Annotated in this window: 38 protein-coding genes and 4 pseudogenes (1 of these 42 running past the window's edge); 25 read left to right on the top strand and 17 right to left on the bottom strand. The window is 71.0% G+C overall.

Going from position 1 to position 57,671, the window contains the following annotated elements:
• Positions 1 to 1,018: the 5' portion of a PQQ-dependent sugar dehydrogenase gene (locus ACLF5H_RS02645; protein ID WP_421674460.1), read on the bottom strand. It extends 149 nt beyond the left edge of the window; the window shows 1,018 of its 1,167 coding nt (coding positions 1-1,018); its start codon is at positions 1,016 to 1,018; its stop codon lies beyond the left edge, outside the window.
• A 52-nt stretch (positions 1,019 to 1,070) separates the two neighbouring features.
• Positions 1,071 to 2,069, bottom strand: coding sequence for an aldo/keto reductase (locus tag ACLF5H_RS02640; protein WP_421674459.1), 999 nt, complete (start codon positions 2,067 to 2,069; stop codon positions 1,071 to 1,073).
• A gap of 75 nt (positions 2,070 to 2,144) precedes the next feature.
• Here ACLF5H_RS02640 and ACLF5H_RS02635 point away from each other — a divergent pair, with 75 nt between their 5' ends.
• The 8 genes and pseudogenes from ACLF5H_RS02635 to ACLF5H_RS02600 all read left to right on the top strand — a co-directional run bounded on the left by ACLF5H_RS02635 (position 2,145) and on the right by ACLF5H_RS02600 (position 19,643).
• On the top strand, positions 2,145 to 3,185 hold the full coding sequence (locus tag ACLF5H_RS02635) for a 2-hydroxyacid dehydrogenase (RefSeq protein ID WP_421674458.1): 1,041 nt from the start codon (positions 2,145 to 2,147) through the stop codon (positions 3,183 to 3,185).
• Between the two features lie 383 nt (positions 3,186 to 3,568).
• Positions 3,569 to 6,926 (top strand): annotated as a pseudogene (locus ACLF5H_RS02630) (putative bifunctional diguanylate cyclase/phosphodiesterase).
• A gap of 243 nt (positions 6,927 to 7,169) precedes the next feature.
• Positions 7,170 to 9,032 carry an acetolactate synthase large subunit gene (locus ACLF5H_RS02625; protein WP_421674457.1) on the top strand — a complete coding sequence of 621 codons (1,863 nt, stop codon included), beginning with the start codon at positions 7,170 to 7,172 and terminating at the stop codon, positions 9,030 to 9,032.
• 22 nt (positions 9,033 to 9,054) lie between these two features.
• Positions 9,055 to 9,579 carry an acetolactate synthase small subunit gene (gene ilvN, locus ACLF5H_RS02620; RefSeq protein WP_037657258.1) on the top strand — a complete coding sequence of 175 codons (525 nt, stop codon included), beginning with the start codon at positions 9,055 to 9,057 and terminating at the stop codon, positions 9,577 to 9,579.
• Positions 9,580 to 9,708: 129 nt separating this feature from the next.
• The gene (gene ilvC / locus ACLF5H_RS02615) at positions 9,709 to 10,707 is read left to right on the top strand and encodes a ketol-acid reductoisomerase (RefSeq protein ID WP_421674456.1); all 999 of its coding nucleotides are present in this window, start codon (positions 9,709 to 9,711) and stop codon (positions 10,705 to 10,707) included.
• A gap of 249 nt (positions 10,708 to 10,956) precedes the next feature.
• Positions 10,957 to 12,546 (top strand): phosphoglycerate dehydrogenase, encoded by a 1,590-nt coding sequence (gene serA / locus ACLF5H_RS02610; RefSeq protein WP_421674455.1) that lies wholly within the window; start codon positions 10,957 to 10,959, stop codon positions 12,544 to 12,546.
• Between the two features lie 381 nt (positions 12,547 to 12,927).
• Positions 12,928 to 19,119, top strand: a complete 6,192-nt coding sequence (locus tag ACLF5H_RS02605) for a DNRLRE domain-containing protein (RefSeq protein WP_421674604.1) — start codon at positions 12,928 to 12,930, stop codon at positions 19,117 to 19,119.
• Positions 19,092 to 19,643 carry a hypothetical protein gene (locus ACLF5H_RS02600; protein WP_421674454.1) on the top strand — a complete coding sequence of 184 codons (552 nt, stop codon included), beginning with the start codon at positions 19,092 to 19,094 and terminating at the stop codon, positions 19,641 to 19,643. The genes ACLF5H_RS02605 and ACLF5H_RS02600 overlap by 28 nt, the downstream gene beginning before the upstream one ends.
• A 295-nt stretch (positions 19,644 to 19,938) precedes the next feature.
• Here ACLF5H_RS02600 and ACLF5H_RS02595 read toward each other — a convergent pair.
• Positions 19,939 to 21,311: pseudogene (locus ACLF5H_RS02595) on the bottom strand (PucR family transcriptional regulator).
• Positions 21,312 to 21,476: 165 nt separating this feature from the next.
• On the opposite strand from ACLF5H_RS02595, the gene ACLF5H_RS02590 reads away from it, so the two are divergent.
• Together ACLF5H_RS02590 and pruA are read left to right on the top strand one after the other, a co-directional pair.
• On the top strand, positions 21,477 to 22,403 hold the full coding sequence (locus tag ACLF5H_RS02590; RefSeq protein ID WP_421674453.1) for a proline dehydrogenase family protein: 927 nt from the start codon (positions 21,477 to 21,479) through the stop codon (positions 22,401 to 22,403).
• A 37-nt stretch (positions 22,404 to 22,440) separates the two neighbouring features.
• Positions 22,441 to 24,072 (top strand): L-glutamate gamma-semialdehyde dehydrogenase, encoded by a 1,632-nt coding sequence (pruA, locus tag ACLF5H_RS02585; RefSeq protein ID WP_421674452.1) that lies wholly within the window; start codon positions 22,441 to 22,443, stop codon positions 24,070 to 24,072.
• 162 nt (positions 24,073 to 24,234) lie between these two features.
• Here pruA and ACLF5H_RS02580 read toward each other — a convergent pair whose 3' ends face one another.
• Entirely contained in the window at positions 24,235 to 25,230 is a 996-nt protein-coding gene (locus ACLF5H_RS02580) for a zinc-binding dehydrogenase (protein WP_421674451.1), read from the bottom strand.
• A gap of 103 nt (positions 25,231 to 25,333) precedes the next feature.
• On the opposite strand from ACLF5H_RS02580, the gene ACLF5H_RS02575 reads away from it, so the two are divergent.
• The 11 genes from ACLF5H_RS02575 (at position 25,334) to cimA (ending at position 37,502) form a co-directional block, all read left to right on the top strand.
• Positions 25,334 to 26,290 (top strand): LysR family transcriptional regulator, encoded by a 957-nt coding sequence (locus ACLF5H_RS02575; RefSeq protein ID WP_421674450.1) that lies wholly within the window; start codon positions 25,334 to 25,336, stop codon positions 26,288 to 26,290.
• Positions 26,291 to 26,447: 157 nt separating this feature from the next.
• On the top strand, positions 26,448 to 26,579 hold the full coding sequence (locus tag ACLF5H_RS02570; RefSeq protein WP_421674449.1) for a hypothetical protein: 132 nt from the start codon (positions 26,448 to 26,450) through the stop codon (positions 26,577 to 26,579).
• Positions 26,580 to 26,708: 129 nt separating this feature from the next.
• Positions 26,709 to 27,752, top strand: coding sequence for a 3-isopropylmalate dehydrogenase (locus tag ACLF5H_RS02565; protein WP_421674448.1), 1,044 nt, complete (start codon positions 26,709 to 26,711; stop codon positions 27,750 to 27,752).
• 265 nt (positions 27,753 to 28,017) lie between these two features.
• Positions 28,018 to 29,106 (top strand): branched-chain amino acid aminotransferase, encoded by a 1,089-nt coding sequence (locus tag ACLF5H_RS02560; protein ID WP_421674447.1) that lies wholly within the window; start codon positions 28,018 to 28,020, stop codon positions 29,104 to 29,106.
• Positions 29,107 to 29,327: 221 nt separating this feature from the next.
• Positions 29,328 to 30,050 (top strand): urease subunit gamma, encoded by a 723-nt coding sequence (gene ureA, locus ACLF5H_RS02555; protein ID WP_421674446.1) that lies wholly within the window; start codon positions 29,328 to 29,330, stop codon positions 30,048 to 30,050.
• Positions 30,047 to 31,771, top strand: a complete 1,725-nt coding sequence (locus ACLF5H_RS02550) for an urease subunit alpha (protein WP_421674445.1) — start codon at positions 30,047 to 30,049, stop codon at positions 31,769 to 31,771. The genes ureA and ACLF5H_RS02550 overlap by 4 nt, the downstream gene beginning before the upstream one ends.
• Positions 31,772 to 31,831: 60 nt before the next feature.
• Positions 31,832 to 32,881 (top strand): agmatine deiminase family protein, encoded by a 1,050-nt coding sequence (locus ACLF5H_RS02545; RefSeq protein ID WP_421674444.1) that lies wholly within the window; start codon positions 31,832 to 31,834, stop codon positions 32,879 to 32,881.
• Between the two features lie 175 nt (positions 32,882 to 33,056).
• Positions 33,057 to 33,551, top strand: coding sequence for a hypothetical protein (locus ACLF5H_RS02540; RefSeq protein WP_421674443.1), 495 nt, complete (start codon positions 33,057 to 33,059; stop codon positions 33,549 to 33,551).
• Positions 33,548 to 34,165, top strand: a complete 618-nt coding sequence (locus ACLF5H_RS02535) for a TetR/AcrR family transcriptional regulator (RefSeq protein ID WP_421674442.1) — start codon at positions 33,548 to 33,550, stop codon at positions 34,163 to 34,165. Before ACLF5H_RS02540 ends, ACLF5H_RS02535 begins: the two co-directional genes overlap by 4 nt.
• A 132-nt stretch (positions 34,166 to 34,297) precedes the next feature.
• Positions 34,298 to 35,608 (top strand): MFS transporter, encoded by a 1,311-nt coding sequence (locus tag ACLF5H_RS02530; RefSeq protein WP_421674441.1) that lies wholly within the window; start codon positions 34,298 to 34,300, stop codon positions 35,606 to 35,608.
• Positions 35,609 to 35,894: 286 nt separating this feature from the next.
• Positions 35,895 to 37,502, top strand: coding sequence for a citramalate synthase (gene cimA / locus ACLF5H_RS02525; RefSeq protein WP_421674440.1), 1,608 nt, complete (start codon positions 35,895 to 35,897; stop codon positions 37,500 to 37,502).
• A 598-nt stretch (positions 37,503 to 38,100) separates the two neighbouring features.
• Here the strand turns inward: cimA and ACLF5H_RS02520 are convergent.
• Both ACLF5H_RS02520 and ACLF5H_RS02515 read right to left on the bottom strand, forming a co-directional pair.
• Entirely contained in the window at positions 38,101 to 38,703 is a 603-nt protein-coding gene (locus ACLF5H_RS02520; protein ID WP_421674439.1) for a GOLPH3/VPS74 family protein, read from the bottom strand.
• Between the two features lie 63 nt (positions 38,704 to 38,766).
• Positions 38,767 to 40,632, bottom strand: coding sequence for a ricin-type beta-trefoil lectin domain protein (locus tag ACLF5H_RS02515; RefSeq protein ID WP_421674438.1), 1,866 nt, complete (start codon positions 40,630 to 40,632; stop codon positions 38,767 to 38,769).
• Between the two features lie 147 nt (positions 40,633 to 40,779).
• Here ACLF5H_RS02515 and ACLF5H_RS02510 point away from each other — a divergent pair, with 147 nt between their 5' ends.
• Positions 40,780 to 43,800 carry a glycoside hydrolase family 3 protein gene (locus ACLF5H_RS02510; RefSeq protein ID WP_421674437.1) on the top strand — a complete coding sequence of 1,007 codons (3,021 nt, stop codon included), beginning with the start codon at positions 40,780 to 40,782 and terminating at the stop codon, positions 43,798 to 43,800.
• Positions 43,801 to 43,851: 51 nt separating this feature from the next.
• Positions 43,852 to 45,230 (top strand): annotated as a pseudogene (locus tag ACLF5H_RS02505) (hypothetical protein).
• A 39-nt stretch (positions 45,231 to 45,269) separates the two neighbouring features.
• Here the strand turns inward: ACLF5H_RS02505 and ACLF5H_RS02500 are convergent.
• Both ACLF5H_RS02500 and ACLF5H_RS02495 read right to left on the bottom strand, forming a co-directional pair.
• A complete protein-coding gene (locus ACLF5H_RS02500; protein ID WP_421674436.1) occupies positions 45,270 to 45,713 on the bottom strand; it encodes a MarR family winged helix-turn-helix transcriptional regulator in 444 nt (147 codons plus the stop codon).
• Positions 45,714 to 46,092: 379 nt separating this feature from the next.
• Positions 46,093 to 46,695, bottom strand: a complete 603-nt coding sequence (locus tag ACLF5H_RS02495; protein ID WP_421674435.1) for a YceI family protein — start codon at positions 46,693 to 46,695, stop codon at positions 46,093 to 46,095.
• Positions 46,696 to 47,096: 401 nt separating this feature from the next.
• On the opposite strand from ACLF5H_RS02495, the gene ACLF5H_RS02490 reads away from it, so the two are divergent.
• Positions 47,097 to 48,692: an acyl-CoA carboxylase subunit beta gene (locus tag ACLF5H_RS02490; RefSeq protein ID WP_421674434.1), complete on the top strand. Its 1,596-nt coding sequence runs from the start codon at positions 47,097 to 47,099 to the stop codon at positions 48,690 to 48,692.
• A 35-nt stretch (positions 48,693 to 48,727) separates the two neighbouring features.
• Positions 48,728 to 48,919 carry an acyl-CoA carboxylase subunit epsilon gene (locus ACLF5H_RS02485; protein WP_145485630.1) on the top strand — a complete coding sequence of 64 codons (192 nt, stop codon included), beginning with the start codon at positions 48,728 to 48,730 and terminating at the stop codon, positions 48,917 to 48,919.
• A 65-nt stretch (positions 48,920 to 48,984) separates the two neighbouring features.
• Here ACLF5H_RS02485 and ACLF5H_RS02480 read toward each other — a convergent pair whose 3' ends face one another.
• From ACLF5H_RS02480 to ACLF5H_RS02440, 9 genes and pseudogenes are all read right to left on the bottom strand, one after another.
• Positions 48,985 to 49,293 (bottom strand): hypothetical protein, encoded by a 309-nt coding sequence (locus ACLF5H_RS02480; protein ID WP_421674433.1) that lies wholly within the window; start codon positions 49,291 to 49,293, stop codon positions 48,985 to 48,987.
• Positions 49,294 to 49,394: 101 nt separating this feature from the next.
• Positions 49,395 to 49,985 carry a GTP-binding protein gene (locus ACLF5H_RS02475; RefSeq protein WP_085566719.1) on the bottom strand — a complete coding sequence of 197 codons (591 nt, stop codon included), beginning with the start codon at positions 49,983 to 49,985 and terminating at the stop codon, positions 49,395 to 49,397.
• Positions 49,966 to 50,568 (bottom strand): DUF742 domain-containing protein, encoded by a 603-nt coding sequence (locus tag ACLF5H_RS02470; RefSeq protein WP_421674432.1) that lies wholly within the window; start codon positions 50,566 to 50,568, stop codon positions 49,966 to 49,968. Before ACLF5H_RS02470 ends, ACLF5H_RS02475 begins: the two co-directional genes overlap by 20 nt.
• Before the next feature lie 94 nt (positions 50,569 to 50,662).
• A complete protein-coding gene (locus tag ACLF5H_RS02465; RefSeq protein WP_030948713.1) occupies positions 50,663 to 51,076 on the bottom strand; it encodes a roadblock/LC7 domain-containing protein in 414 nt (137 codons plus the stop codon).
• A gap of 10 nt (positions 51,077 to 51,086) precedes the next feature.
• Positions 51,087 to 54,341 (bottom strand): nitrate- and nitrite sensing domain-containing protein, encoded by a 3,255-nt coding sequence (locus ACLF5H_RS02460; protein ID WP_421674431.1) that lies wholly within the window; start codon positions 54,339 to 54,341, stop codon positions 51,087 to 51,089.
• A 381-nt stretch (positions 54,342 to 54,722) separates the two neighbouring features.
• On the bottom strand, positions 54,723 to 55,298 hold the full coding sequence (locus tag ACLF5H_RS02455) for a GTP-binding protein (protein WP_085566720.1): 576 nt from the start codon (positions 55,296 to 55,298) through the stop codon (positions 54,723 to 54,725).
• Positions 55,279 to 55,677 carry a DUF742 domain-containing protein gene (locus ACLF5H_RS02450; protein ID WP_037654659.1) on the bottom strand — a complete coding sequence of 133 codons (399 nt, stop codon included), beginning with the start codon at positions 55,675 to 55,677 and terminating at the stop codon, positions 55,279 to 55,281. The genes ACLF5H_RS02455 and ACLF5H_RS02450 overlap by 20 nt, the downstream gene beginning before the upstream one ends.
• Positions 55,678 to 55,788: 111 nt before the next feature.
• Positions 55,789 to 56,202 carry a roadblock/LC7 domain-containing protein gene (locus ACLF5H_RS02445; RefSeq protein ID WP_037654657.1) on the bottom strand — a complete coding sequence of 138 codons (414 nt, stop codon included), beginning with the start codon at positions 56,200 to 56,202 and terminating at the stop codon, positions 55,789 to 55,791.
• A gap of 9 nt (positions 56,203 to 56,211) precedes the next feature.
• Positions 56,212 to 57,671, bottom strand: a pseudogene (locus ACLF5H_RS02440) (hypothetical protein); the annotation flags it as partial.

The raw sequence follows: 57,671 nt of genomic DNA, 5'->3' as shown, positions 1-57,671 counted from the left end.
GGGTGGCCGCGGCGCGGGTGCCGCGGAGGGGGACGCGCCACAGGCGTTCGCCCTTGAGGGCGGCCATCCAGATGACGCCGTGGACATAGGCGATGCCGCTGGGGGAGGCGTCGTCGGTGTGCCACTCGGCGACGGGGTTCTGGAAGCGGGGGTCGGTGGACCTGCCCTCGGCGTCGGGCCAGCCGTAGTTGCCGCCGGGCTTGATGGCGTTCAGCTCGTCCCAGGTGTCCTGGCCGAACTCGGAGGCGAACAGGCGCTGGCGGTCGTCCCAGGCGAGTCCCTGGACGTTGCGGTGGCCCAGGGAGTAGACGGGGGAGCCGGGGAAGGGGTCGCCGGGGGCGGGGTCGCCGTCGGGGGTCAGCCGGAGGATCTTGCCGCCCAGGGAGCCGCGGTCCTGGGCGAGGCCGCGCCGGCCGCTCTCGCCGGTCCCGGCGTACAGCATGCCGTCGGGGCCGAAGGCGATCCGGCCGCCGTTGTGGACGGGGCCCTTGGGGATGCCCTTGAACAGGGTGTCGGGGGCGCCCAGTTGCTCACCGGCCGGTTTCTTGTCGTCGTAGAGCATCCGGACGATGCGGTTGTCCGAGGCGGAGGTGAAGTAGGCGTAGATCATGTGGTCCGAGGCGTAGCGCGGGGACAGCGCGATGCCCAGCAGGCCGCCCTCGCCCGCCGGGGAGACCCCGGAGACCGTGCCCAGTCCTGTCGTGCGGCCCGTGTCCGGGTCGATGCGGGTGATCGTCCCCTCGTCGCGGGAGGAGACCAGCAGATCGCCGTCCGGCAGCACGGCGAGACCCCAGGGTGACTTCAGGCCCTCGGCCACCGTGCGCAGCACCCGTACCGAGCCCTTGACCGGTGCCGCCGACTCCGTGGCCGGGGCGGTGGGCGCGCTGCTCGGGGGCGCCGTACGGGGGAGCTGACCGGGAAAGCCCACCCCCGAGGAGCCGGCGGAGCAGCCCGCCGTCAGCAGGAGGGCGGCGGCCGCGGCCAGCACGGTCGGCACAGCTCGACGTCGCACGATCACGATCCCTTCGGGGCGGCGTTCCAGCGGCAGATCTTCCCCTCCCAAGGGTCCCTCAGTCCCACGACCCTTGCGCCCCCGGCAGCCGGGCGATCTCCGCGAGGTCCGCGGGGGACAGCCGCAGTCCGGCCGCCGCCGCGTTCTCCGCGGCCCAGCGCTCCCGCTTCGCGCCGGGCAGCGCGATCACATGGCGGCCCCGTGACAGCACCCAGGCCAGCGCGACCTGCGCCGGGGTGACGTGCGGGCCGTGCCGCCGGGCGACGCGGCGCAGACCGGCCACGATCGGCTGGTTGGCCGCCATCATCTCGGCGGTGAACCGGGGGTGCCGGGCGCGCACATCGTCCGGTTCGAAGCCCTCGCCCGGGGTGAGCGTGCCGGTCAGGAAGCCGTTGCCCAGCGGCATCGCCGCCAGGAAGCCCACGCCCCGCGCCTCGCACCACGGCAGCAGCGTCCGCAGCGCCTCCGGGGACCACACCGAAAGCTCCGCCTCGACCGCGGCCACCGGGAACACCTGCTGCACCCGCTGCAACTGGCGCAATGTGCCGTCGTACAGGCCGGTGCCCGAGCGGCGGCCGCCGCGTGCGCCCAGCGCGCACAGGCCGAGCGACCGTACCTTCCCGGCGCGCACCAGCTCGGCCATCGCGCCCCAGGTCTCCTCGATCGGCACCTCGGGGTCGGGGCGGTGCAGCTGGTAGAGGTCGATCACATCCGTCTGGAGCCGGCGCAGCGAGGCGTCGCAGGCCCGTTTCACATAGCCGGGGCGGCCGTTGGCCACGATGTGCTGCTCGCCCACCAGCAGCCCCGCCTTCGTGGAGACGAACGCGTCCGCCCGCCGCTCCCTCAGCACCCGCCCGAGCAGCAGCTCGTTGGTGAACGGGCCGTACATGTCCGCGGTGTCCAGCAGGCTCGACCCCAGGTCCAGGGCCCGGTGCACGCATCTCACCGACTCGTCGCCCCGTTGCCGCGAGGTGCTGTACGCCCAGCTCATCGGCATGCACCCGAGTCCGACGGCCCCCACCGCGAGCGCCCCCGCGCCGATCGTCCTGCGCTCCACCTGCTCCGGAACCTCCCCTAGCCTGACCCCCAACCTAACCTCTGCACCGCGCGTACCTGACATAGCCTCCTGGCCATGAGCGCAGACGTATGGCTTCCGCTTCCGCCCGAGGAGATCGAGGGGCTGCCCGAGGGTCTCCGGTACCTGTTCTGGGACGGGGGCGAGGACGGCGACCAGGAGTTTCCGGGTGATCCCGCGCGATGCGTGATGTACGTGGTGCCGTACATGAAGCGGTGGCCGGTCAAGGTGCGCCCGCTGGAGCAGTTGAGCAATGTCCGGGTCATCCAGACGCTCACGGCCGGCGTCGACGACATCACGGCGCGGCTTTCGGCCATCGTGCCGGGCGTACGGCTGTGCAACGCGCGGGGGGTGCACGAGGCGAGCACCGCCGAGCTGGCGCTCACCCTGACCCTGGCCGCGCTGCGCGGCATCCCGGACTTCGTGCGGGCCCAGCAACAGGAGCGCTGGCAGGGCGCGTTCAGGCCCGCGCTCGCCGACAAGAACGTGCTGATCGTCGGCTACGGTTCGATCGGCGCCGCCATCGAGGACCGGCTCACGCCCTTCGAGCTTGCGCGGGTGGCGCGCGTCGCGCGCTCCCGGCGCACCACGGCGCGCGGTCTCGTGCATCCGATCGCCGATGTGCTCTCTCTGCTTCCGGATGCCGATGTCGTGATTCTGTCCACCCCCCTCACGGACGCCACCCATGGTCTGGTGGACGCCGAGTTCCTCTCCCGGATGAAGGACGGGGCCCTCCTGGTGAACGTCTCCCGGGGGCCGGTCGTGGACACGAACGCGCTGCTCGCGGAGCTGGAGCGGGGCCGGATCCTGGCCGCCCTGGACGTCACCGACCCCGAGCCGCTGCCGCCCGGCCACCCCCTCTGGAAGGCCCCCGGCGCACTGATCACCCCGCATGTCGGCGGACCCACGTCGGCCTTCCTGCCGCGCGCCCGGCGGCTGCTGGTCGATCAGCTGACCCGGTTCGTGAACCACGAGCCGCTGCGGAACGTGATCCTGACGACGGGGCAGGACCCGAAGGAGCCGGTGGGAACGGCCCCCGAAGATCCGGCCGGAACAGATCCGGAGGGCCCGGACACCCCGGGAACGAACGGGCGTTAGGGCCTTTCCGGCACCCTCCGCGACCTCTCGGACGCGGCCCGTGCCCGTATCCCCGCTGGTCGTCACGGAGCGTAGAGAAGCTATGTCCCTGAGTGACGAACCTGGTGTATCGTCCCGACAGGGGCAGCGCCGCCTACATCGGCGCCGGGGATGACATTTCAGATCTTGTGAGGGGGGCGACGGGCGATGCACGGCCTATGGACGAACGATCCGACGCGTTGGAGCCGCCGACGACGGCCCTGGCGCACGGCCGCGGGCGGACGCGGCCACCACACCGCTCACCACAGCCACCACCCGCGGCGGCCGGCCGGCCCCCGCAGGCACGCACGCCCGGTCCGCCGGGTGCGGCGGGACACGGGCGCGTCACCCACCGGGAGGCCCCGGTGAGCGCGCCCACGCCGACCACCACCGTCCACGCAGAGGTGCGCGCGCCGCACCCGCACCAGGACCCGCCGGCGCGCGGACGGGTCCGCGTCGTGCGCACCCGCGCCTCCGAACAGCTCGTCCTCGCCCTCGTCTGCGCGGCGTACGCCGTCGGCGCCGCGTTCGACTGGGGCACGGACGAGATCGCGCTGGTCATGGGCGACTTCGGGCTCAGCGCCGCGGCCGGCGTCGCCGCCGTCTCCTGCTTCCTCTACGCCCGCGGCCCCCGGGTCCGCTACCGCCCCGCCTGGCTGCTGTTCGGCCTCTCCTCGGCCATGGCGGCCCTGGGCAACGCCGTCTGGGGCTGGTACGAGGTCGTGCTCGGCCGGCCCGTGCCCAGCCCGTCGTACGCCGATCTGTTCTTCCTGTGCTTCGCGCCGCCCGCGATCGTGGGCCTGCTGGTGCTCGCCAGCCGTCCGGTGACCCGGGCCGGCTGGATCTGCCTGGGCCTGGACGCCTGGCTGGTCGGCGGTTCGCTGCTCACCCTGTCGTGGAGCCTCGCGCTCGCCCAGGCGGCCCGGTTCGACGGGCCGAGCGTGGCGCACACCGCGCTGTCGCTGGCGTATCCGCTGCTGGACATCGCGCTGGTCAGCATGGTGCTCGCGCTGCACTTCCGGCGCGCGCCCGGCAATAGGACCGCCGTGAACACCGCGATCGGCGCGCTCGCCCTGACCGTGATGTGCGACGCGCTGTTCACCTCGCCGCTGCTGCACAGCAGTTACCGCTCCGGCCAGCTGCTGGACGCGGGCTGGTTCGCCGGTTCGCTGCTGCTCGCCTACGCCCCCTGGGCCACACCCCGGCCCGGGAGCGCGCCGGTGCCGGACGGGCCCACCCGCGCGGCCTCCGGGCAGCTGCCCGCGCCGCGCGCGCGCCGCCGACCACCGGTCACCGTCCGCGCCCGCGCCCGCCCCGACCGCCGAGCACAGCCGGGACCCGGGCTCCGGGCAGGACGCCGGTGCCGGGCACGACGCGTACGCGGGCGCCGGGCACGACGGGTACGAGGCTGCCGGGCACGACGGGTACGAGGGCTTCGCACACGGCTCGTACCCGGACCCGGGCCACCTCCAGGACAGCGCGTTCCCGGACGCCGGGCACGGGCCGCTCCCGGCGCCCGACGGCACCGGACCCGCTGCGCACGCCGGTGCCGACTCCGTCCGCTACCCGGCGGGACGCCCGATCACCGGCTCGCTCGGCGCGCTCACCCCGTATCTCGCCGCCGCGGTGTGCACCCTGGGCATCCTGTACAACGTCCTGAACGGCCGCAGGCCCGACCACGTCGTGCTGATCACCGCGGGCTGCGTGGTGCTCGCGCTCGTGATCCGCCAGGGCATCATGCTGCTGGACAACATCGCCCTCACCCAGGAACTGGCGCAGAAGGAGAACCACTTCCGCTCCCTGGTGCAGGGCTCCAGCGACGTCATCATGATCGCTGCGCCCAACGGCATCCTGCGCTACGTCTCCCCGGCCGCCGCCGGGGTCTACGGCCGTCCCGCCGAGGACCTGGTGGGCACCGAGCTGGCCGCCCTGATCCACCCCGAGGACCTGGGCTGTGTGGTGCACGAGGTGCGCCGCTTCCTCGCCGCCAGCCCGCTGACGGAGCCCACCACCCGCATCGAATGCCGCTTCCGCTCCGGCGGCGGGGGCGGCTGGCTGAACGTCGAGTCCACCGTCAACCGCCACCACGGCGGCCTGATCTTCAACAGCCGGGACGTCACCGAACGCGTGCGCCTGCAGGCCCAGTTGCAGCACAACGCGGAGCACGACCCGCTGACCGACCTGCCCAACCGCGCGCTGTTCACCCGACGCGTCCAGCAGGCCCTGTCCGGCCGCCGGGCCACCGACCGGGGCGCCGCCCTGCGCGGCACCGCGGTGCTCTTCATCGACCTCGACGGCTTCAAGGCCGTCAACGACACCATCGGGCACCAGGCCGGCGACGAACTCCTCGTCCAGGCGGCCCGAAGACTCCAGGACGCGGTACGCCAGGGCGACACCGCCTCCCGGCTCGGCGGCGACGAGTTCGCGGCCCTGATCGTCGGGGACGGCACCCATGACCGTGCCGCCCGGGAACGCAACATCCTGGAGCTCGCCGACCGCCTCAGGATGACCCTCTCCCAGCCCTACGCGATCGACGGCAACGATGTCCGGGTCAACGCCTCCATCGGCGTCGCCTTCGCCGAACCCGGCCTCGGCGCGGGCGAGTTGCTGCGCAACGCCGACCTCGCGATGTACCGCGCGAAATCGGCCGGAAAGGGCCGGGTCGAGCTGTACAAGCCGCAGATGCAGCAGGACGTCGTACGCAAGGCGGAGCTCGCCACCCGGCTGCGCGCCGCGCTGCACGACGGGGAGTTCGCGCTGCTGCACCAGCCCGTGGTGTCCCTGGAGGACGGCCGGATCACGGCGGTCTCGGCGCAGGCCCGCTGGCGCTCCTCGCAGGGGGTGCTGTTCACCCCGGCGGAGTTCCTGCGGGTGGCCGAGGACGGCGACAAGACGGCCGAGCTGGACCGCTGGATCCTCCAGGAGTCCGTGGCGGGGGCCGCCGAGCGGGCCGCGAGCGGGCTCGTCGTACCGGTGGCGGTGCGGATGAGCGCCCGGCGGCTGCTGGACCGCTCGCTGCCGCCCGGCTCCGTGGAGGCGCTGCTGACCAGATACGGGCTGCCGCCCGGCGCGCTGGTCATCGAGCTGTCCGACACCGATCCGGGGCTCGGCCTGGACGAGCTGGAGCGGCGGCTGACCGCGCTGAGCCGGCTCGGGGTGCGTATCGCGCTGGACGGCTTCGGCAGCGGCCACGCGGCGATCGCCGCGCTGCGGCGGCTGCCCGTGGACATCCTCAAGCTCGACCGCGGCCTGGTCGAGGGCGTGGTGGACTCCGCGCGGCTGCACAAGATCACCAGCGGGCTGCTGCGGATCGCCCATGACCTCGGGATCCAGTCCGTCGCCGAGGGCGTGGACCTGCCCGAGCAGGCGGTGGCCCTGCGCGCGATGGGCTGCACCCATGGCATCGGCGCGGCGTTCTCCGGTCCGCTGGACGAGCACCGGCTGCGCCGGGCGCTCGGCGCCGGGTCCTGCCCGGTGCCGCACACCGGGACCGGAGCGCACGCGGCGGCCGGGGCGCACGCCTCGGGCGCACCCCACGCGCAGACCGGTCTGCATGTGTCGTCAGGCCCCCATGTGCCGGCCGAACCCGTATTCGCGGGCCGAGTAAGGGAAACCCAGGGGCGGCTGGGTGCCGCGGGGGTGTACACCGGAGGAGTACCCGCTGTTTTTGGAGGCGGTAGTGCCCTTCGCTCACATTCTGAGACGCCCGTCCCACCCACTTGACACGTGGTGCGCCCCGGGGAGAGGGTCAGTGCCATGCGCACCCGAATTCTCGTACTTGGACAGCGCGTCGGCTGAGCTGGGACCCACCGGAATGCGATCCGGAATCCCCAGCGACCCTCACCGGCGCGCTCCCCTCGCTTGCCTCACGGCACGAGGGGTTTTTTGTTGCACGAGTGACCCTCCTGCGACTGACGAACTCCGCCCGAACCTCGCAAAAACCCTCAGCATCGAGAAGAGAAGCCGATGACCGAGCAGGCCACCGGGGCCCATCATCCGCAGCCCCGGCCCCGATCCGGCGGGCACTCCGCCCCCGTCGAGCACGTCACGGGCGCGCAGTCCCTCATTCGCTCCCTCGAGGAGGTCGGGGCGGACACGGTATTCGGAATTCCGGGCGGCGCGATCCTGCCGGCGTACGACCCGCTGATGGACTCCACCCGGGTGCGCCACGTCCTGGTCCGGCACGAGCAGGGCGCGGGCCACGCGGCCGAGGGGTACGCCCAGGCCACCGGCAAGGTCGGCGTCTGCATGGCGACGAGCGGACCGGGCGCGACCAACCTGGTCACCCCGATCGCCGACGCCCACATGGACTCGGTGCCGATGGTCGCGATCACCGGCCAGGTGTCCTCGAAGTCGATCGGCACGGACGCCTTCCAGGAGGCGGACATCGTCGGCATCACCATGCCGATCACCAAGCACAACTTCCTGGTGACCAAGGCCGAGGACATCCCGCGGATCATCGCGCAGGCCTTCCACATCGCCTCCACCGGACGTCCAGGGCCGGTGCTGGTCGACATCGCCAAGGACGCCCTCCAGGCGAAGACCACCTTCTCCTGGCCGCCGGTCATGGACCTGCCCGGCTACCGCCCGGTCACCAAGCCGCACGCCAAGCAGATCCGCGAGGCCGCCAAGCTGATCACCGCCGCCAAGCGGCCGGTCCTCTACGTCGGCGGCGGCGTCCTGAAGGCCAAGGCCACCGCCGAGCTGAAGGTCCTCGCCGAACTCACCCGAGCGCCCGTCACCACCACCCTGATGGCGCTCGGCGCATTCCCCGACAGCCACCCCCTGCACGTGGGAATGCCGGGCATGCACGGTGCGGTCACCGCCGTCACCGCGCTGCAGAAGGCCGACCTGATCGTCGCCCTCGGAGCCCGCTTCGACGACCGCGTCACCGGCAAGCTGGACAGCTTCGCGCCGTACGCCAAGATCGTGCACGCCGACATCGACCCGGCCGAGATCGGCAAGAACCGCGAGGCCGACGTGCCGATCGTGGGCGACGCCCGCGAGGTCATCGCCGATCTGGTGCAGGCCGTGCAGAAGGAGCACAGCGAGGGCAACCAGGGCGAGGCCGCCCGAACGGGATACGCGGCCTGGTGGCAGGACCTCAACCGGTGGCGCGAGACCTACCCGCTCGGCTACGACCGGCCCGAGGACGGCTCGCTGTCCCCGCAGGCCGTCATCGAGCGCGTCGGACAGCTCGCCCCCGAGGGCACCATCTTCGCGGCGGGCGTCGGCCAGCACCAGATGTGGTCCGCGCACTTCATCCAGTACGAGCAGCCCGCCACCTGGCTGAACTCCGGCGGCGCCGGAACCATGGGCTACTCGGTCCCGGCCGCCATGGGCGCCAAGGCCGGCCGGCCCGAGCGGACGGTCTGGGCGATCGACGGCGACGGCTGCTTCCAGATGACCAACCAGGAACTGACCACCTGCGCCCTGAACAACATCCCCATCAAGGTCGCCGTCATCAACAACGGCGCGCTCGGGATGGTCCGCCAGTGGCAGACTCTGTTCTACAACCAGCGCTACTCCAACACCGTCCTGCACAGCGGTCCCGACGACGTCAACCCCGAGGCCCGGGGCACGCGGGTGCCGGACTTCGTGAAGCTGGCCGAGGCGATGGGCTGCGTGGGGCTGCGCTGCGAGCGCCCCGAGGACCTGGACAAGGTCATCGAGGAGGCCAATTCCATCAACGACCGTCCGGTGGTCGTGGACTTCATCGTCCACCAGGACGCCATGGTGTGGCCGATGGTCGCCGCCGGCACCTCGAACGACGAGATCATGGCCGCCCGGGACGTCCGCCCCGACTTCGGCGACAGCGAAGACGACTGAGCGAGAGAGACGTAAAAAGACCATGTCCAAGCACACGCTCTCCGTCCTGGTGGAGAACAAGCCGGGCATCCTCGCCCGGATCGCCGCCCTGTTCTCCCGCCGCGGCTTCAACATCGACTCGCTCGCGGTGGGCGTCACCGAACACCCCGACATCTCCCGGATCACCATCGTGGTCGGTGTCGAGGAACTGCCGCTGGAGCAGGTGACCAAGCAGCTCAACAAGCTGGTCGAGGTCCTGAAGATCGTCGAGCTGGAACCCCATCAGGCCGTTCAGCGCGAACTCGTTCTGGTGAAGGTCCGCGCGGACAACGAGACCCGCTCCCAGATCGTGGAGATCGTCCAGCTGTTCCGCGCCAAGACCGTGGACGTCTCCCCGGAGGCCGTGACCATCGAGGCCACCGGGTCCGGCGAGAAGCTGTCCGCCATGCTCAAGATGCTGGAGCCGTTCGGCATCAAGGAGCTGGTCCAGTCCGGCACCATCGCCATCGGCCGCGGCGCCCGTTCGATCACGGACCGCTCGCTGCGCGCCCTGGACCGATCCGCGTAACACCCGCTGCGGACGCGTGCGGGCGGCCGGTCGCGCCGCTCGCCCGTATGCCGAGACCCCGAAACCACCTCGCCGCCCACCGTCATACGGTGGGACGCACCACCTGCACACATAGGGAGAGAACCCAAAGTGGCCGAGCTGTTCTACGACGCTGACGCCGACCTGTCCATCATCCAGAACCGCAAGGTCGCGGTCATCGGTTACGGCAGCCAGGGTCACGCGCACGCCCTGTCGCTGCGCGACTCCGGTGTGGACGTCCGGGTCGGTCTGCACGAGGGCTCCACGTCCAAGGTCAAGGCCGAGGAGCAGGGCCTGCGCGTGGTGACCCCGGCCGAGGCCGCGGCCGAGGCCGACGTCATCATGATCCTGGTCCCGGACCCGATCCAGGCCAAGGTCTACGAGGAGTCCATCGCCGCCCACCTGAAGGACGGCGACGCGCTGTTCTTCGGCCATGGCTTCAACATCCGCTTCGGCTTCATCAAGCCCCCGGCCGGCGTGGACGTCTGCATGGTCGCCCCCAAGGGCCCGGGCCACCTGGTCCGCCGCCAGTACGAGGAGGGCCGCGGCGTGCCCTGCATCGCCGCCGTCGAGCAGGACGCCTCCGGCAACGCCTTCGCGCTCGCCCTGTCGTACGCCAAGGGCATCGGCGGCACCCGCGCCGGTGTCATCAAGACGACCTTCACCGAGGAGACCGAGACCGACCTCTTCGGCGAGCAGGCCGTGCTGTGCGGTGGCACCGCCGCTCTGGTCAAGGCGGGCTTCGAGACCCTGACCGAGGCCGGTTACCAGCCGGAGATCGCCTACTTCGAGTGCCTGCACGAGCTGAAGCTGATCGTGGACCTCATGTACGAGGGCGGCCTGGAGAAGATGCGCTGGTCCATCTCCGAGACCGCCGAGTGGGGCGACTACGTCACCGGCCCGCGCATCATCACCGACGCCACCAAGGCGGAGATGAAGAAGGTCCTCGCCGAGATCCAGGACGGCACGTTCGCCAAGAACTGGATGGACGAGTACCACGGCGGCCTGAAGAAGTACGACGAGTACAAGAAGCAGGACTCCGAGCACCTGCTGGAGACCACCGGCAAGCAGCTGCGTGGGCTGATGAGCTGGGTGAACGAGGAGGCGTAAGCCTCGCGTCAGGGGGCCGGGGCATGCTGCTCCGGCCCCCATTCGCCACGATCTCCGACAGCACTCCACATTGGAGTTCCCCGTCCGGGTGATCCTTCCGCAGCGGCGCAAAACGAAGAGCGCGGCGCCACTAGACTGCTGCACAACATACGCGTCAGGCCCACAGCGTCGTGCGTCTTCCACGCGGCTAGCACCCCTCCGCCAGCGGCCGTCGGGACGGCCGTCCGCATTGGACTTGTGAGGACCCACGTGAGCTCGAAACCCGTCGTACTCATCGCCGAAGAGCTTTCGCCCGCGACCGTCGACGCCCTTGGCCCGGACTTCGAGATCCGGCACTGCAACGGAGCCGACCGGGCGGAGCTGCTGCCCGCCATCGCCGACGTCGACGCGATCCTGATCCGTTCCGCCACCAAGGTCGACGCCGAGGCCGTCGCCGCGGCCAAGAAGCTCAAGGTCGTCGCCCGCGCGGGCGTCGGCCTGGACAACGTGGACGTGTCCGCCGCCACCAAGGCCGGCGTGATGGTCGTCAACGCCCCGACCTCCAACATCGTGACCGCGGCCGAGCTGGCCTGCGGTCTGCTGCTGTCCACCGCCCGCAACATCCCGCAGGCGAACGCCGCGCTGAAGAACGGCGAGTGGAAGCGCAGCAAGTACACGGGCGTCGAGCTGGCCGAGAAGACCCTCGGCGTCGTCGGCCTCGGCCGCATCGGCGCCCTGGTCGCGCAGCGCATGTCCGCCTTCGGCATGAAGGTCGTCGCCTACGACCCGTATGTGCAGCCCGCGCGCGCCGCCCAGATGGGCGTCAAGGTGCTGTCCCTGGACGAGCTGCTCGAGGTCTCCGACTTCATCACCGTCCACCTGCCGAAGACCCCCGAGACCCTCGGCCTCATCGGTGACGAGGCGCTGCGCAAGGTCAAGCCGAGCGTGCGCATCGTCAACGCGGCCCGCGGCGGCATCGTGGACGAGGCGGCGCTGTACGCGGCGCTGAAGGAGGGCCGCGTCGCCGGGGCCGGCCTCGATGTGTACAGCAAGGAGCCGTGCACCGACTCCCCGCTGTTCGAGCTGGACGAGGTCGTGTGCACCCCCCACCTGGGCGCCTCCACGGACGAGGCCCAGGAGAAGGCGGGCATCGCGGTCGCCCGGTCGGTGCGCCTCGCCCTCGCCGGTGAACTGGTCCCGGACGCGGTCAACGTCCAGGGCGGTGTCATCGCCGAGGACGTCAAGCCGGGCCTGCCGCTCGCCGAGCGCCTCGGCCGCATCTTCACCGCGCTCGCCGGTGAGGTGGCCGTGCGCCTGGACGTCGAGGTCTACGGCGAGATCACCCAGCACGATGTGAAGGTGCTCGAACTCTCCGCGCTCAAGGGCGTGTTCGAGGACGTCGTCGACGAGACGGTGTCGTATGTGAACGCCCCGCTGTTCGCCCAGGAGCGCGGCGTCGAGGTCCGCCTCACCACCAGCTCCGAGGCCACCGAGCACCGCAATGTGGTGACCGTGCGCGGCACCCTCGGCACCGGCGAGGAGGTGTCGGTCTCCGGCACCCTGGCCGGCCCCAAGAACGTCCAGAAGATCGTCGCGGTCGGGGAGTACGACGTCGACCTCGCCCTCGCCGACCACATGCTGGTCCTGCGCTACGAGGACCGCCCCGGTGTCGTCGGCACCGTCGGCCGCATCCTCGGCGAGGCCGGTCTGAACATCGCCGGTATGCAGGTCGCCCGTGCCACGGTGGGCGGCGAGGCCCTGGCCGTCCTCACGGTGGACGACACGGTGACGGCGAACGTGCTGGCCGAGGTCTCCGCCGAGATCGGCGCCGCCTCGGCCCGCTCGGTCAACCTGGTCTGACCCGCTTCACGGAAGGCCGGACGCACCGAGGAGTTCCTCGGCGCGTCCGGCCTTCCGCCGTCTCCCGCCATTCCAGCCGACGCGGCGTCTCGCGCCGGGGTAGCAGAACCCGACCGCCTACCGTCCCTTCGAGGAGATCCTGTGAGGTTCCTGTGTATAACCTTTGAGACTCGACTGGGGTTTTGGGGGCCGTCTATGTCCCCTCCATGATCATTTGCCGGACCTGGTGGTCAGTAAGTTCCTGGGGTCGCCCAACAGGTGGGTGACTCTTAGGAATTCAGGGCAGTGATGGGGAAAAGGACAGGGGCCAGACGCGGTCGCGTCTGGCCCGATCCACAGCGGAGATGGGTGCAGCGGATAGCCGTGCCCTTGGCCGCCACGATGGTGGTTACGGTGCTCCAGGGAGCAGAGGGCGTGGTCTCCTCGTCGTCGGCATCTGCGGGCCAGGCCCACTCGGCGGGGGAGAAGAAGCGCTACGCCGCGTCGGCGGCGGACGTATCGTCGGCGCGCGTTGCAGCACGTTTGTCAGGCAAACGTGTTGAGGCTCTGTCAGAGCGGACCGAGACGTCGACCACGTGGGTGAATCCCCATGGGAGTCTGACCACGGAGCTGTCGGCTGGGCCTGTCCGTTTCCGGGACGGGGCCGGTCACTGGCGTGCGGTCGACCTGGACCTGGTGAGCAAGCCGGACGGGTCGGTCGAGCCGAAGGCGCACCCTCGGGGGCTGGCGTTCGCCAAGCCGGGCGGGAAGCGGCTGACCGCGCTGTCGCAGGGCAAAACGGCCGTTGCGCGAGATCTGGTGACCCTGGGCGAGGGGGATCAGCAGATCACCCTGCAGTGGAAGGGCGGCTTGCCCAAGCCGAAGCTGGACGGCAACCGCGCGACGTACCGCGGCGCCGTTCCGGGCGGCGATGTGGTTGTCGAGGCCACTCGTACGGGCTTTGAGCAGTACGTCCGCATCAACGAGCGCCCTGGCGCAGGCGGTTACTCCTACACGTTGCCGGTCAAGGCCAGGGGCCTGAACGTCCGGAAGCTGACGGACGGAAGCGTCCTTTTCACCGACAAGAAGAGTAAGAAGCGGGCCGTGATGCCGGCTCCGGTGATGTGGGACGCATCGGTCGACAAGCGGTCCGGTGAGCACACGCACCGGGCGAAGGTCGGCCTGGAAGTGGTGCACCGCAAGGGCGGTGTCGTAGACCTGGTGGTCACGCCGGACGCCAAGTTCCTCGCTTCTCCCAAGACGCAGTACCCGGTCACTGTCGACCCGTCGACCTCGTCGTTGTCGAACGTTTTCGATACGTACGTGCAGCAGGGTGAGACGGTCGACTGGTCCACTGACACCGAGTTGGACTTCGGTAACCCGGGGACGAAGAACGCCGACGGGACAGCGCGTACCGCGCGGTCGTTCATCTCGTGGAACACCACGCCGATCCAGGACGCGCTGGTTCAGAGCGCCAAGCTGTCGCTGTGGGACTTCCACTCGGGCAATACCGACTGCAAGGCCTACCCGTGGGAGGTGTGGTCGACCGGTGCGGCCTCGACTTCCTCTCGCTGGACCGCGCAGCCGGCGTGGACGGCGCAGAAGGCCACCTCGACCGAGACCACCGGCTCCCCCGGCTGCTCGTCGCAGCCGGACGGCTGGATCAACGCCGACGTGTCGACGCTGGTGCAGGAGTGGGCCTCGGCGACGGCGACTCGCGGCAACATGGGTCTGCGGGCCTCGGACGAGTCGGTGTCGGCGCAGTGGAAGCGGGCCAACTCGGCCAACGCGGCGTCCAATCCGCCGAAGCTGGTGGTGAACTACAACTACCGGCCGCGCACGGGCACCAAGCAGGAGGCCGGTCCGCCGTACTTCTCCTACAGCGGCTCGTACGTGGTCAACACCACGACGCCGACGCTGCGCGACACCTTCGTCGATGCCGACGGTGACCAGGTCGACGGCACCTTCGAGGTCCGCGACGCGGCCACCGACACCCAGGTCGGCAACTATCTGGTGTCCAAGTACGTGCCCTCGGGGCAGGTCGCCTCAGTGACGGTCCCCTCCGGTCTGCTCACCGACGGCAAGTCCTACAAGTTCCGCACCAACCCTTACGACGGGACGCACTACAACACCGGTTGGTCGGCGTGGAAGACGTTCACCGTCGACACCAAGGCTCCGTCCGCCCCCGCGAAGATCACGTCCACGGACTATCCGTCGGACAAGTGGGTCAAGGGATCCGGCCAGGCCGGTACGTTCACGGTCACCCCTCCGGCCTCGGACCACAACTGGCTGGAGTGGTCGCTGGACGGCGTGACGTGGACGAAGGTTTCCACCGGCGGCTCCAGCGCGGGCAAGAACATCAGCGTCACTCCGCCCAGGAACGGCACCCAGACCCTTCAGGTGCGGGCCGTGGACAAGGCGGACAACAAGTCCGAGCCCGTCGAGTACACCTTCCATGCCGGTCCGGGTGGTTTCATCGAGCCGAGTGAGGGCGAGCGCACCGCACGTCGGCTGCCGCTGGTGGCCGAGGCGGCGGCGAGCACGTATGACAAGGTCTCCTTCTCATGGCGTCGTTCGGAGGCGGACGACTGGGTGAAGATCCCCGCCGGTGATGTCACCAGCGGCGGCCAGACGGTGAGCGCGTGGCCGGTGCCGCTGACGAACGGCAAGAACACCAAGCTCACGTGGAACGCCACGGACACGGTCGACCCGGATGGGTCGGTGCAGATCAAGGCCGACTTCACCGGTTCGAGTGGGGCCTCGGGCAGCACCGAGCCGCTGACCGTGGTGGTCGACCGCAACGCGGACGGCGCCGCCACCGACGAGGTGGGGCCGGGCAGTGTGAACCTGCTGACCGGTGACTACGGCCTGTCGGCCACCGACGCTTCTTCCTTCGGGCTGACCGCCACTCGTACCGCTTCTTCCCGTGAGCCCGACAAGGGCACCAAGCAGGAGGGGCAGGCGCCGATCTTCGGTAAGGAGTGGGTGTCCGGCACGGTCGCGGAGGCGACCGAGTCCGACTACAGCAGCCTGCGCAGGACCTCCGACACCGCGGTGGCCGTGGTCGATTCCGAAGGCGAGGAGACCTACTTCACCGCCAACGCGGCCAAGAACGGCTGGATCCCGGAACCCGGTTCGGAGGACCTGACGCTCAAGGGCAACGTCACCGGCAGCTTCACCCTCACCGACACCGACGGCACGGTCACCGAGTTCACCAAACCGGCCGCCGACGCCACCACCTGGCAGGTCTCCTCCACCCTGCTGGACGGCCTGAGCAACAGCACCACCACCGTGGTCTCCGAAACAGTGACCGTGGACGGCAAGAAGCTGGCCCGCCCCAAGCGGGTCATCGCCCCGACCTCGGCGGCATCCGCTTCGGCATGCACCTCGGATCCGACGACCAAGGGCTGCCGGGCACTGGAGTTCGTGTACGCGTCGTCGACCACGGCGACCGCGGACACCTTCGGTGACTACGCGAACCAGGTCAAGGAGATCCGCCTGTGGTCCACCGCACCCGGTGCGGCCGCAGCCACGTCGAAGACGGTGGAGACCTACGCCTACGACACGGCCGGCCGGCTGCGTCAGGCATGGAACCCCCAGATCAGTCCGGCGCTGAAGACGGAGTACGGATACGACTCCAACGGCCGGGTCACCAAGTTCACCCCGCCCGGTGAGCTGCCCTGGACCTTCAGTTACGGCAAGGCGGGCAACGCCGACACCGCCGGTGACGGCATGCTGCTGAAGGCATCGCGTGCCGCGCTGCGGCAGGGCACCCCGGATGTGCAGCAGGGCACCGCGACCACCAGCGTCGTCTACGACGTGGCGCTGACCGCCGCCGCCGCCCCGTACAAGATGGGCGCCCCGGACGTGAAGGCATGGGGGCAGACGGACACCCCCACCGACGCCACGGCCGTACTGCCCGCCGATGCCGTTCCCGCCTCGAACTCCGGTGGCTCGCTCACCGCGAGCGACTACGAGCGGGCCGACATCCACTACCTGGGCGTCTCGGGCCGCGAGGTCAACACCGCCACCCCCGGCGGCCACATCTCCACCACCGAGTACGACCGCTTCGGCAACACCGTGCGGGAACTGACCGCCGCCAACCGGGACGTCGCCCTGGGCGCCGGTGCCGACGACAAAGCCACGCAGGCTGACCTCGGCATCGCCCAGCTCCCCAGCGCCGACCGTGCCGGCCTGCTGGACACCCGCTCGGTCTACAACGACACCGGCACCCGCAAGCTGGAGGAGTACGGCCCGCTGCGCCGGATCGACCTGACCGCCGACCTCAAGGAAGGCACCACCACCGCGGTCCCGGCCGGCACCCCGGTCACCGCCCGCAGCTGGACGGTCGACGACTACGACGAGGGACGCCCCACCGACGGCACCGCCAAGGTCAAGGACCAGATCACCAAGACCACCACCGGCGCCCAGGTACGTGAACACCCCGGTGTGCAGGGCGAGGCCCGTGTCACCCAGACCGTCTACGACTGGGCCAAGGGCCTGCCCACCAAGACCATCAAGGACCCGGGCGGCGCGGCGATCACCGAGACCACCGACTACGACGCCCAGGGCCGCGTCACCAAGCAGTACCTGCCCGGCGCCGGCGGCACCGATGCCGGCACCCGGGTGACGACCTACTGGTCCGCGACCGGCACCGGCACCTGCGCAGGGCGGCCCGAGTGGGCAGATCTGGTCTGCTCCATCAGCGCCGCCGGCGCGATCACCGGCGGCGGCTCCAATCCCACCCAACTGCCCACTACCACCACCGAATACGACTGGTGGGGCAACGCGGCCACGGTGACGGACACCGTGGGCGGCGCCACTCGCACCACCACCACGGCCTACGACAGCGCAGGACGCCCCGGCAAGGTCACCGTCACCGGCGGCGTGGGCCAGGCCGTGCCCGACGCCACCACCCAGTACGACCCGGCGACCGGCAAGGCGGCCAAGACCGTCTCCACCACCGGCGGCACCATCACCCGGGCCTACGACAAGCTCGGCCGCCAGATCACCTACACCGACGCCGACAACGGCACCACCACCACCGAGTACGACCTGCTCGGCCGGCCCGCCAAGGTCAGCGACAGCGTCCCCTCGACCGTCACCTACACCTACGACACCACCGCCGAACCCCGCGGTCTGGCCACCAGCACCACCGACTCGGTGGCCGGCACCTTCAGGGCCACCTACGACGCGGATGGATCAGTCGCCACCGAGAAGCTGCCCGGCGGCTACACCCTCGCCCAGACCGAGGACACCACCGGTGCCGCGGCCCAGCGCACCTACACCCGCGACAGCGACGGCACCCTCGTCTACTCCGACACCGTCACCGAGTCCGTCCACGGCCAGGTCACCAGCCACGCCGGCTTCTCCAGCCAGGACTACGGCTACGACTCCACCGGACGGCTCACCACGGTCCAGGACACCGCCCAGACAACCTGCACCCGCCGCACCTACACCTTCGACAACCGCACCAACCGTAAATCCCTGACCACCGCCGCAGGCACCCCCGGCTCCGACTGCCCCACCGCCGCGGGCACCACCACCAGCTACACCTACGACAGCGCCGACCGCATCACCGACACCGGCTACACCTATGACGTGTTCGGCCGCACCACCGCCGTCCCCGGACAGGGCACCTTCGGCTACTACGCCAACGACCTCGCCTACCAGCTCACCGCGAACGGCCAGCGCCAGACCTGGCAGCTCGACGCCGCCCAGCGCTTCCGCTCCTGGACGGTGGAATCCGGCAGCGCCAGCGCCTGGACCCAGACCGCGTCCAAGCTCAACCACTACGACGGCGACAGCGACAACCCTCGCTGGACCATCGAGGACACCACCACCGGCGCCCTCACCCGCAACGTCGAATCAGCATCCGGCGACCTCACCGCCACCACCAGCAAGACCGGCGACACCGTCCTGCAACTGACCACCATCCACGGCGACGTGGCCCTCCAGCTCCCGCTGGACACCGCCAAGGCCCCCACCACCCTGGACAGCGACGAATACGGCAACCCCCGCACCGGCCAGACCGCCACACGCTACGGCTGGCTCGGCGCCAAGGAACGCTCCAGCGAAACCCTCACCGGCCTCACCGTCATGGGCGTACGCCTGTACAACCCCACCACCGGACGCTTCCTGTCCACTGACCCCGTCTACGGCGGCAACACAAACGCGTACTCCTATCCGGCCGACCCCATCAACCAGTTCGATCTCGACGGCAAACGGTGGACGTGGAAGATCTGGCGGTACAAGAAGGTTCGCAGCTGGGGGTCCCGTGGGCTGGGCTACGGCCTCGCGGGTGTCAGCCGCTACATGGGCTACAAGTGCCGGTACCGGTATGGCATGAGAGTTTGCCAGGGCGGCCTGGGGCTGCACGCCCGAGGGGGCACAACTCTGGGTACCACCTACTTCACGGACCGCAATCCCAACTACACGACAAGGGCCCGGATCAGCCACGAGAAGAGGCACAGGCAACAGTGGCTTCGCTACGGCCTGGGTTTCGGCATTCGCTATCTGCGTGCTGGGGCAAATCCATGCCGCAATCGGTGGGAGCGGCAGGCGGGATGGAGAGCTGGAGGATACAGTTGCTGATTTCATTCAGCAGGAACGTCCGGAAGAGAGCTGCCGGTGTTGCCCTGACACTCGTCCTGAGTGGGCTCGGCACCTCCTGCGGCCGGGTTCCTGAACACCCCGGTGACGAGAGCCTGGTGCTGGGATTCCAGGTCACGGATCGCGAGGTCGAAGTCAAGGTGCCCATCTGTCCCGGCGAAAAGCTGGCCCGCGCCGAGGTGTGGGATCCGGGCGACGATTCGAAGAAGGAGAAGCTGCTTTGGTGGGGCGAGGGTCCACTGGGTGGACCCGCTGACAACGGGGTGCTGCGGCTCTGGTCGTCCGTTGGCTACCGGAAGTCCTCCAAGGCCCGCAGGCCATCGACGCTTCCCTCTCTCATCGATGTGTCCGTCACCTATGCGAACAAGGATGACTCTGTCGGAGACCTGATAGACCTCGGCAAGGCCGCGAACCACGGGCTGAAGGACGAGTACTGGACCAAAAAAGGGAAGCCCATGAGCGCGCGGGAAATCGATGGACAGCTCTCATGCGGGTCCGGTCGGTAGCCGCGAACTGAGCGGCCGACGAGGCAGCACGGAGCAGTCGGCTCGCCGAGCCGAAGAAGGAGCCGACCGGGTTGCACACCCCCGGACACACCGGGGCCACGCCCCGGGCTGGATCACGGCGGCGACGCCCGGGGTGACCGGGGTCAGCCGCTCGATGTGCTCGGGATGACAACCGCGTACACCACCGCCACGGCCACCATCCGGGCGCAGCGGTACGACACCGGGTCCCGGGCACTCGCCGAGGTGCGCGGAGTCCGTCGGGCAGGCAGACCGGCGGGCTGGCCTCGCCGTGCTTCTACAGCCGGGCCCTCTTCAACGCCATGTGCAGCAGCAGCCGGTCCTCGCCGTCGTCCAGGTCGAGGCCGGTCAGCTGTTCCACGCGGTTGAGGCGGTAGTAGAGGGTCTGGCGGTGGATGCCCAGCTCGGACGCCGTACGGCCCGCCTGCCCGGCGCAGTCGAGATAGACCTCGGCGGTCCGGGCCAGCTCGCGGTGGGCGGGGGAGAGGAGGGGTCCTGCGGCCGGGTCCTGCGCGGACTCCGGGGGGAGCGCGGTCAGCAGGCGGTACGGGCCGATGCCCCGCCACTGCGCGACCGGCCCGAGGTGCCGTTCGGCCAGCGCCGCCTGTGCCGCGGCGCGCGCCTCCTGCCAGACCGCGCCCAGCTCGGCCAGTCCGACGCGGGGGTCCCCGATCCCGGCGGCGGGACCGCAGGAGATCGGAAGAGCGTTCTTCCGATCTCCGCCGCCGCCACCGCGGCCCCGGCCCCCCTCGGCACCGCCCCCCGCGTCTTGCCCGAGGCTCCCCGCGCACCGGCGCCGGGACCGCTCGGTGCCGGTGCGCCCTCCGTCGTAGCCGCCCCCGGACCGCCCCGCACCCCGAGCGCCCCCCAGGCCCCCTCCGCCTCCTCCAGCACCCGGCCCGCCGCGGCGAGCGCCGGTGCCGCCACGGCCGTGGAGCGGAGCCGGACCAGTACCGCGAGGCTCTGGCCCGCCGCGCCCCAGGGGATCGTGCACAGGGCCGCCGCGTGCGGGACGGAACGGGCGGAGGGGGCGTCGTCCGGGTCGGGGGAGGGCCAGGGGGCCACACAGATCAGGGTGTGGGGGCCGTCCGCGCGAGGGCCGAGCGCGGTGCGCAGGTCGGCCACGGCCATGTCCCGCTGCCAGCCGCCCTCGGCGGTGAGCACCGCCCGCAGCTCACGGCTCAGCCCGGCCCCCGCCTCCGCCTCGTCCGCCAGCAGCGCGCCGATCCGGCCGGCCACCCGCATCGCGGCGCCGAGCTGGGCGTCTGTCGGCCCGGGCTCGCCCTCCAGGAGCCAGACGTAGCCGACGACGACGCCCCGGTGCCGCACCGGCAGGCAGATCCGGCCCCGGTAGACCCCGGCCTCGGGGCTCGGCGGGATACGGACCGGGCCGGTGGCGCGGGTGATGCCGAAGCCCTCGAACCAGGTGCGCACGCCCGCCGTGGAGCGCCGGGTCAGGATCGAGCGGGTGCGCACCGGGTCCAGTGCGGCGGCGTCCAGCTCGTCGTCGCTGTCGTACGCGCCGAAGGCGAGCAGCTCGAAGTCACGGTTCTCCAGGGTCGCGGGCGCGCCCAGCAGCTCCGAGATCTCGTCCACCAGTTCCTGGTAATCACCCTTGTAATCCGCCGCCACCCGGGCATTCTCCCCCATTTTCCGGCCATCTTCATACAGGTGTATGAGATCCCGGGCACGGATGCGTGACAGCTGTCGATGGCCGACGATCAGAGCGATCCGTAGGTTTCACGGTGGTTCTCCGTGCCGTACCCGAATCGTCGGGTGATGGCCTCGTTTGATGCTTGTCTGTGGAGGTGCCCCGTGCTGGGTCCCGTGATTCTCGCCGCGTCGCGCAGCGACCGGATGCGTCGCCTGATCTCGGCGGCCCCCGTGACCAAGCAGGTCGTCGACCGCTTCATCCCGGGTGAGACGGTGTCCGACATCGTCCCGATCATCAAGGACCTCACGGCCAAGGGCCTGGAGCTGACGATGGACGTCGTCGGCGAGGACATCACCACTCCGGAGCAGGCGACCATCGCCCGCGACGCCTACCTGGCGCTGATCGACCACCTCAAGGAGCTGGAGCTCGGCGAGAAGGTCGAGATGTCGGTCAAGCTGTCGATGTTCGGCCAGGCGCTGGAGGGCGGCCACGAGCTGGCGCTCGCCAACGTCCGCCCCGTCGTCGAGGCCGCCGCCGCGATCGGTACGACCGTGACGCTGGACGCCGAGGACCACACCACCCTCGACTCGATGTTCGCCATCCACGAGGAGCTGCGGAAGGACCATCCGGGTACCGGCTGTGTCATCCAGGCGTACCTGTTCCGCACCGAGGCCGACGCCAAGCGGCTCGCCGAGGCCGGCAGCCGGGTCCGCCTGGTCAAGGGCGCCTACAAGGAGCCCGCCGAGGTCGCCTACCAGCAGAAGCACGAGATCGACAAGGCCTACGTGCGCATCCTGAAGACGCTGATGGACGGCGAGGGCTACCCGATGGTCGGGTCCCACGACCCGCGCCTGATCTCCATCGCGCAGGAGCTCGCTCACAAGGCCGGTCGTAAGCTCGACGAGTACGAGTTCCAGATGCTGTACGGCATCCGCGGCGACGAGCACCTGCGGCTGGCCGCGGAGGGCCACCGGATGCGCGTCTACACGGCGTACGGCACCGACTGGTACGGCTACTTCATGCGCCGTCTGGCGGAGAAGCCGGCGAACCTGCGCTTCTTCCTGCGCAGCATGGTCAGCAAGGGCTGAGCCCACCACCCGCTCACGTACAAGGAGTTCGGATCTCATGGACGCTGTGACCCAGGTCCCCACCCCCGTCAACGAGCCGGTGCACGGCTATGCCCCCGGCTCGCCCGAGCGCGCCCGGCTGGAGGCCAAGCTCAAGGAGCTGGCCGAGAACCCGGTCGAGCTGCCGATGACCATCGGTGGCGAGAAGCGCCTCGGCGGCGGCGAGCCGTTCGAGGTCGTGCAGCCGCACAACCACAAGGCCGTGCTCGGCACCGGCCGCCACGCCACCCAGCAGGACGCCCAGGACGCCATCGACGCGGCCCTGGCCGCCGCCCCGGCCTGGCGCGCGATGGCCTTCGACGACCGCGCCGCGATCATCCTGCGCGCCGCCGAGCTGCTGTCCGGCCCGTGGCGCGAGACGATCGCCGCCTCCACCATGCTCGGCCAGTCCAAGACGGCCCAGCAGGCGGAGATCGACAGCCCCTGTGAGCTGGTCGACTTCTGGCGCTTCAATGTGCACTACGCCCGCCAGATCCTCGCCGAGCAGCCCCCGGCGAACTCCCCGGGCGTGTGGAACCGCATGGACCACCGCCCGCTGGAGGGCTTCGTCTACGCGATCACGCCGTTCAACTTCTCGGCGATCGCCGCGAACCTGCCCACCGCCCCGGCCCTGATGGGCAACGTGGTGGTCTGGAAGCCGTCCCCGACGCAGACGCACGCCGCCGTGCTGCTCATGCGGCTGCTGGAGGAGGCCGGTCTGCCCAAGGGCGTCATCAACCTCGTCACCGGTGACGGCATCGAGGTCTCCAAGGTCGCCCTGGAGCACCGTGACCTCGCGGGCATCCACTTCACCGGTTCGACCAAGACCTTCCAGTACCTGTGGAAGACGGTCGGCAACAACATCGAGAAGTACCGCTCGTACCCCCGTCTGGTCGGCGAGACCGGCGGCAAGGACTTCCTGGTCGCCCACCCGAGCGCCGACCGCGCGATCCTGAAGACCGCCCTGACCCGCGGTGCCTTCGAGTACCAGGGCCAGAAGTGCAGCGCCACCTCCCGCGCGTACATCCCGGCCTCCATCTGGAACGCCGGCTTCAAGGAGGAGTTCGCGGCCGAGGTCGACTACCTCACCATGGGTGATGTGACGGACCTGTCCAACTTCCTGGGCGCCGTCATCGACGACCGCTCCTTCGCCAAGAACAAGGCCGCGATCGACCGCGCCAAGGCGGACGCGACCTGCACGATCGTCGCGGGCGGCACGTACGACGACTCGGTCGGCTACTTCGTGCGCCCGACCGTCATCGAGTGCTCCGACCCGGAGAACGAGGTCTTCACGACCGAGTACTTCGGCCCGGTGCTCGCGGTGCACGTCTACGAGGACGACAAGTACGACGAGATGCTGACCCAGATGGAGTCGGTCTCGGACTACGCCCTGACCGGCTCGGTCATCGCGGGCGACCGTGCGGCGGCCGCGTACACGATGGAGAAGCTCCGCTACGCGGCGGGCAACTTCTACATCAACGACAAGTCGACCGGCGCCGTGGTCGGCCAGCAGCCCTTCGGCGGCGGCCGCTCCTCCGGCACCAACGACAAGGCCGGTGCCCCCCAGAACCTGATGCGCTGGACGCTGACCCGCGCCATCAAGGAGACCCTGGTCCCGCCGACCGACTACACGTACCCGCACATGGGCTGATCCTCAGCCCGCCCGAACGACGGGCCGGGAAGCCTGACCCCCGAGCAGGCTTCCCGGCCCGTTTCCAATTTCCCCGGCGCGCGTCGGCGGGCGGGCGTGCCACTGGCGCGACGGCGATGTGGCGCGGCGCCACGGCGGGGCGACGGCACGCGGGGCCACCCGTCAATCCCCCTTGCGCACCAGGATCTTCCCCGTGTTCCCGCCCCGCAGCATCAGCAGGAACGCGTCCACGATCCGGTCGAAGCCGTCGATCACCGTCTCGTCCGCCGTCAGCGCGCCGCTGCGCAGATGCGGTACGGCGAAGTCGTACAACTCCTCCTGCGCGTCGTGGTGATCGGAGACCAGGAAGCCCTCGATGCGCAGCCTGCGTTCCACCACGGCGGTGTGGTCGAGGGCGACGGGCGGGGCGTCGGGGGTGTTGTACCGGCTGATCGTGCCGACCCGCGCCACCCGGCCCCGAAGACGCAACGCGCCGATCGCCGCGCCGAGTTGCTCGCCGCCCACGTTGTCCACGAAGACGTCGACGCCGGTGGGCGCCGCCGTGGTCAGCAGGGCGGCGGCGGGGCCCTCGTGGTAGTCGAAGGCGGCGTCGTAACCCACGTGTTCCGTGAGGTACCTGACCTTCTCGGGCGTGCCCGCGCTGCCGATCAGCCGGCCCGCGCCGAGGAGCCGGGCGAAGCGGCCCGCCGCCGTGCCGACACCGCCCGCCGCGCCGGAGACGAACACGTCCTCGCCCGCGCGCAGCCGCGCCACGCGGGTCAGGGCGACGTACGCCGTCAGGCCCGTGCCGCCCAGCACGCTGAGGTACGCGGTCAGCGGGACGCCGGGGTGGTGGGGGAGCCGTCGTACCTCCTCGGGGGTGACCACGGCGTGGGTGCGCCAGCCCTGGCGGTGGAAGACGATCTCGCCCTCGGGCAGGTCCGGGGTGCGTGAGGCGGTGATCCGGCCCAGGGCGCGGCCCTCCAGTGGGGCGTTCAGCGCGAAGGCGCCGTCCATCATCTCCCGGTGGTAGGGGTCCACCGACCACAGCAGGTTCTCCACCAGGGCGGTGCCCGGGGCCGGTTCGGGCACCGGGGACTCGGCGAAGCGGAAGTGGGCGGCGGTGGGGAAGCCGGTGGGGCGGGCGGTCTGCTGCACGGTGAGCGCGGTCTCGGTCATGAGGAGGACGGTAGGCAGGAATGCCGCGCGGTAGCAGAGGGTTGGGCTCATGGAAGCCGCTGATCCATGAAGCGGGCTCATGGACGCAGGTGGGAGCCCCCGAGTGACAGACCTTGCCCCGCAGGAGCTGAGGATCCTGGTCGCCGTGGCCGACGAGGGCGGCTTCTCCGCCGCGGGCACCCGGCTCGGCACCACCCAGTCCGCCGTGTCCCACGCGGTGCGCGGCATCGAACGGAAGCTGGGCGCCGTGCTGTTCGAGCGCGGCCGGTTCGGCGCCCGCCCCACCCCGGCCGGTGAGCGGGCCGCCGCCCACGCCCGGCGGGTGCTGCGGATGCTTGCGGTGCTGGCCGCCGAGGTGCGCGCGAGCGAGAGCGGGCGGCTCACCGGACCGCTGCGCGTCGCCGCGTTCCGCAGCGCGGCCCTGTATCTGCTGCCGCCCGCCCTGGAGCGGCTCGCCGCCCAGCACCCCGGGATCGAGGTGGAGGTCACCGTCGTACGGGAGTTGGGCGCCGGCACCGCGGCCGAGGTCGCCGCCGGCCGGGCCGACCTCGGGATCGCCACGCTGACCGGGGCGCCCCCGGCAGGGCTGGTCGGCGGGCCGCTGCTGGAGGAGCCGTACGCCCTGGTGCATCCGGCCGGCCACCCGGACCCGCGCGCCCTGCCGCTCGTGGACTGGGCCGAGAACTGCGGTTCCCGCACCCGCGATTGGTGGGCCGCCCAGGACTGGCTGCCGCCCGCCACCGTCCGCGCCGAGGACGACGGGGCGGTGCTGTCCATGGTGGGCAGCGGCCTCGGCATGGCCGTCATGCCCGCGCTGTCCCTCACCGGGGCACCGCCCTCGGTGGAGATCGCCGACCTCGGCCCGGACCGCCCGTACCGCGGCGTCGGCTACGTCACCACCCCGGAACTGGCCACCACCGACGCCGTACGCGCCCTGATCCGTGTCCTGCGCTCACTCGGACGCGTGTCGACGCAGCTCAGAGGCGTTCGAGGAGGCCCGCCGTCTCAGATAGTAGGAAGTCCGAGTAACTATGCAGACAGATACGGGCCGCTCCCTTAGCTTGGAAGGAGCCGAACGTCTCGCTCCATCCAGCGAATGGCGGTCGTGAGCCGGGCCCCGTGCAGGCAACCCCTGCGGCCAGCGCTCCCTGCCTGCTCCGGCGTCTCGCACACCCCCCTCATCTCCGTGCTCCCTTCATGCCGAGGAGTCGATTTCCATGGCCGAGACGACCGCCCGCCGCCGCGTCCGCCACGTGCCCAGCACCGGCGAGTCCGACCGCAAGAACGCCGCCGCCGCCCTCCAGCGCGCCCTCGACCGCCGGGACAACGGCGGCCAGACCGGCCACTGAGCCGGACGCCGGACGCCGGACGCCGAACGCCGAACGCCGAACCTCCTTCCGAGCCGCTCGCAGTGACACGGGCCGTCCGGATAATGGACAGCCCGTGTCATCACCTGGGACGAAGAGTAGGGTGCCCGCATGTCTCGCAGCCTCAATCTCGCAGTGATCCCCGGTGACGGCATCGGCCAGGAGGTGGTGGCCGAGGGTCTCAAGGTCCTCTCCGCCGTCCTTCCGCAGGATGTGAAGCTGGAGACCCAGGACTACGACTTCGGCGCCAGGCGCTACCACGCCACCGGTGAGACCCTCACCGACGCGGACCTCGCGCAGCTGAAGCGGCACGACGCCATCCTGCTCGGCGCCATCGGCGACCCGTCGGTGCCCTCCGGCGTCCTGGAGCGCGGCTTCCTGCTCAAGCTCCGCTTCGCCTTCGACCACCACGTCAACCTGCGGCCGAGCAAGCTGCTCCCGGGCGTGTCCACCCCGCTCGCCGGACAGCCGGAGATCGACTTCGTCGTCGTCCGCGAGGGCACCGAAGGCCCGTACACCGGCAACGGCGGCAGCATCCGCAAGGGCACCCCGCACGAGGTCGCCACCGAGGTGTCCGTCAACACGGCCTACGGCGTCGAGCGCGTCGTGCGTGACGCCTTCGCCCGCGCCCAGGCCCGCCCGCGCAAGAAGCTCACGCTGGTCCACAAGAACAACGTGCTGACCTTCGCCGGCCATCTGTGGACCGACATCTTCAATCGGGTCGCCCAGGAGTTCCCCGAGGTCGCCACCGACTATCTGCACGTCGACGCGGCCACCATCTTCCTGGTCACCCAGCCCGAGCGCTTCGACGTGATCGTCACCGACAACCTCTTCGGCGACATCATCACCGACCTCGCCGCGGCCGTCTCCGGCGGCATCGGCGTGGCCGCCTCCGGCAACATCAACCCGGGCCGCGAGTTCCCGTCCATGTTCGAGCCGGTGCACGGCTCGGCCCCGGACATCGCGGGCCAGGGCAAGGCCGACCCGACGGCCACGGTCCTCTCCGTCGCCCTGCTGCTGCGCCACCTCGGCTACGACGCCGAGGCCGACCGCATCGACGCGGCGGTCGCCGCCGACCTCACCGAGCGCGCGGACCGGCCCGCCCGGAGCACCTCCGAGATCGGCGACGCGCTCGCCTCCCGAGTAGCCGGCTGACCCGGCGCTCGAATCGCAAGAAGCCGCCGGGTCGCCCGACCGCCCGGCGGCTTCCGCATGTCTCCGCCGGGTGAAACCATCGCCCCGGGCCGCCACCACGACCCCCGGGCCGTAGCCCACCCGATTCCATCGGCCGGGGCCCGCGAGCGATAATCGAACGCGGAGCCGCGGTATGAGGGAAAGCTCGGACGTCCGGGCACCGGTCGCCAGCCGGTGTCAGGGGTGAGCGCGGCCCGTCACAACAACCGGTGAAGGACAATCACTCATGACGACGCCCACGATCGAGCTCAAGCCCTCCGCCAGTCCCCTCGCCGCCGCCGAGCGCGAGGCGATCCTGGCCAATCCCGGGTTCGGCCGCCACTTCACCGACCACATGGTGACGATCCGGTGGACCGAGGGCCGCGGCTGGCACGACGCCCAGCTCGTGCCGTACGGCCCGATCTCCCTCGACCCCTCCACCCAGGTGCTGCACTACGGCCAGGAGATCTTCGAGGGGCTGAAGGCCTACCGCCAGCCCGACGGCTCGATCGCGCTGTTCCGTCCCGAGGCCAACGCCCGCCGTTTCCGCACCTCCGCCCGCCGCATGGCCATGGCCGAGCTGCCCGAGGACCTGTTCATCGCCGCCCTGGACGCGCTGCTCGTCCAGGACGCCGACTGGGTCCCGCCGCACGGTGGCGAGGCGGCCCTCTATCTGCGCCCCTTCATGATCGCCACCGAGGCCGCGCTCGGCGTGCACCCGGCCAACGAATACATGTTCCTGCTCATCGCCTCGCCGTCGGGCGCCTACTTCTCCGGTGGCGTCAAGCCGGTCACCATCTGGGTCGCCGAGGACCATGTGCGCGCCGTCCCCGGCGGCACCGGTGACGCCAAGACCGGCGGCAACTACGCCGCCTCCCTGCTCCCGCAGGCCGAGGCCGCGGCCCACGGCTGCGACCAGGTCGTCTACCTCGACGCGGTCACCCGCACCAAGGTGGAGGAGAGCGGCAGCATGAACGTCGCCTTCGTCTACGGCGACAAGATCATCACGCCCACCCTGACCGGCTCCATCCTGGAGGGCATCACCCGCGACTCCCTCCTCCAGGTCGCCCGCGACCTCGGCTACCAGGCCGAGGAGAGTGTGATCACCCTGGAGCAGTGGCGCGCGGACGCCGCCTCCGGCGCGCTGACCGAGGTCTTCGCCTGCGGCACCGCCGCGGTGGTCACCCCGATCGGCCATGTGAAGACCAAGTCCGACGAGTGGACCCACGGCGACGGCACCCCCGGCGAGGTCACCATGCGCCTGCGCGAGGCCCTGCTGGGCGTCCAGCGGGGCATGGTCGCGGACCAGCACGGCTGGATGCACAAGATCGGCTGACCGCCGGGCACCCTCGCGCAGGGCCGCTGCGGATTCCCTTCCGGGGATCGCGGCGGCCCTGCGCGTTTTTGGAGCGGTGTTCGATCCCTCACGTGCCCGCCCCTCCTGAGCCCCTTCTCTTCCTCGCACTCTCCGTTTAGAGTGCTGCTCTAAAGGTTTAGAGTGTTGCTCTAAAGAAGGATGAGCGCTCTCAAGGGTTGACGAGAAGGAGGCCCCGCGCCGTGCGACTGACCCCGACGGAACGTGACCGGCTGCTGCTCTTCGGCGCCGCCGAGCTGGCCCGCGCCCGCCGCGCCCGCGGCCTGCGGCTGAACGTGCCGGAGGCGACCGCGCTGATCGCGGACACCGTCTGCGAGGCCGCCCGGGACGGCCGGCGGCTCGCCGAGGCCATCGAGGCGGCGCGCGGGGTGCTCGGGCCCGAGGACGTGCTGCCCGGGGTCGCCGACGTGGTGACCGAGGTGATGGTCGAGGCCGTCTTCGACGACGGCTCCCGGCTCGCGGTGGTCTCCGATCCCATCGGCGGCGGCCTGGGCACGGACGCCCCCGGCGCGCTGCTGCCCGGCCCCGCGCACACCGACCCCGAACCGGTGCTCCGGCTCACCGTCACCAACACCGCGACCGTGCCGGTCTCCGTCACCTCCCACTTCCACTTCTTCGAGGCCAACCCGCGCCTCGACTTCGACCGCGCGGCCGCCTACGGCATGCGGCTCGCCGTACCCGCCGGATCCTCGGTGCGCTTCGGGCCGGGCGAGAGCGAGGAGATCGGCCTGGTGCCGATCGGCGGCGAGCGGATCGCCATCGGCTTCGCCGGGCTGGTCGACGGGCCGCTGGACGCGCCGGGCGCACGGGCGGAGGCCCTGCGCAGAGCCGCGGCCTGCGGATATCTGGGGGCCGGCGGCGACGACGGTCACCTGAGCGACGAGGAGAAGGGGCAGGATCGATGAGCCGTTCCAAGGGGCGCGAGGTCAGCCGGGCGATCCATGTCGACCCGGGCGCCTACGCCGCGACTCACGGCCCCCGCGCGGGCGACCGGGTCCGCCTCGGCGACTCGGGCCTGACCATCCGCGTGGAGTCCGACGCCCAGCGCTACGGCGACGAGTTCCTCGCCGGGTTCGGCAAGACGGCCCGCGACGGACTGCACCTCAAGGCCGCCGCCGTGCGCGAGACCTGCGACGTGGTGATCAGCAACGTCGTGGTGATCGACGCGGTGCAGGGCATCCGCAAGGTGTCCATCGGCATCCGCGAGGGCCGTATCAGCGCGATCGGCCGCGCGGGCAACCCGGACACCCTCGACGGCGTGGACGTCGTGGTCGGCACCGGCACCTCGATCGTCTCCGGCGAGGGCCTGATCGCCACCGCGGGCGCCGTCGACACCCATGTCCATCTGCTGTCACCGCGCATCATGGAGGCGTCCCTCGCCTCCGGCGTGACCACCGTCATCGGGCAGGAGTTCGGCCCGGTGTGGGGCGTCGGCGTCAACTCCCCCTGGGCGCTGCGCCACGCCTTCAACGCCTTCGACGCCTGGCCGGTCAACATCGGCTTCCTGGGCCGGGGTTCGTCCTCGCACGAGGCCCCGCTGATCGAGGCGCTGGCCGAGGGCGGCGCGAGCGGCTTCAAGGTGCACGAGGACATGGGCGCCCACACCCGCGCCCTGGACACCGCGCTGCGGGTCGCCGAGGAACACGACGTGCAAGTCGCCCTGCACAGCGACGGGTTGAACGAGTGCCTCTCGGTCGAGGACACCCTCAGGGTGCTGGAGGGCCGCACCATCCACGCCTTCCACATCGAGGGCTGCGGCGGCGGACACGTCCCCAACGTGCTGAAGATGGCCGGGGTGCCGAACGTCATCGGCTCCTCCACCAACCCCACCCTGCCCTTCGGCCGGGACGCGGTCGCCGAGCACTACGGCATGATCGTCTCCGTCCATGACCTCAAGCCCGAGCTGCCCGGCGACGCGGCCATGGCCCGCGACCGCATCCGGGCGGGCACCATGGGCGCCGAGGACGTGCTGCACGACCTGGGCGCGATCGGCATCACCTCCTCCGACGCCCAGGGCATGGGCCGCGCGGGCGAGACGGTACGGCGCACCTTCGCCATGGCCGGCAAGATGAAGGCCGAACTGGGCCCGCTGGAGGGCGACGGGGAGGGTGACGACAACGCCCGCGTGCTGCGCTACATGGCCAAGCTGACCATCAACCCCGCGATCGCACACGGCCTTTCGCACGAGGTCGGCTCCATCGAGGTCGGCAAGCTCGCCGACCTGGTGCTCTGGCGCCCCGAGTACTTCGGCGCCAAGCCGCAGCTGGTCCTCAAGTCCGGCTTCCCCGCGTACGGCGTCGTCGGCGACCCCAACGCGGCCACCGACACCTGCGAACCCCTCGTCCTCGGGCCGCAGTTCGGGGCGTACGGCGCGACGGCCGCCGACCTCTCCGTCGCGTTCGTCGCGCGGGCCGCCGTCGACCAGGGCAACGACACCATGCCGACCCGCCGCCGCCGGGTCGCCGTCCGCGGCACCCGGGGCATCGGCCCGGCCGACCTGCGGCTGAACGCCCGTACCGGAGCGGTCGACGTCGATCAGCGCACCGGCCTGGTCACCCTCGACGGCGACCCGCTGCGCTCGGAACCGGCCGACTCGGTCTCCCTCAACCGCCTCTACTTCCTGTGACCTTCGAAGACCTCCGGTGAACCCGGCACACCTCCTGTGAACCCCGAAACGGACCCCCAGATGAGCACCCCTGCCGCCGACGGCTTCCGCATGCCCGCCGAGTGGACCCCGCACGAGCGCACCTGGATGGCGTGGCCGGGCCCCAACCCCACCTTCGAGGACGCCGAGGACCTCGCCGCCTCCCGCCGTGCCTGGGCCTCGGTCGCCCGCGCCGTCCGCCGCTTCGAACCGGTGACCGTGGTCTGCGGCCCCGGCGCGGCGGCCGGGGCGCGGCGGCTGCTCGGGCCGGACATCGACCTGGTGGAGCGCGAGCTGGACGACGCCTGGATGCGCGACATCGGCCCCACCTTCCTGACCGACGACCAGGGCGAACTGGCCGCCGTGGACTGGACGTTCAACGGCTGGGGCGCCCAGGACTGGGCCCGCTGGGAGCACGACGCGAAGATCGGCGGGCAGGTCGCCGACCTCGCGGGCGCGAGGACGTACGCCTCGACGCTGGTCAACGAGGGCGGCGGCATCCATGTCGACGGCGAGGGCACGGTGCTGCTCACCGAGACCGTGCAGCTCGGCCCCGAGCGCAACCCGCACTGGACGAAGGAGCAGGTCGAGGCGGAGATCCACGCCCACCTCGGCACCAGCAAGGCCATCTGGCTGCCGCGCGGCCTGACCGCCGACTATCCGCCGTACGGCTTCGGCACCCTCGGCCATGTCGACATCGTCGCCGCCTTCGCCCGCCCCGGTGTCGTCCTCGCCCACCACCAGCCGGACCCCGCCCACCCCGACCACGAGGTCAGCAAGGAGGTCATCGGCCTCCTCAGGTCCTCGACCGACGCCCAGGGCCGCCCGCTGGAGGTCGTGGAGGTCCCCGCGCCGACCGTGCTGGAGGCCGACGGCCACTGGGCCGACTACTCCTACATCAACCACTACCTCTGCAACGACGGCGTCGTCCTGTGCGCCTTCGACGATCCCCGCGACGAGACGGCCGCCGCCATTTTCCGCCGCCTCTTTCCCGAGCGCACCGTCACCCTGGTCGACGCCCGCCAGATCTTCGCGGCCGGGGGCGGCGTCCACTGCATCACCCAGCAGCAGCCCAGGTCCCGCCGCTCTTGACCTCAAGTCCGCTTCAGGCCGGAGGCTTGAGGACATGACCACACAGACGGATCGGACAGAGATCGAGGGCGCGGCGGCCGTCCGGGCGGTCTGGACGCGGGGGCGGCCGCCCGCGGGGGTGGGGGAAACCCCCGTCCGGCAGCCGTCGGCGCCTCGGGTCGGGTAGAACATACGGGTGAACGTCCTGGTCTGTGCGGTCTGCGGCCACCGGCTCTGTGAGCCGGTGCGCCTGCTGGCCGAGTTGCCCGAGCGCCCCCTGAACAGCGGGCGCAAGAACGCCGACGGACCCCGGCAGGCGCCCGCCACCGTGCCGCGCGGGACCTGCGCGGTGGACCCCGAGCCGTCGGGGGCGCCGTTCGTGCCGCACCCGGACCCCGACTGGGTGGGGTCCGCCGTGCCCGGCGTGGCCGTCGCCGACCCCGAAGGGCCGGGCTTCCTGATGTCGGCCGGCCCCCGGGACACCCTGGTCGTCCACCCCGAGGACACCCGCGGCCACCTCCTGGGCGACGACGACTGCCAGGACTCCGGGTGCTGCGGACCCACCGGTCAGCAGGGACCCAACTTCCTGTGCCCGGGCTGCCGGGCGCCGGTGGCGACGCTGTTCGCCGAGTGCTACGGCCCCTACGAGACCCACTTCCTGCCCGCCGCCGTACGCCTGGTGTCCCCATGAGCGAAGCTCCCGCGCCCCGTCGGCGCACCCCCGCCCCGCCCCGCGAGGAGCTGCTCGCCGCGGCCATGGGCATGATCGCCGAACGCGGCCTGGAGAAGCTCACCATGGCGGCGCTCGGCCGCGAGGTCGGGATGAGCAGCGGGCACCTCCTCTACTACTTCCGCTCCAAGGACGAACTGCTGCTCCAGACCCTGGAGTGGAGCGAGGGCCGGCTCGGGGCGGCGCGCGGCCGGCTGCTCGCGGGGCAGGGCTCGGCCCGGGAACGGCTCGCGGCGTACGTCGACCTGTACGTCCCCGACGGCCACCGCGATCCGCACTGGACCCTGTGGCTGGAGGTCTGGAACCGCTCCCAGAACGCCGACGACGACGCGCGCGCCCGCCAGGCCGCGATCGAGGGGGCGTGGCACCGGGACCTCGTCGCCCTGATCGCGGAGGGCGTCTCGCGCGGGGAGTTCAGAGAGGTGAACGCGGACCGCTTCGCGACGAGGACGCGTGCGCTGCTCGACGGGTTCTCGATTCATGTCGCCATCGGGTTGCGGGGGGTGCACCGGGAGCAAGTGCTCGCGCATGTGGGGGAGTTCATCGAGGACGGGCTGATCGCCCGGTCGTCGTAGGAGGGTCGGCCGTTCGGCGGGTGCGGGTCGGCGGGTGCGGGCCGTGGGCGGCTGATCGCGCAGTTCCCCGCGCCCCTTCGGGGCGCGTCGTCGGGGGCATCGTTCGCTCAACCGCCGGGCAGGTAACGGCCCATGGGAATCCAGCACTGGAAGAAGATCTGGGTCGGGTCGGCGGGGAACATGGTCGAGTGGTTCGACTGGTTCGTGTACGCCAGTTTCGCCACTTATTTCGCCGGGGCGTTCTTCCCGAGCGGGAACCCCACCGCGCAGCTGATGAACACCGCCGGGATCTTCGCCGTCGGGTTCTTCATGCGGCCCGTGGGCGGCTGGCTGCTGGGGCGGGTCGGCGACCGCCGGGGCCGCAAGGCGGCGCTGACGCTGACCGTCACGCTGATGTCAGCCTCGGCGGTGCTGATCGCCGTCGCGCCCACGTACGCGGTCGCCGGGTACGGCGGCGCCCTCGTGCTGCTCGTCGCCCGGCTGCTCCAGGGGCTGTCGGTGGGCGGCGAGTACGCGGCCGGCGCCACCTATCTCACCGAGGCCACCGACCCGGGGAGGCGCGGCTTCGCCTCCAGCTTCCAGTACGTGTCCATGACCGTCGGCCAGATCATCGGCCTCGGCCTCCAGATCATCCTCCAGCGCACCCTGTCCGACTCCGCCCTGCACAGCTACGGCTGGCGCATCCCCTTCGTCGTCGGCGCCCTCGGCGCGGCCGTCGTCTTCTATCTGCGCCGCAACATGCCGGAGAGCGAGGTCTACGACGAGGACGCCACGGCCGCGGAGGAGCGCGGCACCCTGCGCGCCCTGTGGCAATACCGGCGCGAGGCGTTCCTCGTCATCGCGCTGACCATGGGCGGCACGGTCGCGTACTACACGTACACCACCTATCTGACCAAGTACCTCTCCAACTCGGCGGGCCTGTCCAAGGACACCGCGACCCTCGTCTCCTTCACCGCGCTGATCGTCTTCGCCGGGCTGCAACCGCTCGCCGGGGCCCTTTCCGACCGGATCGGGCGGCGGCCGCTGCTGATCACCTTCGCGGTCGGCTCCACCGTCCTGACCGTGCCGATCATGACCCTGCTGGGGCACACCGGCGGCTACTGGCCCGCGCTCGGCCTCTCCCTGCTCGCCCTGGTGATCGTCACCGGCTACACCTCGATCAACGCCTGTGTGAAGGCCGAGCTGTTCCCCACAAGTGTCCGCTCCTTGGGCGTCGCCCTCCCGTACGCCCTCGCCAACGCCCTCTTCGGCGGCACCGCCGAATACATCGCGCTGTGGTTCAAGAAGGCCGGGATCGAGTCCGGATTCTTCTGGTATGTGGCGGGATGCGCGGCCGTATCGCTCATCGTGTACGTCACCATGCGGGAGACGAAGGACCTGGATCTGGCCGGGACGCGGGGGGCCAGTGGAGTGGGGGAGTCCAGTGTGACGACCGCATCCTGAGACGGACGGTGAGCCGGGGGCGGTGCTGTGCCAGACTTCCCCCGTGCTTACGTTCGCCACGATTATTGGCAGCAGGCGCGCCGGTCCGCAGTGACCATCTCGTACGACCAGGTGCGGGTGGCCACCGTTCGTCCTCGACCCGCGCGCAGACCTCTCGCATCCGCGAGGGGTTTTTTCGTTTTACGGCCCACCTTCAGCCGTGAAGCGAGCGCGGGGGAGTATTGGGGGGACGGTGGAGCCGGTCATTCCGGTAAGACCGAAGATCCACAACAGGAGCCTTGAGACCATGACCGAGACGGCAACCAGCGAGCTCGACGACTCGTTCCACGTCTTCGACACCACGCTGCGCGACGGCGCGCAGCGCGAGGGCATCAACCTCACCGTCGCGGACAAGCTCGCCATCGCCCGGCACCTGGACGACTTCGGCGTCGGCTTCATCGAGGGCGGCTGGCCCGGCGCCAACCCCCGCGACACCGAGTTCTTCGCCCGCGCCAAGAACGAGATCGAATTTCGCACCGCCCGGCTGGTCGCCTTCGGCGCCACCCGCCGCGCCGGTGCCAAGGCGGCCGACGACCCGCAGGTCAGGGCGCTGCTGGAGTCCGGCGCCCCGGTGATCACGCTGGTGGCCAAGGCGCACGACCGGCATGTGGAGATGGCGCTGCGCACCACGCTGGACGAGAACCTGGAGATGGTCCGCGACACCGTCTCCTACCTGTGCGAGCAGGGCCGCCGGGTGTTCGTGGACTGCGAGCACTTCTTCGACGGCTACCGCGCGAACCCCGAGTACGCCAAGGCCGTCGTACGCGCCGCGTCCGAGGCCGGCGCCGATGTGGTGGTGCTGTGTGACACGAACGGCGGCATGCTGCCCGCCCAGGTGCACGTCGTCGTCGCCACCGTGCTCGCCGACACCGGCGCCCGGCTCGGCATCCACGCCCAGGACGACACCGGCTGCGCGGTCGCCAACACGCTGGCCGCGGTCGACGGCGGCGCCACGCATGTGCAGTGCACGGCCAACGGCTACGGCGAGCGGGTCGGCAACGCGAACCTGTTCCCGGTGGTCGCCGCGCTGGAGCTGAAGTACGGCAAGCAGGTGCTGCCGGAGGGCCGGCTGCGCGAGATGACCCGGATCTCGCACGCCATCGCCGAGGTCGTCAACCTCACGCCCTCCACCCATCAGCCGTACGTGGGCGTCTCCGCGTTCGCGCACAAGGCCGGGCTGCACGCCTCCGCGATCAAGGTCGACCCGGACCTGTACCAGCACATCGATCCCGCGCAGGTCGGCAACACCATGCGGATGCTGGTCTCCGACATGGCGGGCCGTGCCTCCGTCGAGCTCAAGGGCAAGGAACTCGGCGTCGACCTCGGCGGCGACCGCGAGCTGATCGGGCGGGTGGTGGCCCGGGTCAAGGAACGCGAGCTCAAGGGCTACACGTACGAGGCCGCCGACGCCTCCTTCGAGCTGCTGCTGCGCGGTGAGGTCGAGGGCAAGGCGCTGAAGTACTTCGACGTCGAGTCCTGGCGGGCGATCGCCGAGGACCGCCCCGACGGCAGCCACGCCAACGAGGCCACGGTCAAGCTGTGGGCCAAGAGCGAGCGCATCGTGGCCACCGCCGAGGGGAACGGCCCGGTCAACGCCCTCGACCGGGCCCTGCGGGTCGCCCTGGAGAAGATCTACCCCCAGCTCGCCGCCCTCGAACTGGTCGACTACCGCGTCCGCATCCTGGAAGGCCGCCACGGCACCTCCAGCACCACCCGCGTCCTCATCTCCACCTCCGACACCACCGGCGAGTGGTCCACGGTGGGCGTCGCGGACAACGTCATCGCCGCGTCCTGGCAGGCCCTGGAGGACGCGTACACGTACGGCCTGCTGCGCGCGGGCGTGGAACCGGCGTAACGCTCCACGGGGGGCACGGGAACGCTCCGCAGGGGGGCACGAGGACGGGGGCGCCCCACCTTGAGGGGTCCCGGCCCGCCTAGCTCGAAGAACCCGGTACCGCCTTCCCTGCCGGGGCCCGGTTCCCGGCTCTCGGCTCTCGGCTTCCCGGCGGGGCCCGGCTCCTGGCTTTCTGCCGGGGTCCGGGGTCCGGCTTTCGGCTCCCGCCAGGGTCTGGTGTCCGGCTCTCGGCTCCCCGCCAGGGTCTGGCTCCTGGCTTTCTGCCGGGGTCCGGGGTCCCGCTTTCGGCTCCCGCCAGGGTCTGGCTCCGGATTCCCTGACGGGGCCCGGGTTGCGCCGCCCAGCCGGGCCCGGCTCCTGGTTCCCTGACGGGGTCCGCCTCCGGATTCCCTGGCAGGGCCCGGGTTCCGCCTCCCCGGCGGAGTTCGGGCCGCCTGTCCTGGCTGGGTTTCGGGTGGCGTGTCTGAGGAGGGCGGGGTGTCTGGCCTCGGCGGGTCCCGGACCGTCCGCCCGGCGGGGTCGGGGATTCCTCCCCGGCCCCTGCCGCCACGGCCCTCCGGGTGGCCCCAGTCTCAGGCGTTTCCGGCCGGTCCCACCCTCAAGGTGCCCGCCAGATGTTGTCGAAAGCGGCGTTCTCGATGCGGCGGCGTTCGCGGACCGCGGTCAGTTCGGTGATCGCGTCGCCGACGGTGGCCAGGACGGTGAGGACCGCGTCGTCGGCGTTCTCGTTGCCGTCCGTGCGGTCCTCGCCGATGCCCAGGGGGACGGCGAGGGCGGTCAGGACCGGTTCGTTGGACCACCAGCGGTCGGCCGCGCGGCGGCGGGCCGGGGTGTCGGGCCGGGGGGCGTCGCCGCCGAGCCGGGGCAGCAGGCGCCGGGGTTTCCCGGTGAGCTGACCGGCGCGGTCCAGCTCGTCCTGGTAGGCCCCGGCGAGCCCGCGGCCCCGGCGCCACAGCCAGTCCTCGACGCTCTCGTACGGCTCCGCGCGCACCAGCGCCGCGCCCGCCTCGTCCAGCATCCGGTCACCCGTGCTCAGCGCCGCCCCCGGCACGATGCGCTCCCCGTCCAGGGTGAGCGCCCGCGCCCCGAGCAGATCGATCAGCTCGGCCCCCGCGAGGGCCAGCGACAGATCGCCCTGCTCGACGGCGCGCGCGCCGGGGACGTCCACGCTGACGAGGAACAGATCCTGCGGTGTGGTCATGAGGGACTCCAGGTCGCCGGGGCGGACTCCCTCATCGTGCCCCGGCCGACCCTGGATCGCTCGTCACCGAAGTTGCCATTTCTGGTTGGCGGCGCCCGTGCAGGACCAGATCTGCGCGCGTGCCCCGTCGGCCGAGGAGTTGTCGGTGACGTCCAGGCACTTGTTCGCGGCGAGGTTCACCACGTCATGGGTGCTCGCGTCGTACGACCACTGCTGGGCGCCGGTCCCGTTGCAGTCGTAGAGCTGCACCTTCGCCCCGTCGGCCGTCGAGCCCGAGGTGACGTCCAGGCACTTGCCGAGCGCCCGCACGGAGCCGTCGGGCTGCACGGTCCACTGCTGGGCGGCGCTGCCGTTGCAGCCGTAGAGCTGTACGGCCGTACCGTTGGCGCTCGACGCGCCGGCCACGTCCAGGCACTTGCCGGCCAGGCCGACGAGGGCACCGCTCGCGGCGCCGGTGCCGGACTGGGTGCCGGACCAGGTGAAGGTCGCCGACGTCTTGCCGGGCAGCGAGTAAGTGGCGTGCTGCGAGCCCCAGTTGATGGTGACGGACTGGGCGGAGGCGGAGCCGTTGTAGGCGATCAGCGCCTTGCTGCCGTCCGGGTTGCGCCAGGCCACGTTGGGCACGGTGGTGGACGCGGTGGAGGCGATCCGCTGGGCGCCGGGCCGTACGAACTTGGTCAGCTGGCCCATGTCGTAGTACTCGACGGTGTAGTCCACGCTGCCGCTCCCGCTGTCCCCGTCGTGCACGGTGACCAGGCCGGTGCAGGTGCCGCAACCCCCGTTGTGCGGGCCCATGTTCTGGTCCACGGCCAGCGACCACTTGGTCACCGACTTCGCCCAGTTGCGGGTGTAGTCGATGATGTTCGACATGTCCTCGTGCTGCTGGTCGGCGATCCAGGTGCCCCCGGAGTGCTCGGTGCCGAAGGCGTCCAGCGCGGGGTACTTGGCGTGGATCGTCGACTGCTCGGAGACATCGCCGCCGTAGCCGTGCCAGGCGATGCCGCCGAAGTTGGGGTGGTCGCGGATCGCCGGATCGTCCACGGACTGCGCGGCGTAGGAGTCGTAGCTGTCCCAGTTCCAGTCGTGCGCCAGGACCTTGGTGCTCAGGCCCGCCGCCTGGAGCCGCGGCAGCAGGTCGTTCTTGAGGAAGTAGGCGAGGCCGCTCGCGTTCCAGCTCATCGACGGGTAGCCGGAGCAGCAGGTCGGCTCGTTCTGCGGGGTCACGTACGAGACGTCGATCCCCTGATCCCGGTACGCCTGGAGGTACTTGACGAAGTACGCGGCGTACGCGCCGTAGTCCTCCGCCTTCAGCCAGCCCCCGTTGAGCGAGCCGCTGTCCTTCATCCAGGCCGGGGCCGTCCACGGCGAGGCCATCACGGTCAGCTGGGGGTTCAGCTGGAGCGCCTGCCTGGTGAGCGGCGCGACGTCCGCGAGGTCGTGCGCGAGGGAGAACTGGTTCAGGTCCGGGTCGCTCTGTCCGGACGGCATGTCGTCGTACGTGTAGCCGTAGCGGGCGAGGTCCGAGGCGCCCATCGGGTTGCGCAGGAAGGACAGCCCGATGCCGTCGGTCGGCGAGAACAGCTTGCGCATCGTCGCGTCCCGGGTCGCCTGGGACAGGGCGCCGCTGCTGTTGAGCAGCCAGGCAGCGGTGTCGGTGAACGAGGCGCCGGCGCCGGTGAAGGTCTGGTACCGGGTGTTCTCGTCCACGGTGATGCTGGTGCCGCCACCGCCCGTCCCGGACTGGAAGGCGAACGGCGCCTGCGCCTCGAGGCCGCGTACGACATGGCGGCCGCCGGAGTCGTCGGTGGTGGTGAGCCACGCGGTGATCTGTTCACCGGTGGCGTGCGCGGGGGATGCGGCCGCGGTGAACCCGGCGGCGGAGAGCAGCCCGGCCAGCAGCAGCCGGAGTGCGCGGGGGGATCTCCTCATGGTGCGTCGCCCTTTCTCTCGGGTCGACAGAGCGATGACGAGCGGGGCACTGCGACTGACGCCCGGTCTTGACGAGTTGGGGAGGCGTCAGTTAACTCACGCCGTGAGCTAAGCCATGAGTGAACCATGAGAGCCGAGGGAAGGTCCATGCCAAGGCCAAGAACCGCCCTGCTCGTCCCCGGGGCACTGCTCGCCGCCCTGCTGCCCCTGTCCGCCGCGGCGCACGCCGCCGACGATCCGCCGCAGGTGCCCGTCGACCGCTTCGAGGGCGAGGTGCCCTTCGCGTCCCAGCCCGCCGACGGCATCTTCACCTGGGGCGGCGACAGCGACGACCCGCCCACGCTGAGCCTCGCCGACCGCGCCGACGCCCCCGAGGGCGCCAAGGTGCTCACCGGCAGCTACGACATCAGCGGCTACGGCGGCTTCACCCATGACTTCGCCGCCGACCAGCCGGCCCACGACTGGTCGGCCCACCAGGGCATCCGCTTCTGGTGGGAGGGGCACGACAACGGCAAGAAGATCGCCTTCGAGATCAAGGACGGCGGCGCGAACGGCGAGGCGTCCGAGCTGTGGACGACGTCCTTCACCGACGACTTCAACGGCTGGAAGCAGATCCAGATCCCGTTCGGCGACTTCACCTACCGCACCGACTACCAGCCGGTCGGCGGCATCGACCACGTCCTCGGGCTCACCCGGATGTGGGGCTACGCCGTCACCCTGCCCGTCGGCCTCAAGGGCGAATTCGCCATGGACGACGTGGAGTTGTACGGCAAGGCCGACCAGGCGCTGGGCGCCTCCGTCGCCACCGACGCCTCCGTCTACCCGGTGACCGAGGGCGGTACCGCCAAGGTGCGGGTCACCCTCGCCACCACGGGAGCGAAGCCGGTGGACGACCCGGTGACCGTCACCTACGCCACCGGCGGCGGCACCGCCACCGCGGGCCAGGACTACACCCCGGTCTCCGGCACCCTCACCTTCCCGGCGGGCACGCCGTCCGGCACCGCGCGCACCATCGAGGTGCCCACCCGCAAGGACAAGGCCGCCGAGTCCGCCGAGACCATCCCCCTCAAGCTCACCGTCGACGGCGCCAAGGCCCCCGCCGATACCCCGCAGGTCGTCATCGACGCCCATGGACTGCCGTATCTGAACGCCAAGTTGCCGGTGAAGAAGCGGGTCGCCGATCTGCTGTCCCGGATGTCGCTCGCGGAGAAGGCCGGGCAGATGACCCAGGCCGAACGCGCGGGCCTGACCACTCCGGGCGACATCGCCTCGTACGACCTCGGCTCACTGCTGTCCGGCGGCGGCTCCACGCCCACGCCCAACACCGCCGAGGGCTGGGCGCGGATGATCGACGGCTTCCAACTCCAGGCCCAGGCAACGCGGTTCCAGATCCCGCTGATCTACGGCGTGGACGCGGTGCACGGCCACAACAACCTCTACGGCGCGACCGTCATGCCGCACAACATCGGCATCGGCGCCACCAGGGACCCCCAACTCGCCGAACGGACCGGCGCGGTGACCGCCGCCGAGGTGCGCGCGACCGGCGTCCCCTGGGACTTCGCACCCTGCCTCTGCGTCAGCCGCGACGAACGCTGGGGCCGCTCCTACGAGTCCTTCGGCGAGGACCCCGCGCTCGTGGAGTCCATGGAGACCATGATCCAGGGCCTCCAAGGCCGGGCGGACGGCGCCGACTTGAGCCGTGACGACAAGGTCCTCGCCACCGCCAAGCACTTCGTCGGGGACGGCGGCACCGCCTACGGCTCCTCCACCACCGGCAGCTACACCATCGACCAGGGCGTCACCACCGTCACCCGGCAGCAGCTGGAGGACATCCACCTCGCGCCGTACAAGTCCGCGGTGCGGCGGGGGATCGGCACCGTGATGCCCTCGTACTCCTCCCTCGACATCACTGGCGACGGCAAGGGCGCGGTCAAGATGCACGCCCGCGGCGACATGATCAACGGTGAACTGAAGGGCAGGCTGGGCTTCGACGGGTTCGTCATCAGCGACTGGAACGCCATCGACCAGCTCCCCGGCGACTACCCGAACCAGGTCCGCACGGCCGTGAACGCGGGCGTCGACATGATGATGGTGCCGTACACCTACAAGGACTTCAGCTCCACGCTCATGGACGAGGTGAAGGCGGGCCGGGTCTCCGAGGCGCGGATCGACGACGCCGTCTCCCGCATCCTCACCCAGAAGTTCGAACTGGGCCTGTTCGAGCACCCGTACGCCGACACCAGCGGCGCCGCCGCCATCGGCTCCCCGGCCCACCGCGCGGTCGCCCGCCGGGCGGCCGCCGAGTCGCAGGTGCTGCTGAAGAACAACGGCGGGCTGCTGCCGCTGAAGAAGAGCGAGAAGGTGTACGTCGCCGGGTCCAACGCCGACGACATCGGCAACCAGACCGGCGGCTGGACCCTCACCTGGCAGGGCGCCTCGGGCGGCACGGTCCCCGGCACCACCATCCTCCAGGGCATGCGGCAGGCGGGCGGCGACGTCACCTACTCCAAGGACGCCTCCGCCCCGACCGCCGGGTACGACGTCGGCGTGGTCGTCGTCGGCGAGACCCCCTACGCCGAGGGCGTCGGCGATGTCGGCAACGGCCACTCGCTGTCCCTGTCGGCGGCCGACCAGGCTGCGGTGGACAAGGTGTGCGGGGCGATGAAGTGCGTGGTGCTGATCGTCTCCGGGCGGCCCCAGCTGATCGGCGACCGGCTCGGCGAGATCGACTCCCTGGTGGCCTCCTGGCTGCCCGGCACCGAGGGCGAGGGCGTCGCCGACGTCCTCTACGGCGCCCGCCCCTTCACCGGACAGCTCCCGGTCACCTGGCCGAAGTCCGAGTCCCAGCTGCCGATCAACGTGGGCGACGCCTCGTACGACCCCCAGTTCCCCTACGGGTGGGGCCTGACCACCCGCACCACCGTTCCGCACGGCGGCGCGGGCACATGGACGTCGCTGGCCGCGCGGGCGGCGACGGCGGAGCGGCGCGGGGACCGGACGACCGGCCGGAACCTCGTCGACCAGGCCCGGCTGCTGGTCCAGCAGAAGGTGGGGCAGCGGATGACGGCGGCCGTGGCGAAGCCCTTCGCGGACGCGGACCATCTGCTGCTGACCGGCCACTACGGGCAGGCGCTGGCGAAGCTGGCGCAGGCGTACCGGGCGGCCTGACCGGTCCGCCCTGAATCACCCCTTAAGGGAGGCTTCGGGTAGCGTCGAGACATGAAGGCCGTCGCGCGGACCCGAAGCCTCCCCGCCCTGCTGCTCGCCGTGCTCGCCCTGGTCCTGGCGACCGGACTCGCCCCCGGGGCGAGCGCGGACACCGGCATCTCCACCATCGCCCGCGCCCTGCGCTCCGGCCCGGTCTACGTCGACCCGGCCGCCTCCGGCCAGCTGTCCCGCGCGGACGCCGACGCGCTGGCGAAACGGATCAAGGACGCGAACAAGCCGCTGTTCATCGCCGTCCTCCCGGCCGGCTACCCCACCGCGAACCTCTTCCCCGACCTGCGCGCCGCCACCGGCATCACCGGTCTGTACGGCATCCGGCTCGGCGACCGCTTCGACGCCCGCGCCGACGCCTCCGTGATGTCGCCGACCGCCCGGCAGAACCTGGTGACCAGCGTCCACGGCGAGAGCACCAAGGCGCAGCTCACCGACTTCACCGATCGCGCGCTGGCCAACATGGGCGGGCGCGCGCCCCGCAGCTGGCACGCCGCGGGCAGCGGGGCCGGTTCCGGCGCGGGCCTGATCGCGGTCGCCGCGGTGCTGGTGGCGGGCGCCGCGGGCGCGTACACGCTGGTACGGCGGGGCCGACGACGGCGCGAGCGGGAGCAGCGGGCCGCCCTGGAGCGGCTGCGGGTGGTGGTGGACGAGGACATCACCGCGTTCGGCGAGGAACTCGACCGCCTCGACTTCCACCCGGCCGAACCCGGCGCGGACGACGCGATGCGCGGGGACTACGAGCACGCCCTGGACGCCTACGAGAGCGCGAAGCGGCGGATGGCCGAGGCGGGCAGGCCGCAGGACGTCCGGCCGGTCACCGAGGCGCTGGAGGACGGCCGCTTCTCGCTCGCCCGGCTGGCCGCGCGCCGTGCGGGCCGCCCGCTGCCCGAGCGAGCGGAAGACGCCCGCTGCCCGAGCGCCGCCCGCCCTGCTTCTTCGACCCCCGCCACGGCCCCTCGGTCGCCGACGCCGCCTGGACCCCGCCCGGCGGCGCCCCGCGCGAGGTCCCGGTCTGCGCCGCCGACGCCACCCGCCTCGCCGACGGCCGCGATCCGGTGATCCGCGAGGTCGACAGCGAGTACGGCCGCCGCCCCTACTGGGACGCGGGCCCCGCCTACGGCCCCTGGGCCGGCGGCTACTTCGGCGGCGGCATCCTCCCCGGCCTGCTCTTCGGCACCGTGCTCGGCGGCATGATGTCCACGCCCTCGTACGCGGCCGACTACGGCGCCGGGTACGGCGACTTCGGCGGTACCGGCTTCCAGGGCGGCGATGTCTCCGGCACCGACTTCGACCCCGGTGACTTCGGCGGCGGGTTCGGCGACGGCGGGGGTTTCGGCGGGTCGGACGGGGGCGGCTTCGGGGGCGGGTTCGGGGACTGAGCCGTACCCGTGCGGGGGCTTTCGCGCACGCGTGGGTGGTCAGACCTCCGTGCCCGGTATCTCCATCGACCCCACCCGCTCCAGCAGCGCCGCGGCCAGCGTCAGCACGCCCCGCTCCGTCTCGCCGAGCGTGCTCAGGGCCGCGGCGAGCCAGATGTCCCGCTCGGCCATGTCCCGCTCCAGCGCCCGGCGTCCCGGTTCGGTGAGGGTCAGCACGGACTGCCGACGGTCGTCCGCGTCCGACTGCCGGGCGATCAGCCCCTCCGCCTCCAGCTCCGCGAACACCCGCGTCAGCGACTGCGGCCGCTGCCGCTCCCGCGCCGCGATCCGCCCCGGCGTGGCCGGGCCGTGCGCGTGCAGATGTCCCAGCACCGCGAGCTGATTGGGACTCAGGCCGCCCTCCCCGCGCTCCTGCCGCAGCCGCCGGTTGATCCGGGCGACGGCACGACGGAGGGCAGCGGCGTCGGAGAGATGATCATCCATGCGCGATATCGTACGCAGCCGCTTATCAAAGACCCGACTGACAGGCTCTGTTCTCGGACAGCACGCCAGAGACTGATACGCAACGCTTATGAAGCCACCGCGACCCCGACGGCCCGTGCACGACCAGTCCACCCCCGGCCTCCCCGCCCCTCACGCGGGACCGCTGGGCCGACCGGCTCCGAGCCCCCGGTTTCCCGAGGCTCCGCCGCGCGACCACGCAAGGGAGTCCGCCGGTGCCCCCGCGCCCACGCGGGGGCACCCCCTCGCGACCGGCGCGGCGGCCTGCGTGCCCGCCGGGCACCGGCGGTGACGGCGCTGTCCGACGTCCTCGCCGGGGCCCTGTGATCGCGCCCGCTCGACTACACCTTCTGGCCCCGTCTCACGCGTTCTTGATCGCCGAGACGTCGAAGTTGAGCTTGATCTTGTCGGAGATCAGCACACCGCCCGTCTCCAACGCGGCGTTCCAGGTCAGGCCCCACTCGGAGCGCAGCAGCTCGGCCTTGCCCTCGAAGCCGGCGCGCTCGTTGCCGAACGGGTCCTTGGCGACGCCGTTGAACTCCAGGTCGATGGTGATCGGCCTGGTGACACCGAGCAGCGAGAGATCGCCGGTGATGCGGTAGTCCTCGCCGCCCAGCGACTCCGCCCTGGTGGAGCGGAAGGTCATGGTCGGGAACTCGTCGATCTTGAAGAAGTCGGCCGATTTCAGGTGGCCGTCGCGGTCGGCGTTGCCGGTGTCGATGCTCGCCATCGTGATGTCGAGGGTGGCCGTGGACTTGGCCGGATCCTGACCGTCCAGGTGGAGGCTGCCGCTGAAGTCCTGGAAGCCGCCGCGCACATTGGTGACCATCGCGTGGCGGGCCACGAACTCGATCGTGGTGTGCGCGGGGTCGATCGTGTAGTCGCCGGTCAGCGCGGCCAGATCGGGACCGGCGATCCCCGCGGGGGTGGTGGTCGTGCTGTCCTTGCGGCCGAAGATGCCCATGACGTCCTCCTGGAGCCATTCTGTTTAACGTTCAACGAACCCAACGACTCAGACGGTAGACCTATTCCGTTCGGTTTTCAACATCATCCGCAGCGTGGCGTGTCAATGACTCAAAGTCACTATGCGCGTTCGCCGAAAGATGCGCATACCGTGCGGGGCAGGACCCCGGTCCAGGGCCGTCCGAGGGGTCGTGTCACTCCAGGGATGGCATGCCCGTTCCCACGAATGCGGGACGGTTCCCCGGTGTCGCCCTTGTGGTGTTCCCACAACGCAAGCCGCCTCTGAGCAGTCGGAACGGCTGCACTTCGCCCGGGTTCTGTTCACTCGCACCAGGAAAACGGGCGTGAGACTGTACGGAGTCGACGGCTCGCTTTCCTTGGTGTCCTTCGTAAGGTCGCTACATGACCGTTTTGGAAGAGACGACGGGTGAGCCGACGGGCGAGCCGACGGACGCGCGCGGACGGGTCGCCGAACTGCACGACATCCGTGCGCAGGCCGTGGCCGGCCCCAGCGAGAAGGCGACCAAGGCGCAGCACGCCAAGGGCAAGCTGACGGCGCGGGAGCGGATCGAGCTGCTCCTGGATCCGGGTTCCTTCCAGGAGGTCGAGCAGCTGCGCCGGCACCGCGCGAGCGGCTTCGGTCTGGAGGCCAAGAAGCCGTACACCGACGGTGTCATCACCGGCTGGGGCACGGTCGAGGGCCGTACGGTCTTCGTCTACGCCCATGACTTCCGCATCTTCGGCGGCGCGCTGGGCGAGGCCCACGCCACCAAGATCCACAAGATCATGGACATGGCCATCGCGGCCGGCGCGCCCCTGGTCTCCCTGAACGACGGCGCGGGCGCCCGCATCCAGGAGGGCGTCAGCGCGCTCGCCGGGTACGGCGGCATCTTCCAGCGCAACACGAAGGCCTCGGGCGTCATCCCGCAGATCAGCGTGATGCTCGGCCCGTGCGCGGGCGGCGCGGCGTACAGCCCCGCCCTGACGGACTTCGTCTTCATGGTCCGTGAGACGTCCCAGATGTTCATCACCGGTCCGGACGTGGTCAAGGCGGTCACCGGCGAGGAGATCACCCAGAACGGCCTGGGCGGCGCGGACGTGCACGCCGAGACGTCGGGCGTCTGCCACTTCGCGTACGACGACGAGGAGACGTGCATCGCCGAGGTGCGCTACCTGCTGTCGCTGCTGCCGCAGAACAACCGCGAGAACCCGCCGCGCACGGAGTGCTCCGACCCGGCCGACCGCCGCTCCGACGTCCTGCTCGACCTGGTCCCGGCCGACGGCAACCGGCCGTACGACATGACCAAGGTCATCGAGGAGATCGTCGACGACGGCGAGTACCTGGAGGTCCACGAGCGCTGGGCGCGCAACATCATCTGCGCCCTCGCCCGCATCGACGGCCAGGTGGTCGGCATCGTCGCCAACCAGCCGCAGGTCCTCGCGGGCGTCCTGGACATCGAGGCGAGTGAAAAAGCTGCGCGCTTTGTCCAGATGTGTGACGCTTTCAATGTTCCGATCGTGACCTTCCTGGACGTCCCCGGGTTCCTCCCCGGCGTCGACCAGGAGCACGGCGGAATCATCCGGCACGGCGCGAAGCTCCTCTACGCCTACTGCAACGCCACCGTGCCGCGCATCTCGCTGATCCTGCGCAAGGCGTACGGAGGTGCCTACATCGTCATGGACTCCCAGTCGATCGGCGCCGACCTCACCTACGCCTGGCCCACCAACGAGATCGCCGTGATGGGTGCGGAGGGCGCGGCCAACGTCATCTTCCGCCGCCAGATCGCCGAGGCCGAGGACCCCGAGGCCATGCGGGCCCGCATGGTCAAGGAGTACAAGTCCGAGCTGATGCACCCCTATTACGCCGCCGAGCGCGGCCTGGTCGACGACGTCATCGACCCGGCCGAGACCCGCGAGGTGCTGGTGAAGTCGCTGGCGATGCTCCAGACCAAGCACGCCGACCTCCCCTCCCGCAAGCACGGCAACCCCCCGCAGTAACCGAGCGGACATCTCTCTTACGGAGACTGACACCCATGAGCACTGCCGACATCCGCGTCGAGAAGGGCCACGCCGACCCCGAGGAGGTCGCCGCCATCACGGCCGTCCTGCTCGCCCGCGCCGCCGCCCGCCCCGCCGAGCCGACCCACCACCGCCCGCACCCCAAGGCAGGCTGGCGCCGCCTGGAGCGCGAACCGGGCTTCCGCGCCCCGCACAGCTGGCACTGACTCCGTCGGGCCCGTGAACACCGAGAGCCGCCGACCCCGTTGAGGTCGGCGGCTCTCGTCGCGTCTCAGCCCGGCACGGTCCAGTACTCCGAACCGGCGGCCGGCGGCTCCGTGGGAACCCAGCCACTGCGATCCGCCTCCGGACTCCAGTCCGGCACGTTCCTGCCGTAATAGATCACGAACGCCCAGAACCGCTCCTCCTCATGCGGGACGAGACAGTCCTCGTCGGACAGGTCCTGGCCGTGCCAGTGCGCATTGACGCGGGCGACGGCCTCGGCACGCGTGATGCCGAACTCCGAAACCATCTCGTCCGCGATCGAGTCGAGGAGTTCCAGGGTCTCGGGCGAGGTGGGCATGGTGAACGTCGTACTCATAGGCCGGCTTTCTCGATCGACTCCCACAGGCACCCGGCGCGTGCGTGAGGGGCGGCAACCGGTCGGGTCGCCGCCCCTCACGACGTACAGATCAGCGGTCGCTATCGCAGGCGCGCCATCAGCGCGTGCTCCACGAGCGTGATGAGCGTCGACTTCGCGTCGGCGCGGTGCCGGGCGTCGGTGGTGATGATCGGGGTGTCGGGCCCGATCTGGAGTGCCTCGCGCACCTCGTCCGGGTTGTACGGCTGGTTGCCGTCGAAGCCGTTGAGGGCGATGACGAAGGGCAGGCCGCTGTTCTCGAAGTAGTCGACGGCCGGGAAGCAGTCGGCGAGCCTGCGGGTGTCGACGAGGACGACGGCGCCGATCGCGCCGCGGACGAGGTCGTCCCACATGAACCAGAAGCGGTCCTGACCCGGCGTACCGAACAGGTACAGGATGAGGTCCTGGTCCAGGGTGATGCGGCCGAAGTCCATGGCCACCGTGGTGGTGGTCTTGTCTCCGGTGTGGGTGAGGTCGTCGATGCCGGCCGAAGCGGACGTCATCACGGCCTCTGTGCGCAGCGGGTTGATCTCCGAGACGGCGCCGACGAACGTGGTCTTGCCCACGCCGAAGCCGCCCGCCACCACGATCTTCGCGGAGGTGGTGGAGCGACTCTGAGAAACCGGCCCTCCGCTAGAGCTTGCGAAGTCCACTGAGCACCCTTTCGAGCAGTGTCACGTCTGGCTGGCCACCGGCGTTCTCGTCGCCGCCGGGCTGATGGATGGCGACCAGGCCCGCCTCCGCCAAGTCGGCGACGAGGATCCTGGCCACGCCGAGGGGGATCGTCAGCAGGGCCGAGACCTCGGCCACCGACTTGATCTCCCGGCAGAGATTGCAGATCCGCTGATGCTCGGGCAGTTGGCCCTGCATCTGGTGCGGAGCAGCGGTGGTGTGCACCAGCGCCTCGATGGCGAGCTGGTAGCGCGGGCGGGTCCGGCCGCCGGTCATGGCGTACGGACGCACCAAGGGGTTGTTCGCCGCGGCCGCGGGCGCCGGCTCGGGACGGCGCTGCGGCTGGACCGGCTGGATGCGCGGGGCAGGCGGCTGGTCGTACGGCGAAGGGCCGGGACCCTGGGGCCGGTCGTACGGCGAGGGGCCGGGGCCCTGCGGGGCGTAGGGCTGCCGGTGGTGCGGTGCGGAGGGGAAGTCGTAAGGGTTCGCCGAGCCGTCGCCGTGGCCCTGGGCAGGGCCGTACGACCAATTGCCCGAGGGCGAACCTCCTGGGGGTGTTGCCACTTTCTCCTCCTCCGACTGCGTCGGGCACCCATCCGTGTGGAGCCGCGTCCCGAAACCTTAAGGCCCCGGGACGCGAATACGCACCGTCCGATTACTAGTTGAGAAGGCTGCCCTGGAGCTCCGCGCGGAGATCCGGGGTGAGGACCGTGCCCGCGCGGTCCACCAGCAGGGCCATCTCGTACCCGATGAGGCCGATGTCCGCTTCCGGGTGGGCCAGGACCGCGAGGGACGATCCGTCCGAGATGGACATGAGGAAGAGGAATCCCCGCTCCATCTCCACAACCGTCTGGTTGACGCTGCCGCCCTCGAAGATGCGCGAGGCACCGGCGGTCAGCGAGGTCAGACCGGAGGCGACGGCGGCGAGCTGGTCGGCGCGGTCACGGGGGAAGCCTTCGGACATCGCCAGAAGGAGTCCGTCGGCGGAGACCACCACCGTGTGGGACACCCCCGGGGTGTTGTCCACGAAGTTGGTGATCAACCAGTTCAGGTTCTGTGCCGCCTGGCTCATCGGGCTCACACTAACGCTCCTGGTTGTAGGTGCTGTCAGAACCACTGTGATGATTCCCAGTGGTCTGGCCGTTCGTTTCACTGCCTGCGCTGCGTCCGCGCTGGACGCCCCGGCGCAGGTTGCTCAGCCTGCCCCGGACGTCCTCCGGGGCGCGGGAGACCTGGGGGCCTCCCTGGGGGGTGGTTTCGGCGCTGCCCTCGACCAGGTTGGCCTTGGGCACCCGCCGCGGCAGCCCGGAGGCGGTGACCCCGCCTGCCTTGGGCTTGCGCAGCTGGGAAGCCTGCTGCCAGCGCTCGTCGTTCGCCGAACGCCAGTCGTCGTCTCCGTCGCCGTCGTTCGCCGAACGCCGTTCGCCGTCACCGGTGTTGCCCGGTGCGGCAGCCGTCGTCTCCTGCTGCGCGGGGGCCGCGCCGTCGAAGCCGTTCGGGACGGATCCCCGGCGGGGCAGTCCGGCGTCGGTCAGCTCGTGCGCGGCGGGAGCGACCGCCTGGGGACTGTCGAAGCCTACGCGGTTCTGCTCACTCGCGTCGGCCGGCGCGGATTCCGTTTCCGGAGCGTAATGGGCCGGGTAGCCGTTCTGGTAGGCGCCCTGCTGCTGCCAGTCGCCCTGGTAGGCGGGCTCCGCATAGCCGTTCTGCGGGTAGCCGCCGTTCGCCGAGTAGCCCTCCGAGCCCGGCAGTTCACCGTTCTGGGGGTAGTACTGCCCGTCGTACGACCGCTCGTAGGACGCGGACGGCGTCTCCGTGTACGGCTCCTGGTACCCGGCCTCCTGGTACGCCTGCTCCTGGTACCCGGCCTCCTGGTACGGAGTCTCCTCGTACGGCTGCTGCGGCTGCTCGGGATATCCGGTGCTCTGCTGCTCGAACAGCGGTTCGGCGTAGGTCTCGCCGGTGTCCTGGCGCGGCTCGGCCGGCTGCGGCTGGCCGTGGGTCTGCGCCTCCAGAGCGGCGCGGCGCCCCTCGCGGAGCAGCGAGCGGCCGACCGGGTCCAGGTCGCGGATGTCGTCGGGGACCTCGGTGTACTGGCTGTCGTCGAAGCCGAGTTCGGCGGCCGTGCGCAGCGGCTGCGCCACCTCCGGGCGCTGCGCCTGGAACTGCTGCTCCGGGATGATCTGCGAGACCGTGAACTCCTCGCGCTCCAGCGAGGTGTCGCCGCCACCGCCGTGCGTGATCGCGTCCGGCAGCATGACCAGCGAGGTGGTGCCGGCCTGCTCGCCCGAGGGGCGCAGCTGGACCCGGATGCCGTGCCGGTCGGACAGCCGGCCGACCACGAACAGGCCCATGCGCTGGGAGATCGCCGCGTCCACGGTCGGCGGGTTGGCCAGCTTGTGGTTGATGTCCGCGAAGTCCTCGGCGGTCAGGCCGATGCCCTTGTCGTGGATCTCGACCATGACCCGGCCGTCGGGCAGCCGGGTCGCGGTGACCTTGACCTTGGTCTGCGGCGAGGAGAACGTGGTGGCGTTCTCCAGCAGCTCGGCCAGCAGGTGCACGAGGTCGGTGACGGCGCGGCCGTGGATCTCGGCGTCCGGGACACCGGACAGCTCGATGCGCTCGTACTGCTCCACCTCGGAGGAGGCGGCGCGCAGCACGTCGACCAGCGGGACCGGCTGGTCCCAGCGGCGGCCGGGCTCCTCGCCCGCGAGGACCAGGAGGTTCTCGCCGTTGCGGCGCATACGGGTGGCCAGGTGGTCCAGCTTGAAGAGGTTCTCCAGCTGGTCCGGGTCGGCCTCGTTGTTCTCCAGGTCGGTGATCAGGGTCAACTGGCCCTCGATCAGCGACTGGTTGCGCTGCGACAGGTTGGTGAAGATCGCGTTGATGTTGCCCCGCAGCAGGGCCTGCTCGGAGGCGAGCCGGATCGCCTCGCGGTGCACCTGGTCGAAGGCGCGGGCGACCTCGCCGATCTCGTCCTTGGTGTGGATCGGGATCGGCGCGACCCGGGTGTCGACCCGGCCGGGGTCGGTGCGCGAGAGCTGGTCGACCAGCATCGGCAGGCGCTGCTCGGCGATGCCGAAGGCCGCGTTGCGCAGCTGGCGCATCGAGCGGCTCATCTGCCGGGCGACCGCGCCCGCCAGGAGGAAGGCGAGCAGCAGGGCGATGACCACGATGGTGCCGGTGATGATCGCGGAGGTACGGGCGTCGTCGGCGATGCCGGACGCCTCGTTCACGGCCTTGTCGGCCATGTCCGACTCGATCGTGCGGTACGCCTTGTACTTGAGCGTGTTGACCGCGTACCAGTTCTGGGCGCTGACCCCGTTCGCGGCGAGCGCGTCCCGGGTGGCCGGGCTGGTGTCCTTCATGGTGGCCAGCGCCGAGACCATGCTGTTCGGGTTGCTCGGCGGCGGCACGTAGTTCGGGTCGTCCTGCTTGGCCTGCGCGGCCTCGGCCCTGGCGTCCGCCTGGACCTTCTTCTGCGCGTCGGCCAGCACCTGCGAGTCCTGCGCCGTGCCACCGCCCTGGTACTCCTCGATCGCGATGCGCTCAAGGTAGGCGTACGAGGCCAGGGAGACCCGCTGGGTGGAGAGGTTCGGCGCGTCCGGACCCGGCTTGACCAGCAGATGCGTGCCGATGGACCGCTCCAGCGACAGCGCCGCCTTGGTCAGCGACATGGCGTAGACGGTACGGCCGTAGGAGGTGATGTTGCCGGTGCCCAGACCGAGCTCGTTGGCGAACTCCATCAGGGGGTGGGCGACCTCGACGTACGCCTCCTCCGTCTGCACGCCGGTGAGCTTGGAGGTGTAGGCGGTCTTGCGCAGGACCTGGATCTCGGGCTCGGCCTTGCGGAACAGCTTCAGCCGACGCTCGAGACCGGGCGTGTGCGGCATGCTCTTCGTCGCCTCGGTGAAACCGGCGGCGGCCTCGTCGGTGGCCTTGCGCGCGTTCTCGATCGTCGCCTTGCTCTTGCTGTCCTTCTTGTTCAGCAGGAGCGGCTCGGCGGTGCTGTCGCGCTCGTTCTCCACGGCGTCCGCGTAGACGAGGGCCGCGCGCACCAGCCGGGCGGTGTTCTCGGCGTCCCGGGCCTGCTGCCAGGTGTCGATCGAGCTGTTCACCTGGAAGCCGCCCATGACCAGGCCGACGGCCGCGGGTATGAGCAGGATCGCGTTCAGTCTGGTGGGCACCCGCCAGTTGCGCGGGGAGAAGCGGCCACCGCTCGGCGCGGGAGTGTCCGTCGGCTCCGCACCCGACACCGGGGCGGGTGCCGCGGCGCGCGGCGGCGGGGTGAAGTTGCCCCGCGCCGACGGCTCGGGACCGTTCTTGCTTCGCCTCACTCGACCAACAACCTCTCGGCGGTCGGCACCTACGTCGTGCCGCAGTCTCTCAGAGCCCGCTCGGCCGACGAGGACGCAGTACGTCAGGGACCATGGGGCAGTTCAGGCATTCCAGCACGTGGACCAGCGCACTTCCAAACAGTGGAAACCCTGTGCCGGTTCGGCTGTAAGCGAGAGATAAAACGGTCATAAAGAGCGAGCCCCGCCAAAAGGCGGGGCAATTGTGCGCGCAGCGGCATCGGGTGACCGCGTCGCGTGGTGGACTCGGGCGATTCCTCTGCCGAACTGTTATGAACACCGCGGCCGACCGTGTCAAATGCCACAGTCGGCCCCGCGCGGCCCCCGTACGGCAACTGCCGTACGGGGTGACGCACTTGAGTGTCAGCGCAGTCGCGCCATCAGCGCGTGCTCGACCAGCGTGATCAGCGCGCTCTTCGCGTCGGCGCGGTGCCGGGCGTCGGTGGTGATGATCGGGGTGTCGGGCCCGATCTGGAGTGCCTCGCGCACCTCGTCCGGCGTGTACGGCTGGTGACCGTCGAAGCCGTTGAGGGCGATGACGAAGGGCAGGCCGCTGTTCTCGAAGTAGTCGACGGCCGGGAAGCAGTCGGCGAGCCTGCGGGTGTCGACGAGGACGACGGCGCCGATCGCGCCGCGCACCAGGTCGTCCCACATGAACCAGAAGCGGTCCTGACCCGGCGTACCGAACAGGTACAGGATGAGGTCCTGGTCCAGGGTGATACGGCCGAAGTCCATGGCCACCGTGGTGGTGGTCTTGTCCCCGGTGTGCGTGAGGTCGTCGATGCCGGCCGAGGCCGAGGTCATCACGGCCTCTGTGCGCAGCGGGTTGATCTCCGAGACGGCGCCGACGAACGTGGTCTTGCCCACGCCGAAGCCGCCCGCCACCACGATCTTCGCCGAGGTGGTGGCCCGTCCCGCGTCAGAGCTTGCGAAGTCCACTGAGCACCCTTTCGAGCAGCGTCACGTCCGGAGCGCCGCCGTTGTTCTCGTCCCCGCCCGGCTGGTGAATGGCGACCAGGCCGGCCTCGGCCAGGTCGGCGACCAGGATCCGGGCCACTCCCAGTGGCATGTTCAGCAGCGCGGAGACCTCGGCCACCGACTTGACCTCACGGCACAGGTGGCAGATCCGCTGGTGCTCGGGAAGCAGCCCCATGAGCGCGGCGGGGTCGGCCGTGGTGCTGATCAGCGCCTCGATGGCGAGCTGGTAACGCGGCCGGGTCCGGCCGCCGGTCATGGCGTAAGGCCGCACCAGCGGCTGGTCGCCCTCGTCCCCGTACGGTTCCGCGTACGGATCGTGATGGGCGGTGGGCGGGGTCATGGATCCTCCGGGCGGGACAGCAAGTCGGTCAGTCAAGCCGTCTGACGGGGCCGGTGGGGGGTTTGTGGCGGCCGGACGGTGTTTTGGTGAGGTGTGTGGTGCCGGGGCCGGTCAGTGGAGCAGACTGCCCTGTAGTTCGGCGCGCAGGTCCGGGGTGAGGACCGCCCCCGCGCGGTCGACGAGCAGCGCCATCTCGTAGCCCACCAGGCCGATGTCGCACTCCGGGTGGGCCAGTACCGCGAGGGAAGAACCGTCCGAGATCGACATCAGGAAGAGGAACCCCCGCTCCATCTCCACGACCGTCTGGGCCACGGTGCCGCCCTCGAAGATCCGGGAGGCACCGGCCGTCAGCGAGGTCAGACCGGAGGCGACGGCCGCCAGCTGGTCGGCGCGGTCCCGCGGGAAGCCCTCGGACATCGCCAGCAGCAGGCCGTCGGCGGAGACCACCACCGTGTGGGACACCCCGGGGGTGTTGTCCACGAAGTTGGTGATCAACCAGTTCAGGTTCTGTGCCGCCTGGCTCATCGGACTCAACTAACGCTCCTGCTGGTGAGTGGGGCTCGGGTAGCTGCCCGTCTGGCCGGTACCGGCCTGACGACCCTGGGCGATGCCCCGACGGAGATTGGTCAGCCGGCCGCGTACGTCGTCGGGCGCACGGGAGACCTGCGGACCTGTTTGGTGCTGTTGCTGCTGAGCCGTGCCCGGCACGAGGTTCGCCCTGGGCACCCGGCGCGGCAGACCGGACGTGGTGATACCGCCCGCCGCGGGCTGGCGCACCCGCTCCGCCTGCCGCACGAGTTCGTCGTTGGGCGAGGCACGCCACGAGCCACCGGCGGCGGCCGCGTCGCGCTGCGCGGGCTGTGGCTGCTGCTCGGCGGGCGCCCCCGGCTGGGGGCCCTGCTGCTGACCGGCCGTGCCGTGGAACCAGTTGGTCTCCAGCGTGTCGAACAGCGGGGTACGGCCGTCGCCGGGACCGCTGGCCGGCGGCAGCGCCTCCGGCTCGCGCACCGGGCGCTCCTGGTGGGCCGGGATCTGCTGCGGGGCCGGCGGGCGCGGGGCGCCGAAGTCGTCACGGGCGGGCGGCTGCGGGCGCTCGAACTGCCCGGTGTGCGCCGGGTCGGTACGGCCGGGCAGCGCGTGCTGTCCGGTGCCGCTGTTGTCGTAGGCACCCGGGGTCGCGTACCCGCCGGTGTCCTGGGCGGGCTCGTCCGGCCGGGCCGGGGTGCCGAAGACGTCCGAGCGCACGTACGAGCCGGTGTCCTGCTGCCCGCCCTGGGCGTCGTACGGCCCCTGCTGCTGCGCCGCGTCCGGCCGCTGGAACTGGCCGGTCTGCTGGGCGGCGTCCGGGTGCTGGAACTGCCCGGTCTGCTGCGGCAGTTCGGCCCCCGGGAACTGGCCCGTGTGCTGACCGGTGTGCCGGCCCGGGTCGACCTGCGGGAACTGCCCGGTGTGCTGGGGGGCGTCCACCTGCGGGAACTGACCGGTGTGCTGCGCGGCGTCCGGCCGCTGGAACTGTCCGGTGTGCTGTCCGGCGTCCGGCCGCTGGTACTGGCCCGTGCTGTCGGGCCGCGCGAACTGGCCGGTGTCCTGCGGGGATTCGGGCCGCTGGAACTGTCCGGTGTGCTGTCCGGCGTCCGGGCGCTGGTACTGGCCCGTGCTGTCCGGCCGGGCGAACTGGCCGGTCTGCTGCGGGAGTTCCGGACGGCCGTACTGGTCCGCACCCTGGGAGCCGGGCAGTTCGGGACGGCCGAAGTCGCCCGTGGGGACGGGACCGTGCGGATCGATCCGCGGCATCTGGGCGGTCGAGCCCGGACCCTGCCGGTCGTCGATCACCGGCATCTGCGCGGTCCCCGAGGGGTCCTGCTCGTCATGCCCGCGCGGGGTGTCGAGGGAGGCCCGGCCGTCGTTCCAGTCCTGGCCGCGCCGGGAGTCGCCGCCGGGCAGCTCGGCCCGCGGGCCACCGCGCGGCGGCAGCTGGGGCTGGCGGCCCTGGT

This window comes from Streptomyces sp. LaBMicrA B280 (assembly GCF_049222185.1).
Lineage (GTDB): Bacteria > Actinomycetota > Actinomycetes > Streptomycetales > Streptomycetaceae > Streptomyces > Streptomyces murinus.
Note: the sequence above shows the minus strand (reverse complement) of the source record. Positions and strands in the feature narration are given on the sequence as shown.

Excerpts from the sequence above, each read along its gene's own strand:
- ACLF5H_RS02635 (WP_421674458.1), top strand. The coding sequence starts at position 2,145 with ATGAGCGCAGACGTATGGCTTCCGCTTCCGCCCGAGGAGATCGAGGGG.
- ACLF5H_RS02625 (WP_421674457.1), top strand. The coding sequence starts at position 7,170 with ATGACCGAGCAGGCCACCGGGGCCCATCATCCGCAGCCCCGGCCCCGA.
- ilvN (WP_037657258.1), top strand. The coding sequence starts at position 9,055 with ATGTCCAAGCACACGCTCTCCGTCCTGGTGGAGAACAAGCCGGGCATC.
- ACLF5H_RS02605 (WP_421674604.1), top strand. The coding sequence starts at position 12,928 with ATGGTGGTTACGGTGCTCCAGGGAGCAGAGGGCGTGGTCTCCTCGTCG.
- ACLF5H_RS02600 (WP_421674454.1), top strand. The coding sequence starts at position 19,092 with ATGGAGAGCTGGAGGATACAGTTGCTGATTTCATTCAGCAGGAACGTC.
- pruA (WP_421674452.1), top strand. The coding sequence starts at position 22,441 with ATGGACGCTGTGACCCAGGTCCCCACCCCCGTCAACGAGCCGGTGCAC.
- ACLF5H_RS02580 (WP_421674451.1), bottom strand. The coding sequence starts at position 25,230 with ATGACCGAGACCGCGCTCACCGTGCAGCAGACCGCCCGCCCCACCGGC.
- ACLF5H_RS02570 (WP_421674449.1), top strand. The coding sequence starts at position 26,448 with ATGGCCGAGACGACCGCCCGCCGCCGCGTCCGCCACGTGCCCAGCACC.
- ACLF5H_RS02565 (WP_421674448.1), top strand. The coding sequence starts at position 26,709 with ATGTCTCGCAGCCTCAATCTCGCAGTGATCCCCGGTGACGGCATCGGC.
- ACLF5H_RS02560 (WP_421674447.1), top strand. The coding sequence starts at position 28,018 with ATGACGACGCCCACGATCGAGCTCAAGCCCTCCGCCAGTCCCCTCGCC.
- ACLF5H_RS02550 (WP_421674445.1), top strand. The coding sequence starts at position 30,047 with ATGAGCCGTTCCAAGGGGCGCGAGGTCAGCCGGGCGATCCATGTCGAC.
- ACLF5H_RS02545 (WP_421674444.1), top strand. The coding sequence starts at position 31,832 with ATGAGCACCCCTGCCGCCGACGGCTTCCGCATGCCCGCCGAGTGGACC.
- ACLF5H_RS02535 (WP_421674442.1), top strand. The coding sequence starts at position 33,548 with ATGAGCGAAGCTCCCGCGCCCCGTCGGCGCACCCCCGCCCCGCCCCGC.
- ACLF5H_RS02530 (WP_421674441.1), top strand. The coding sequence starts at position 34,298 with ATGGGAATCCAGCACTGGAAGAAGATCTGGGTCGGGTCGGCGGGGAAC.
- cimA (WP_421674440.1), top strand. The coding sequence starts at position 35,895 with ATGACCGAGACGGCAACCAGCGAGCTCGACGACTCGTTCCACGTCTTC.
- ACLF5H_RS02520 (WP_421674439.1), bottom strand. The coding sequence starts at position 38,703 with ATGACCACACCGCAGGATCTGTTCCTCGTCAGCGTGGACGTCCCCGGC.
- ACLF5H_RS02515 (WP_421674438.1), bottom strand. The coding sequence starts at position 40,632 with ATGAGGAGATCCCCCCGCGCACTCCGGCTGCTGCTGGCCGGGCTGCTC.
- ACLF5H_RS02510 (WP_421674437.1), top strand. The coding sequence starts at position 40,780 with ATGCCAAGGCCAAGAACCGCCCTGCTCGTCCCCGGGGCACTGCTCGCC.
- ACLF5H_RS02500 (WP_421674436.1), bottom strand. The coding sequence starts at position 45,713 with ATGGATGATCATCTCTCCGACGCCGCTGCCCTCCGTCGTGCCGTCGCC.
- ACLF5H_RS02495 (WP_421674435.1), bottom strand. The coding sequence starts at position 46,695 with ATGGGCATCTTCGGCCGCAAGGACAGCACGACCACCACCCCCGCGGGG.
- ACLF5H_RS02490 (WP_421674434.1), top strand. The coding sequence starts at position 47,097 with ATGACCGTTTTGGAAGAGACGACGGGTGAGCCGACGGGCGAGCCGACG.
- ACLF5H_RS02485 (WP_145485630.1), top strand. The coding sequence starts at position 48,728 with ATGAGCACTGCCGACATCCGCGTCGAGAAGGGCCACGCCGACCCCGAG.
- ACLF5H_RS02480 (WP_421674433.1), bottom strand. The coding sequence starts at position 49,293 with ATGAGTACGACGTTCACCATGCCCACCTCGCCCGAGACCCTGGAACTC.
- ACLF5H_RS02465 (WP_030948713.1), bottom strand. The coding sequence starts at position 51,076 with ATGAGCCAGGCGGCACAGAACCTGAACTGGTTGATCACCAACTTCGTG.
- ACLF5H_RS02450 (WP_037654659.1), bottom strand. The coding sequence starts at position 55,677 with ATGACCCCGCCCACCGCCCATCACGATCCGTACGCGGAACCGTACGGG.
- ACLF5H_RS02445 (WP_037654657.1), bottom strand. The coding sequence starts at position 56,202 with ATGAGCCAGGCGGCACAGAACCTGAACTGGTTGATCACCAACTTCGTG.